Genomic DNA, 57005 nt, shown 5'->3' with positions numbered 1-57005 from the left:
AGGGAATGCCGAGGCCCGCGGAATAGACGGCGAGCAGGCCCGCTCCCTTGGTGACCGTCGCTTCCGCCGCGGCGATCGACAGGATGGCGGCGAGGATCGGGCCGATGCAGGGCGTCCAGCCGAACGCAAAGGCGAGCCCCATGATGTAGGCGCCCCAGAGCCCGACAGGCTTGGGGATCGGCAGCCGGCCCTCGCGCATCAACAGGCCAATCCGGGTCAGCCCCAGGAAGTGCAGGCCCATGATGATGATGACGATGCCGGCGAGGATCGACAGCTCGGCCGACCAGGCGCGGATCAGGCCGCCGATCAGCGAGGCACTGGCGCCGAGCGCCACGAACACGGTGGAGAAGCCGAGCACGAACAAGAGTGCCGACATCATGATCGCGCGCTTGGAGGCCGCGGCCGGCTCATCGCTCTCGACATGCTCGATCGTGGCGCCCGTGAGGTAGATCAGATAGGGCGGGACCAAAGGCAGGACGCACGGCGAGAGGAAGCTGACGAGGCCGGCAATCAGCGCCGCCGGGATCGAAACATTTTGCATGATGCAATCGGAGCCATCTCAGGCCCGACACGACGCGCGGGGAGCGCGCGGACGGGAGCCGAACCGGCTCTGGTGTAACCGATGGCTCGGAATGCGCAACAGAGGCGCGCGAAACCAGGGCTCCTCCCGATGCCGTCCGTGATCACAGATGCGGCATCGGGACGCGCACAAATCTCGCCAAAAAGCGAGACTCGGCGGCGCGGCTACTTCACCACGCGGAGCAGCGGACGCCGGGGCTGGTCCTGCGTCTGCTTGGAAGGGGACCGCGGTTCGCTCGCAGCGCTCCGCAGCATTTCGTCGCACAATGCCTTGAGATCGGCATCGTCAATTCCTTTGAGCTTCATCCTGACGTCGAGGATGACCATGGACAGCAGCTCGGCCGACTCGCGGCTGTTGCTCGCATTGAGAACCCTGCGGCACTCTTCGAGCGTTTCCAGCACCGACTGCAACTGTTCGTCTGAATGAGACACCAGCGTTCTTTCCGTTAATTCGGCCTGCGAGAATTGTCTATGACGACCCCTTCGGCCCCCGTGGGACACCAAGGATAGCACGAGGCCACTGAGCCTCCGAACATGAATTCAGTGTGTTTCTGCGATGAAACCGCGGTTCCCGCCAACATCGTCTCACGATGCCACTGGCAATCGTCGGAGCGATTCGGGACAAGACGCTTCGTGCGCCGCGATTGATCCATCCGGGACGACCGCAACCGCGGTTGCGCAGGAACGTGTATTGCGGACAGCGCCGACAATCCCGCAGCCATCTCAAGGCTCGCAACGGAACTCACGCGATACCCCTCAAACGGGCAACAGGCTGCCCGATTCCCAGCCCTGGCAGCATTCAAATACCACTCGCGTCGCAGTAAGGATGACGTTCAAAACTCATCACCCCCGCAACCCGCCGTGGTTGTAGTTTGCGCCAGATTCTGCCAGTTTAGCAAACTGAAGGGAATTGTATGCACTCCTTGGCGGAAAGGGGCGTTCCGTTGGAAGAACGCCCAAAGACAAATATCAGCGGCCTCTCCGATTGGGACGCGGCCCGCATATTCCTGGAAGTCGTCCGATGCGGAAGTTTCCGCTCGGCGGCCGAACGTCTGTCCCTGTCGATCAACGCCGTCCGCCGCAGGATCGATGATTTCGAGCGTCAGACCGGCACCACCCTGTTCACCCGCGACGTCCACGGCACCCATTTGACCGATGAAGGCGCGATCGTGGCCTCTGCGGTCGAGCGCATGGAGGCGGCGGCCTTCGACGTGATGCGGACCAGCGATTCGACGGCCAACGTCCTGTCCGGCGAAGTCCGCGTCGCCGTCACCGAGGGACTCGGGACGTTCTGGCTTGCCCCGCGGCTGGTCGAATTCCAGCAAGCCTATCCGAAGATCCTGGTCGACCTGCATTGCGCAATGCGCTCGGCCGACGTCTCCCGCCACGAGGCCGACGTCGCTATCCATCTGTCACGTCCCTCGGCGCTCGACGTCAAGCTGGTGCGGCTCGGCCGCATGCATCTGATGTTCTGGGCGTCGGAGAAATACATCGCAAAACATGGCGCGCCGCGCTCGGCAGCGGAATTGATCAAGCATCGCCTGGTGCTGCAATTCGCCGACCAGCTCGCCGCCAAGGAATCTTTCGAAAGCTTCTTCCCGGGCGTTTCGGAACGTGACCTTCTGGTCATGAAAACCAACGTCTCGAGCGCCAACTACTGGGCGGTCGCGAATGGCGCCGGAATCGGCGTATTCCCGAGCTACGCCATTGCGCTTGGCGGGAAGTTGATTCCACTGGAGGTCGAGCTGAACCGACCGCTGGATATCTGGCTGTCCTACCATCCCGGTAGCGGACGGATTCCGCGCGTGCGGCACATGATTGACTGGCTGATCGAGGCTTTCAATCCGGCTCGCTTCCCGTGGTTTAAGGAGGAGTTCGTGCATCCGCATGAATTCAAGGACTCGTATATGGGCGAACCCCTGACCCAGCTCTTCGGGGGATTTTCAACCGAAGAACAACGGTGAGAAGTATGAAAGCAGCGGCGAAGAGAATGAAGCAGCGCAGTGCCGGCAAGCCGGACATTGAGCTTGGCAAGCGGATCCGTTTGCGGCGAGTCGAGATGAAGATCTCGCAGGCCGAGCTGGGCGAGAAGCTGGGCGTCAGCTTCCAGCAGGTGCAGAAATACGAGAAGGGCGTCAATCGCGTCGGCGCGGCCAGGCTTCAGCAGATCGCCTCCGCCCTCGATGTGCCCGTGACCTTCTTCTATGACGGCGACAACAAGGCGCGCGAAGTGGAGAGCCTGCTCTTCCTCGACAGCGCCTTCAGCCTCCGTCTGCTGCGCGCCTACAGCAAGATCAAGGACCAGACGGTGCAGCGTCAGCTCGTCTCGCTGATGGAATCGATCGCAGCGAACGAAAGCTGAGATCGATCGACGGTCCGGCCTTTGCGGCCGACGTTCAATCCGCCGCGTCGCGGGGGCGCGGCCGGATTGGACGAGACCGGACGAGAAGATATGTCTGCGCCCGCGCGCTTGCGCGCGGTCTTTCTCGGGGCGGTCTAGTCGGACCTTTTTCTTGGCGGTCTGCTGCCATGCGCCGAACTTCGCGCGCGCCATGCAATCGCAGCACAGGCGGATGCAAGCTCGCTTACCCCGGCCCCGGTTGACCGCGGTGGCGCCCGCGCCGCACATTGCCTCGCCAACGATTAGCGAGCGCGCGATGTCCGACATGTCCAGCACGACCGAAACGGCTTACGCCGACGGCAAGATCCTCAAGCACGCGGCCAGCGGCGTCGGCGTGATCACCTTCAACAATCCCGACAAGCGCAACGCGATGTCGCTGGAAATGTGGGAAGGATTTGGCGAGGCGCTGACCAGCCTGCGCGACGACGAGACAGTGCGCGTCGTAATCCTGCGCGGCGCCGGCGGCAAGGCGTTCGTTTCGGGCGCCGACATCAGCCAGTTCGAGAAGGTCAGACACAATGCAGCGGCGTCCGAGGAATACGCCAAGCGCAGCGCCGCCCAGCGCGCGCTGCTCGCCGACTATCCCAAGCCGACCATCGCCTGCATCCAGGGTTTTTGCCTAGGCGGCGGCATGCAGGTCGCGATGCTTGCCGACATTCGCATCGCTTCGCACGACAGCCAGTTCGGCATTCCCGCCGCCAGGCTCGGCATCGCCTATGGCTATGACGGCTTGCGTCACCTGGTGTCGCTGGTCGGCCCGTCCTGGGCGCGCCTGTTGATGTACACGGGCATGCGCATCGATTCCCCTGAGGCGCTGCGCATTGGCCTCGTCGAGCGCGTGATCCCCGACGATCAACTCTGGGGCGAGACCATGGGAATCGCACAGACCATTTCCGAAAACGCGCCGCTCGCCATCAAGGCCGCCAAGATCACCATCGCGCAGGTTCTGAAGGACGAGAGCCAGCGCGACATGGACACGATCAAGGCGATCGGCAACGCCTGCATGGACTCCCAGGATTTCCGCGAGGGCCGGCAGGCCTTCATGGAAAAGCGCAGACCCAAGTTCCAGGGGCGCTGAAACTGAATCTTCGTTCAGGAAGATTAAATTTCCCGCGCGCACGCACCGCGATAGCAACCAGTTGATCTGTCGAAAGTTCTCTCGCTACCAACGAGGGAGATTGCGATGAAACTCAAATTTGCTGTTCTCGGTCTGGCTGCCTTGGGCGGTGCGGCGCTCGCCTCGGGTCCCGCTCTCGCGGCAATGCCGAACGGCATCCCGCAGGCGGACAAGATTGCAGGCGGTCCCGCCGCCGATGTCGATCAGGTGCGCTGGGTCTGTAACCCCTGGGGCCGCTGCTGGTGGCGTCCGAACTACTACGGCGCCTACGGCTATTATGGCGGCCCGCGACGCTTCTACGGCCCGCGTCCGTGGGGCTGGGGTCACCGCTACCACCACTGGCGCCGGTGGTGAACGACAAAGGGGCCTGCAGGCCCCTTTTCTTTGACTACAGCGCCGCGAGCACCGCTTTCGTGATGTCCGCCGTGCCGTTGCTGCCGCCGAACTCCATCGGCTTGATGCCGCCGGCGTAGACCTTGTCCACCGCACGCTCGATCGTCTCGCCGGCCTCAGCCGCGCTCTCGACGCCATGCTTGTCGGCGAGCCAGTCCAGCATCATCGCCGCCGACAGGATCATGCCGGTGGGATTGGCCTTGCCCTGCCCCATGATGTCGGGCGCGGTGCCGTGGCACGGCTGAAACACCGCATACTTGTCGCCAATGTCGGCCGACGGCGCCATGCCGAGGCCGCCGATCAGGCTCGCGGTGATGTCGGAGACGATATCGCCGAACATGTTCTCCATCACCATCACGTCGAAATCCCAGGGCCGCTTCACCAGCATCGCCGAGCAGGCATCGACATAGAGCCGGTCGGTCTTCACCTCCGGATGCTTTTTGGCGATCTCGTCGAAGATGCCGCGGAAGAACGCAAAGGCCTTGAACACGTTCGCCTTGTCGACGCAGGTGAGCGCACCGGGCTTGCCGCGCGCCTTGCGCCGCTCGGCAAGGCGGAACGAGAACTCGAACAGGCGTTCGGACGCCTTGCGCGTGATCACCATGGTCTCGCGCGCATCCTCATGGGTGACGACGCCCTTGCCCATCGAGGCGAACAGGCCTTCGGTGGACTCCCTGATCACGACGAGATCGATGCCGCGCCGGTCTGCGCCGACGATCGGGCTCGGTACGCCCGGAATGAGCCGCGCCGGACGCACGCCGGCATAGAGATCGAAGATGAAGCGCAGCTCGATCTGCGGCGCGATCTCGGTGTTGTCGGGGTAGCGCACCGACGGCAGGCCGCAGGCACCTAACAGGATCGCATCCGCGTCCTCGCACAGCTTGATGGTGGTATCAGGCATCGACTTGCCGGTGGCGAGATAATTGTTGGCGCCGGCCGGGGCCTCCGTGAATCGGAAGCCCAGACCCGACTTCGCCTCGATCCTGCGCAGCACCTCGATCGCCGGCGCCATGACTTCGGGACCGATGCCGTCACCGGCGAGCACGGCAATGTGGAAGGCGTTATTTGCGGACATGAGAGCCTCAAGGAAGGAGTTAGCCAAGTGGTCATTGCGAGCGAAGCGAAGCAATCCAGAATCTTTCCGCTGAGGCGGTCTGGATTGCTTCGTCGCTTTCCTTCTCGCAATGACGGAGGAGAGAGCGTTCGTTACGGCGTCAGCACGGTGCGTCCGACCACCGCGCCCTGCTGCAACTGCAGCAGCGCGTCGTTGGCCCTGGCGAGCGGTACCGTCGTCACCGGGATCGGCGGCACCTTCTTCGCTCGCACCAGATCGAGCAATTCCTGCGTCTCACGCAAATTGCCGACATAGCTGCCCTGGATCGTCACGGCCTTGATCGGAATCAGCGGCAGCGCCCAGGTCGCGCCGCCGCCAAACAGGCCGACGATGACGAGCTTGCCGCCCTTGGTCAGGCAGTCGAAGCCGAGCTGCGTCGTCGCGGCGTTGCCAACGAGGTCGATCACGGCGCGGATCGGCCCGCCCGCCTTCTTCGCGAGCTGCTGCAGCGCGTCCGACGCCTTGGGATCGACGGTCGCGAGTGCGCCGGCCTTTTCCGCCGCCTCGCGCTTCTTAGCATCGATATCGACCATGATTGCGCCCTTGCCGCCCATCGCTTTCAGCAGCGACAGCGCCATCAGGCCAAGGCCGCCGGCGCCGAACATCACGATCGGCGTGTCGAAATGCTGCTCGACCTTCTTCAGCGCGCTGTAGGTGGTGACGCCCGAGCAGGCATAAGGCGCGGTCGTCGCGGGGGCGAGCCCTCTCAGGTTGAGCAGATAACGCGGGTGCGGCACCAGCATGTGGTCGGCATAGCCGCCATCGCAATAGACGCCGAGCGAGCGCGGCGTCAGGCACATGTTCTCCTCGCCGCCAAGGCACGTGGCGCATTTGCCGCAGCCGATCCAGGGATAGACCAGGCCGACATCGCCGAGCTTGAGGTCGCCCTGGTCGGTCGGCTTTACGTCGGGCCCGAAGGCGAGGACTTCGCCGACCGTCTCGTGGCCCATGGTCAGCGGCAGGTTGATGCCGCGGTCCTTCAGCGACAGCGGCTTGCGGCCGTGACCGAGATCGTAGCCGCCTTCCCAGATGTGGAGGTCGCTGTGGCAGACGCCAGCCGCCTTCACCTTGATCAGAACCTGGGTGCCCGAGGGCTGCGGCGTGGCCTCGTCGACCTCCTGCAGCGGCGCCTTGAAATCGGCGACCTTGAAGCTCTTCATCGACGTCCTCCCGGCATGTTCTTGTTGTCGCGCCAGCATGCCACGACCGGCGAGGCGAGACAAACCCCGACCGTCTTAGTTTAGGCCAGCGGATGATGGCAAGCCGCGAACTGGCCGGGCACGATTTCACGCAACTCCGGTATCTCCGCGCTGCATCGCTGATCGGCCCGCGGACAGCGGGTGCGGAAGCGGCAGCCGGACGGCGGCGCAATCGGCGATGGCGGCTCGCCGCTCGCTACACTCTCAACGGGACGCACATCCGGATCAGGCACCGGGATCGCCTGCAACAGCAACCCGGTATAGGGATGCGCCGGCTTTGCGAACAATTGCTCGGACGGCCCGACCTCGCAGAGCCGGCCGAGATACATCACCGCGACGCGGTCGCTGACCGCTTTGACCACGGCGAGATCATGCGCGATGAACAGCAGCGTCAGGCCGAAGCGCGCCTTCATCTCCTCCAGCAGATTGAGAATCTGCGCACGGATGGAGACGTCGAGCGCCGACACCGGCTCGTCGCAAACGATGAACTCAGGATTGAGCACCAGCGACCGCGCGATGCAGATGCGCTGGCACTGCCCGCCGGAGAATTCATGTGGCAGACGACCCGCCACGATATCAGGGTCGAGCCCGACCGCGGAAAGCACCCCGTGAACGCGCCGCTTGCGCTCGGCGGCATCCTTGACTCCAGCGATGATCAGCGGCTCGGCGACGATGTCGCCGATACGCCGGCGCGGATTGAGCGAGGCGATCGGGTCCTGGAAGATCAGCTGCACGCGGCGGCGCATCTTGCGCAGCGCCTCGCCTTCCATCGCCGTCAGATCCTCGCCGTCGAACATCACCCGGCCGGATTTGGCGCGGCGCAACTGCAGGACCGCGCGCCCCAGCGTCGACTTGCCGCAGCCGGATTCGCCGACCAGCCCCAGCGTCTCGCCGCGCGCGACCTGAAGGCTGACACCGGAGACGGCATGCACCGTCTTGTTGCCGAGACCATATTCGACGACGAGATTGTCGACGTTCAGCAGCGGCTCGGGGCGCACGGCAAGCTGCATCATGCGCCGATCCCCTCGGCCATCTGGATCGGATGGAAGCAGGCATAGAGATGTCCCGGCAGCTCCGCGCTCTTCAGCTCCGGTTTGGCCTCGTGACAGCGCCCCGCGGCATAACGGCAGCGCGGCGCAAAGGAGCAGCCACGCAGCGGCCGCGTCGGATCGGGCGGGCGGCCGGAGATCGCAGGCAGCGGCGTATGCGGCGCGATCTCCAGCTTCGGGATCGCCGCCAGCAGCGCCTCGGTGTAGGGCATGTGCATGCGCTTGAACAGCGCGGGCGTCGGCGCGCGCTCGACCACCCTGCCCGCATACATCACGGCCACCTCGTCGGCGCGGCCGGCGACGACGCCGAGATCATGGGTGATGATGATCATCGCCATGTGGCGGCGCCGCTGCTCGCGCGCCAGGAGATCGAGAATCTGCGCCTGGATGGTCACGTCGAGCGCCGTCGTCGGCTCGTCCGCGATCAGCAGTTTCGGCTCGCAGGACAGCGCGATCGCGATCGCGATGCGTTGGCGCATGCCCCCGGAGCATTGATGCGGATATTGCGCGAGCCGCTGTTCCGGTGCCGGAATGCCGACGGCCGCCAGCAGCTCGATGCTGCGCTTCCGTGCCGCCGGGGTATCCAGCTCGAGATGTTCCTGGATCGTCTCCATCAACTGGGTGCCGATGGTGAGCACGGGATTGAGTGAGGTCATGGGATCCTGGAACACGACCGCGAGATCGCGCCCGCGCAGGCGCCGCAGCCGTTCCGCATCGAGCCGCACCAGATCCTCGCCGTCGAACATCACCCGGCCCGTCAGCTTCGCCTTCTTCGGCAGGAGCTGAAGCACCGCGCGCGACAGCATGGTCTTGCCGCAGCCGGATTCGCCGACGATGCCGAGCGTGCGGCCGGCCGCCAGCGACAGGTCGACGTGATCCACCGCGCGCAAATTGCCGCGCGGTGTCGGCAGCTCGACCGCAACATCCTCGATGGTCAAGAGCGGCGCGCTCACAATGCCCCCTGACGCGGGTCGGTCAGCGCCCGCAAGGTATCGCCGACGAGGTTGAAGGCCAGCACGGTCAGGAACAGCGCCGCCGCCGGCAGGAAGGCGAGCCGCGGCGCGACGTCGAGGCTCTCACGTCCCTCGCCGATCATGCTGCCCCAGCTCGCCATCGGCGGCGGCACGCCGAGACCGAGAAAGGACAGCGCCCCCTCGACCACGATGGTGACGGCGACACCGAGCAGGAAGAACGCCAGCAGCGGCAGGATCACGTTCGGCAGCAGCTCGCGCAAGATGATGCGCGCATGGCTGGCGCCGAGCGCCTCGGCGGCAATCACGAACTCGCGCCGCGCCAGCGTCAGCGTCGCCGCACGCGCCACGCGCATGAAGGCAGGAATGCCAAGCACGCCGAGGATCAAGGTCAGATTGGGGACGGATTGGCCGAGATAGGCGGTCACGGCGAGCGCGAAGATCAGCGGCGGAAAGGCCAGCAGCACGTCCATGCTGCCGACCACCAGCGTCTCGAACCGGCCGCGGAAATAGCCGGCGAGCAGGCCGAGTGCGCCACCGAAAACGAGGCTGATCATCGGCGCGATCAGCCCGACCGTCAGCGACACTCGCGCGCCAAAGATCAGGCGGGCGAACTCGTCGCGCCCGAGCCCGTCGGTGCCGAGCCAGTGCTCTCCAGAGAACGCCGCGCGGCGCTCCAGCATGTCCATGTCGGTCGGGTTCTGCAGCGGCAGCACCGGCGCGAGGATGGCGAGCGCAAGAACGATGGCGAGCCAGCCGCTTGCGAGCCAGAACAGCAGGCCGAGCTTGCGCCTGCCGCGAACGGGCGCGGACGCCGCCTCGTCCTGAATTGACAGCTCAAGCGTGGCCATGGCGAATCCTGGGATCGAGCACGGCGTAGAGCATGTCGACGATGAAATTCACGAGGACGAAGCCGCAGGCGACCAGCAGCACCACGCCCTGGAGGATGACGAGGTCGCGGGTATAGATCGCGCCGACCAGCAGCCGGCCGATGCCGGGTAGCGCGAAGATCGATTCCACGATCAGCGTGCCGCCGAGCAGACGGCCGATATTGATCCCGGTCACCGTCACCAGCGTCAGCGACGAGGGCTTGAGCGCATGCACGAACAGGATGCGTGCGGGCTTGAGGCCCTTGGCCTTGGCGAGCGCGATATAATCCTCCTGCAAGGTGGCGATCATGTCGGAGCGCAGCACCCGCATGATGCCCGGCCATTCCGCCAGCGCCAATGTCAGCGCCGGCAGCACGAAGAAGCGCAGATTGGCCAGCGGCGCCTCGGTGAACGGCACATAGCCGGTCGCGGGCAGCCAGTGCAGCTCGACCGCGAACAGATAGATCAGGAGGATCGCGGTCAGGAAGGACGGCATCGACAGCATGGCGAAGGCGCTGCCGGTCATGAAGCGGTCGAAGGCGCCGCCGGCGCGCGCGGCGCAGGCGATCGCAAGCGGCACGCCGATCACGAGCCCGATGAACTCCGCCATCAGCATCAGCTGGAGCGAGACCGGAATGCGCTCGGCCACCGCCTGGAGCACCGTTTGCCCGGTGCGGAAGGAGCGGCCGAGATCGCCCTGCAACACATGGCCGAGCCAGCTCAGGTAACGCCACCACAGCGGCTGATCGAGCCCCATGTCGCGGCGTAGCGCTGCGACATTCTCCGGCGTTGCCTGGTCGCCGAGGATGACCAAGGCGAGATCGCCCGGCAGCAGCGAGGCAATCAGGAAGGTCAGCAGCGAGACGGCCAGAAGAACCGGTAGGATGGCAAGGAGCCGCCGAACGATGAAGTTCAGCATCGCAATTTCATTCCAGCCAGGTGTTCGAGACGTCGATCACGCCGTTGTAGATCTTCGGAAAGCCCTTCAGCTTGGCGCTCGACAGCGCGTAATAGGTGTTTTGGAAGGTCCAGAACCAGATCGCCTCCTTGTTGATCAGGCGGCTGATCGCGCAATAATCCTCGGTCCGTTGGCCGAGATCGGCCGTGACGCGCGCGTGATCCAGAAGCTTGTCGAGCTCCGGATCGGCGTAGTTGGACAGCGCCAGCGGGCTGCCACTGCGGAAGTTCGCGTACATCTGCGGATCGGGATCGGCGAGATCGACGATGCGCCACGGCGTCAGCTGGAACTGGCGGGTGAAGGCGCGCGACGGAATGGTGGCTTGATCGACCTGCTCGATCTCCATGTTGGCGCCGACGCGCTTCCAGAACTGCTGGAGCACCTGGCCGATCATGCGGCCGCGCGGCGTCGCGGTCACCAGCATCTTGAACTCGACCGGCTTGCCGTAGTCCTTGATCAGCGCCTTGGCCTTCTCGACGTCGAACGGCAGCGCACCGTCGTCCTTGCATTTGACCCAGGAACCGTCGCCGTAGGGGTTGGTCGCGGGCCGGCTCAGGCCGTTGCTGATCGCCTGCGACATTTTTGGACGGTCGATCGCCATCACCAGCGCCTGCCGCACGCGGACGTCGTCGAACGGCGCGACCTTGGTGTTGAAGGCGTAGACCTGTGCGCCCGAGCCCTTGTAGGTGTGCACGGTAAGCTTGGAGTCCTTCTGCGCCCTCATGATGTTGTCGGCGTCGTTCTCGTCGTCCCAGATGATGTCGGCCTCGCCCGATTGCAGCGATGCGAAGCGCGACTGCGCGTCGGGCAGCGGCTTTAAGATGACGCGGTCGAGATAGGGACGGCCCTTGTCCCAGTAGTTGGGGTTCTTCTCCAGCACCATGCGGTCGCCGGCAGTCCAGGATTTCAGGATGTAGGGACCGGTGCCGACGGGATTGCGATTATAGTCGTCGCCCTTGGTCTTCCAGGCGGTCGGCGAGTGCACCGCGTTGTTCTGGCTCTGGATGGTGATCACCGCCGGCAGGTTCACGGAGGGATCGGTGAGATTGTAGACGATGGTGTATTCGTCGGGCGCCAGCACTTCCTTGACATTGGTGATGTAGAAGGCGCAGCGGCACTTGTTGGCGGGGTCCTTCTGCCGGTCGAAATTTTCCTTGAAAGCCTGCGCATTGAACGGCGTGCCGTCGTGGAATTTCACGCCCTGACGGAGCTTGAAGGTCCAGCTCTTGTAGTCGTCCGAATGGGTCCAGGACACTGCGAGTTTTGGCGCCGCCTCGCCTTTCTCGTCCAGCGTCGTCAGCGTGTCGAAGATCGCGGCGGCGGCGGTGAAGGTGGAGGTGTCGTAGACGCCGACCTTGAGCGGATCGAAGCCTGCAATCTCCAGCTCCTGGCCGACGGTGATGCTGCCGCCCGACTTCTGCGCCTGCGCCGGCGAAGCCAGCGCAAATGCCGCAACAAGGAAAATCGGCACGCGCTTGCGTGCAACGGCAGCCGCGTTCGTCATGGTTCCTCCCGGGGTCCCTCGTCCGATGTTTCGGATCGTTGAATGACTCGGGGAGCGAGATTGGCGACAAATGTCCGCCACGGCAAGAGGAACGCACGAGGTTCGCGCGCCGCATGCCGCGGCGCGATGCATTCAGCGCGCCGCGGCCGTTTTGCCTGACGGAATTGGCGCCTCGTCCGCGAGACCGATCTCATCACGTAGCGCATCCGTGTGCTCGCCGAGCACGGCCATCGTCTTGGCCGGCGTGGTGTCGGCGCCCGACATTCGGAACGGCAGATTGAGGACCTGGAATGAACCGCCCTCGTCCCGCACCTCGGACAGCGCCTGCCGGTGCGCGAGCTGCGGATCGGCCAGCGCTTCTGACACGGTGCGATAGGCCGAGGCCGGGACGCCGGCCGCGCCGAGCGCGGCAAGGCATGCATCTGTCGGGAGCTGCCGTGACCAGGCTTCGACCCCGTCCATCATGTCGGCCCAGTTCTCGCGACGCGCGGCGTAGGTCGAGAAGCGCGGATCGGAGATCCATGCGGGGCGGCCGATCACCCCCATCAAAGCCTGAAACGTCTTCTCGCTGGCGATCGTGATCATGACGTAGCCGTTTTCCGTCTCGGTCGGCCCGAACATCGGGCGCGGCGGCGGCTTCACGGCGAATTGCGAGCTCTGCAACTCGGTCAGCGTCAGCGACAGCATCGTTTCGAGCATGGAGACGTCGATGTGCTGGCCAAGGCCCGTCACGGTGCGCTGATAGAGCGCGGACGCGATCGCGCCGAAGCCGTAGGTGCCGGTGACGACGTCGGCATGATAGATGCCGCAATATTCGGGGCGGTGACGGCCGGGCTGGTAGGCGAGATGCGCCATGTCGTAGCCCGAGGCCGCGTGGATCACCGGCGCATAGGCCGGCAGCTCGGCCGAGGGGCCGGTCTGGCCGTAGCCCGAGATCGAGCAGTAAATCAGCTTTTGGTTGACCTGACGCATGCTGTCGTAGTCGAGCCGCAGCCGGTGCATCACCCCCGGGCGGAAGTTCTCGACCAGGATGTCTGATGTCGCGGCCAGCCGGCGCACCGCCTCCTTGCCGTCTTCGGATTTGAGGTCGAGCACCACGCTCTTCTTGCCGATATTGAGCTGGCCGAACGTGGTGCTGCACCCCTTACGCAGCGGCGGCCGGGTCCGCATCGTCTCGCCGCCGTCGGTCTCGATCTTGATCACCTCGGCGCCCATGTCGGCGAGCATGCGCGTGCAATGGGGACCGGCAATCGTGGTCGAAAAATCCAGGACCCGCAGGCCGGCGAAGGCCTTTGTCGTCGTCCCCTCATCCTTATCTGCTAGCTGCATGCCTGCTTACGTCCTTGGGTGTCTTAGGAACTTATCGAAGTTCTCTGTTGTTGATGCGGCGACCCTAGAGGGCGGCGGCTGAGTAGGAAAGTGTTTACCGAACCGACGCGCCGCATGGGCGGGCTTGGGAATTCCGGGACAACTGGACCCGTTCTTGCATAGCAGCAAACGGGATCGGCAGAGGGCGGCTGTTCTTGAGGGTCTTGTTCGTCACGACAGAGATGGACGACTTCGTCCGCGTCGGCGGACTTGGAGCCGTGTCCGCCGCCCTCCCCCGCGCCCTTCGCTCCTTTGCCGATATCCGGATCATGCTGCCCGGCTATCGCGACATCATCGAACAACTCACGCACATTCAAATCGTTGGCCGCTGTCCGGCATTCGCGGAGATGCCAGCCTGCTCGCTCGGGCGGGCCGCGACCAAGGACGGCCTGCCGGTCTACGTGCTGTTGTGCTCACAGCTCTACGACCGGCCCGGCAATCCCTATGGCGACGAGTCCGGGCGCGACTGGCCGGACAACGACATCCGCTTCGCGCGCCTTGCCTCGGCTGCCGCTGAGCTGGCCATGGGCACGCTGGATAAGAATTGGGCAGCAGACCTGATCCATGCCAATGACTGGCAGGCCTCGCTCGTGCCGGCCTATCTCGCCTGGCGCGGCGCCAAGCTGCCGTCGATCCTGACCATCCACAACCTCGCCTATCAGGGCCTCTTCCCGAAGGACTCGCTGCGGCGGATCGGCGCGCCGGAGAGCTCGTTCCATATCGACGGCGTCGAATTCTACGACAAGGTCTCCTTCCTCAAGGCCGGGCTGGTCTATGCCTCGCACCTCACCACGGTCAGCGGCACCTATGCACGCGAGATCACGACAACCGAATTCGGCTGCGGCCTCGAAGGCCTGCTTCGCGTCCGCTCCGACGCGGCCGAGCTCACCGGGATCCTCAACGGGATCGACGAGAGCTGGGACCCACGCTCCTGCGCACAGCTCGCGCAGCAATTCGGCGCCGGCGACTGGGTCGGCAAGAAAGCGAATGCGGACTACGTGCGCAAGCAGTTCGGGCTTGCGGTGTCGCGCGGGCCGATGTTCGGCATCGTCGCCCGCCTCGTGCACCAGAAGGGCATCGACCTCGTGTTGTCGGCCGCCGACGAGATCGTCGATGCCGGCGGGCAGATCGTGATCACCGGCTCCGGCGAGCCGGCGCTCGAGCAGGCCGTGATCGACGCGCATCGCCGCCGCCCCGATGCCATCGGCGTCGTGATCGGCTTCAACGACGCCCAGGCGCGCCGCATTTTCGCCGGCAGCGATTTCACCCTGATGCCCTCGCGCTTCGAACCGTGCGGGCTCAGCCAGATGTACGCCCAGCGCTTCGGTTCGCTGCCGATCGGACACCAGACCGGCGGACTTGCCGAGACCATTACCGACGGCGAGACCGGCTTCCTGTTCGCAAGACCCTCGCGCGAATCCTTCATCGGCGGCGTCCGCCGCGCGTTCGAGGCGTTCATGGCGCAGGACCAGCTCGATACCATGCGCCGCAGCGCGATGGGACGATCGTTCTCCTGGAGCATCTCGGCCGGCTGCTACAGCGCGCTGTACCGGAAGCTGGCGTCGGTGTGAGCTGCTTCCTCATTCTCCGTCATTGCGAGCGTAGCGAAGCAATCCAGAATCTCTCCGCGGCGGCAGTCTGGATTGCTTCGTCGCAAGGGCTCCTCGCAATGACGGTGTTTGTGGCGGCCACCGGGCACCTCACCCCTTGCCGCGCACATCCATCTGCGGCCGCCCGATCCAGACGCGGTTCAAGCACCGGATCATCCAATCGGGCTGCGGCTCGCCCCGCAGCCGCGCCTGCGCCTCCTGATAGGGGCCGACATAGCGCAGCCGGTCGGGCAGTTTCGGATAGACGCGCCTGATCCAGGTCAGCGCATTGTCGGCGGCTCTGATGTCGCGCTCGTCAAGCGCAAAACCGAACCCGGCGCGCAGTCGCTCCGGCAGCATGCGCGCCGCGAGCGCGCGGTACCATCGCGGTGGCCGCAACCAGGGACGGGCGCCGCTGAAGATCTGCTCGGCGATCTCGCGCGCCGCCGGGCTGACGGTCAGCGTATCCGACTGCGCCATCGCCTCATTGTAGGCTGCGAAGCCCGACCAGTCCGCCGGCAAATCATCCCCCGTCAGTCCGAACAGGGCGCCGTACAGCCGGGCCTCGCTCCAATAGCGCTCGCGCTCCTCCGCCGAGAGCGGCGGCAGCACCAGATCATGCACCATCAGCGCGGTCTCGACCAGCGTCGCATGGACCCAGCGGAGCGAGGGAATGTCGTTGGCGCAGTAGCGCGAGCCGGCCGCGAACGGACCGACGGTCTCGGGCATCTCGCCAATGATCATGCTGTGGCGCCGGTGCAACTGCCGGGACGACAGCAGCGCCCGGTCCAGCGAGCCGAACACCATGGTAAAGACGATGTCGAACGTGCGATGGAAGCGGCCGATCGGATCGGCAAGGGTGCGCGAATGCTCGGCGATCGCCGCCGCCACCCATGGATGCGCCAGCTGCAGCAACAGCGCACGGCCGGCGCCGAGAAAGATCACGGCCTCCCGGTCGATCCGCCAGGTCAGCGAGGACGGACCGAACACGCCGGCGACCGGTCCCGCCGCGTTCGCACGCAGCGTATCAAGCGACGCCTCCAGATCTTTTTCAACAACCAATTGCAAGCCTCGCGACGCAGACACGGCGACAATACCCCGGACCGCGGCGCTGCGAAATCGTCATCACGTAAAACAATGACGCACAAGGCCCTCACTCCGCCGCAATCGGCAGCGCGTCCATATGCTCGTGCAGCACCACGCCGGCGAGCGGATCGAATTCACCGATCCACGGCCTTCGTGCGAGCACGGATCTCGTGTGGGCATAACCCGCATCCCAGCGCTGCATGATCCCTGACGGACTGAAATCGATATCCTTGGTGTGGCTCTCGCGGTCCAGCTGCGGGGCGAGCAGGCGCACCACATGCATGCGCGTCGGGCAGCCATGGCTCGTGAGCTCGCGCACCGCCGGATCGCTGCGCTCGCGCTCGGGCAGACGCGCGGCGAGCTGGTTGATGACGTGGCGGAGGCGATGGGCCTGCTGCTGGCGCGCGATCTGACTGGCGATCCGGCTGGAATATTGCACGTCCTTGTGACGGTTCAGCACCTCCGCCATCGTGGTCGGCTCGGCCCCGACCGGATTCCACAGATGCACCGCGAAGATCAGCGAGTCCTTGCGCGGATTGTCGTCGAACACGGCCTCTGTCGGCGTGTTGGACAGGATGCCGCCGTCCCAATAGAGCTCGCCGTCGATGCGCACCGCCGGGAAGGCCGGCGGCAGCGCGCCCGAGGCCATGACGTGCTTCACCGTGAGCTCACCGTCGCGGCTGTCGAAATAGCGCATCTGGCTGGTGCGGACATGAGCCGCGCCGACAGTCAAGCGCGGTGAGCAGCGGTTGACGAGGCTGAAATCGACGAGTTCGAGCAGCGTCTTCTCCAGCGGCGCAGTCGAATAGAAGCCGGCGTGGTCGGCGCCGAGCGGAAAGGAATCCCCCGCATGCGCCAGCGGATTGGGTCGGAAGAAGCCGGGAATGCCGTTGGTGACCGTCGACCAATAGGTCAGCTTCTCGTTGAAGCCGGGAAACGCGGTGCGCAAATTCCAGATCGGATTCTGCTCCATCCGTTTCCAGAACTCCCTCAGACGCGCGAGTCGCTGCCCAGGCGCGTTGCCCGCAATGAGGCTCGCATTGATGGCGCCGATCGAGGTGCCGATGATCCAGTCAGGCTCGATGCCGGCCTCGTGCAGCGCCTGATACACCCCGGCCTGATAGGACCCAAGTGCGCCGCCGCCTTGGAGCACCAGTACGACCTGACCCGGCAGGTCCGTACCTTTGTTATGCGCGTTGTCCTGCATGCCGTTCATGTCTCGCTCCTGTTGAGCTTGCGCCGACCGAATGTTCGCAGTCCGCCGCAGCTTGTTGCGCCGGCCCATGTCAATGCGCGGTCCAGCCGCCATCGACCGGAAGTGCAATGCCGGTGATGGAGGCGGCCGCTTCCGTCGCCAGGAACACCGTGAGCGCGCCAAGCTCCTCGACCGTGGCAAAACGCTTGTTCGGCTGCTGCGCGAGCAGCACGTCACGGATCACCTGATCGCGGGAGACGCCGTGCGCCTTGGCCTGTCCATCGATCTGCGCCTCGACCAGCGGTGTGTAGACGTAGCCCGGACAGACGGCATTGCACGTGATGCCCTCCTCCGCGGTCTCGAGCGCCGTCACCTTGGTGAGACCGACGATCCCATGCTTGGCGGCGACATAGGCCGCCTTGAACGGCGAGCCGACCAGACCATGCGCGGAGGCGATGTTGATGATCCGGCCAAAACCGTTCCGGCGCATCGCCGGCAGCGCGAGCCGCGTGGTGTGGAAGGCGGACGTCAGATTGATCGCGAGGATCTGGTCCCATTTCTCGACTGGAAACTGGTCGAGCGGCGCGACATGTTGGATGCCGGCATTGTTGACGAGGATGTCGAGCCGGCCGGATTGGGCGATGGTGGCCGCGATCATCTCGGCGATCGATTTGGGCCTCGTCATGTCTGCGGGCGAGTAGCTCGCCTTGATGCCGAACTCGGCGGCGATCTGCTCGCGCGTCCGGCCGATCTCGCTCGCGACACCGAGGCCGTTGAGCACGATGTCGGCACCCGCGGCGGCCAGCGCCCGTGCGATGCCGAGCCCGATGCCGCTGGTCGAGCCCGTGACCAGCGCAACCTTTCCGGCCAGCGCGCGCGCAGGTTGAGACGTCTGTGGCTTCAGCGGTATGTTCATGCGAGTTCCTCCATTGGCGATCGCTGGGCTTGGCCCTGGCGCCCGCTTTCGCAGGACCATGAAGCGGTGCCGGCCCGAATGGAAATGCCGCCTGGCTTCCGAAACCATACGCGCCCGCTATTGCGGCCGGGATGTCATTCCCTGCCCCGATCGGCTAGAGTTCTGCTGCCCGATCCTGCTGGGGAGCCGATCCATGGAAATGCATCAGGTCCGCTATTTCCTCGCGGTGGCGCAGCTGTTGAACTTCACGCGTGCCGCCGAGGAGTGCAACGTGACGCAGCCGTCGCTGACGCGCGCGATCAAGCAGCTCGAGGCCGAGCTCGGCGGCGACCTGTTTCGTCGCGAGCGGCCCGCCGCGCAGCTGACCGAGCTCGGCCAGCGCATGCATCCGCTCTTGAAGCAGTGCTATGACGCCGCCGTCGGCGCGCGTTCCCTCGCCTCCTCGTTCAAGAGCGGTGAGATCGGCGCGCTCCGCATTGCGCTGACGCATTCGATCGATCTGTCGCTGCTCATTCCCCATCTCAACCAGATCAGGCGGCAGTTCAACCGTCTCGAATTCCGCTTCCTGCGCGGAACGAGCCGCGAGGTCGGCGAATTCCTGAAAAAGGGCGAGGCCGAGCTCGGGATTGCCGCCGAGATCGACGAGGCCTGGGAGCGGCTCGACGTCTGGCCCCTATTCACGGAAGCTTTTGAGCTCGTCGTCGGCGATGGCCATCGGCTGGCCGGCCGCAGCAGCATCGAGCTGGACGATTTGCGCTCGGAGCAATTGCTGAGCCGCACCTTCTGCGAGCACGCGCGCCGTATCTCCGCGAGCCTGCGCGAGCACGGCATCGAGCATGGCCATGAAATCTCGAGCGAGCGCGACCTGATCGAGCTGGTCGAAGCCGACATGGGCATCGCCATGGTGCCGCACACCTCGCCCGTGCCGGAAACGCTGACGCGCGCCACCGTCTCCGGGCTGGACGCCCGTCGCACCGTCAATCTTTACGGGGTGGCCGGCCGGCAGCGCACGGCGGTCGCCAACGCCATCATGCGCATGCTGCGCGGCGCCGACTGGCGGGAGATTGCGGGATAGCGCGGGCGCCACCCTTCTTCCCCTCTCCCCTTGCCGGAGAGGGTAGCTCGCCGCGACAGCGGCGAGACGGGTGAGGGGTTCTGTCCGCGAGTCCCCTCTTTCAGCTGCATACGCAGAAGCAACCCCTCATCCGGCGCGCTCAGGAGCGCAATTGCGCTCCAAAGCGCGCTACCTTCTCCCGCAAGGGGAGAAGGGAAGAAAGCACGCAACGCGAGCGCTCAGTTCTCCCTGTCTGCGCTCTCCAGCGCGGCCAGGAGATCATCGATCTCCATGCGCTTGCGGAAATCGGGATCGACGAAGCGGGCTTTCACGACGCCGTCGCGTCCGATCACGAACACGGCCGGGATCGGCAGCACCCAGCCGTCATTGCCGTGGAATTTCGCCATGTCCTGATAGGACAACAGATGCTGGATCTCGGCGCCGAGCCAGATGGCGAGGTTGAGCGAGAGCGCGTAGCCGTTGTCGAGATCGGTCAGGATCGGAAACGGCGCACCGGCATCTGACTTGATCTGCCGCGTATATTCCTGCGTCTCCGGCACGATTGCGACGACCTGTGCCCCTATCGCCTTGATGCGACCGAGTGCCTGGACCACCGCGCGGAAATTGAGCCGGCAATACGGGCACCAATGACCGCGGAAGAACATCACCGCAACCGGGCCGCTCTCCAGCAGCGCATTCAGCGCGACGAGACGTCCGCTCTCGTCGGGCAGCATGAATGGCGGCATCGCATCGCCCGGTCGCGGCGCCGTCTCACCACCCCCGTTTCCGTTCAACCGCGCGACCAGGCGATCGACCGCCTCGCCATAGGCGGGGAACACCTTGCGGCTGGCGTCGGCATAGGCGCGGAGCTGTTCGTTCAGCGTGCCATCCATGTCGCGGCAGCGCTGGAAAGCAAGCCTGAGCTGTTCGGCGTCGGCGGGCGAGAGAGACGTCATCTTCTGCTCCGGCGTTCAGGGGACCAATATTAGTTGCGTGGTCGGGCCGCCCGCAAGGGGGCGGCCGTCCTGCGCACGTGATCAGTTCACGTAGAAATTGCCGGTCGGATCCAGCCGCCCCGACGTGGAGTACAGCATACCCTTGTCCATGAAGAAGACGGTATTGTCGGGCACCTTCTTCGCGTTCTTCATCATGGCGTCGTGGTTCCTCTCGGCCGGGGCCATGGCCATCGCCGACATCTTGCCGGGACCGCCATAGACATAGGCCATGCCGGCCTTCAAATCCCAGGCCGCTTCCGAGAAGGCCGATGTGGCGATCACCGCAAAGGCGGCGGTAAAAATCAGGGTTTTGGACACTTTCGTCATGAGATGCTCCTCCGGATTGACGTGAACGCCCGCCAACCGGGCGCCCTGCCATCGAACGGCGCAAGCCGCGCGAGTGGAAATGCCGATCCACGATCGGTTCGATAGCCGCCGCCTATCGGCATAGCTCGGGGCTATCGCACCGAGAGCGAAAGGGCATTTCAGGACGAGCAGCGCCTCGACCAAACTCCTGCCACAGCCGGCGACCACCGCGGTTGCTGCCAACACAGGAGACTTCCATGCTCAAGCATCGCACATTATCTCGCGCGGTCTGGCCGAGCCTTGCGATCCTCGGCGCACTGACGCTCTCGGTGCAGCCGGCACTCGCCGGCGAATGCCCCGCCGACAAGATCAAGCCGAACGCCCAGCCAATGGTCGACCACAAGCCGGTCGGCGTCACCGACGTCACGCTCGGCGCGATCGACCTCGGCAAGCAGCCGGCGCATATCGAGGGACGCGAGCTGCGCTTCCGCAAGCTGACGATCGCGCCCGGCGGCATCGTGCCCTGGCACAGCCATGACGACCGCCCCGCTTTGATCTTCGTGCAGCAGGGCGAGATCGTCGAATACGCCTCCAACTGCGCCGATCCGATCGTGCATAAGGCTGGAGATATCCGTCCCGAAGTCTACGGCACCTCGCACTGGTGGAAGAACCTCGGCAAGGAGACGGTCATTCTCTATGTCGGCGACGTCCGCAAGGACCCGAACGACCACCACATGTAACGAGCGCGCCCAAGCCCCGTCATTCCGGGGCGATGCGCAGCATCGAACTACGGTGCGCAATTGCGCACCTGAGAATCTCGAGATTCCGGGTCTGGTGCTGACGCACCAGCCCGGAATGACAGATTAACGGAGAGCCCTGCCATGACCGATCTTTCCGCGTCGATCAAACCGGCCGCGACGACAATGGAGGCACACTCGCCGGGTCTGGCGCTGCGATCGCTCGTGATCGGCCTCACCGCATTCCTGACCGTCGTCGACCTGTTCGCGACGCAGGCGATCCTGCCCTCGCTGACGCGCCACTATGGCGTCACGCCGGCTGCGATGGGCTTCGCGGTCAATGCCAGCACCTTCGGCATGGCCGTTGCGAGCCTCGTCGTTGGCTTCTTCAGCCCACATATCAATCGTCGGAACGGCATCCTGCTCAGCCTGGCACTTCTTGCGATTCCGACGAGCCTCCTGGCGTCCGCACCCAATCTTGCCGTCTTTACCGCGTTGCGCGTGGCTCAGGGCCTCTGCATGGCGTCCGCCTTCGCGCTGACGCTGGCCTATCTCGGCGAGCAATGCAGCGCGACGGACGCCGGCGGCGCGTTTGCCGCCTATATCACCGGAAACGTCGCCAGCAATCTCGTCGGTCGGCTGATCTCGGCGGCCGTCGCCGATGGCCTTGGCCTCGCGTGGAATTTCTACGTTTTCGCTGCCCTCAATCTCGCCGGTGCGGCGCTGGTCTATTTCACCATCAAGCACGTCCAGCCGATGCATGCGATGAGCGCAACGGAATCGCCGCTCGCCGCGATGTTCGCACATTGGCGCGACCCGCGATTGCGCGCCGCCTACGGCATCGGCTTCTGCATCCTGTTCGCCTTCATCGGCACCTTCACGTTCGTCAATTTCGTTCTGGTGCGGCCGCCGCTATCGCTCGGCATGATGGGTCTGGGCTTCGTCTATGTCGTCTTCCTGCCCTCGGTGCTCACGACATTGCTGGCGGGCAGAATAGCATCGCGCCTCGGACCACGGCCGACGATCTGGGGCTCGCTCGCCGTCGCCGGGATCGGTTTGCCGTTGATGCTGGCGCCACATCTGGGCGTGGTGCTCGCGGGGATGGTTCTGGTCGGCGTCGGCACGTTCTTCGCGCAAGCGACCGCCACCGGTTTCGTCGGACAGGCGGCCACTGACAACCGCGGCATCGCCAGCGGCACCTATCTCGCCTGCTATTTCTGCGGCGGGCTCGTCGGCACGGCCGTGCTCGGACGGCTGTTCGACACCTTCGGCTGGCAAGCTTGCGTGGCCGGCGTGGGTCTGGCCCTCGCGGCCGCAGCTCTGCTCACGATTGACTTGAAGCGCTAGTCGGCGCCTGTTGCGGCGGCTCGTCGTCGGCAATCGCGCGCCAGGCGGCGCCGTCGAGATCGTCGTATTGGCCGCTCCGCAGCGACCAGAGGAAAGCGACGAGACCGGCACCGCCGAGAGCCAGCGCCAGCGGGACCAGAATGACCAGGATCTCCATCACGCGATCTCCCGCGAGGCACTGCGCGCCCGCAACGAATTGAGCATCACCAGAATCGACGATCCGCTCATGGCGGCCGCCGCGATCAGGGGCGTCACGACGCCGCTGATCGCGACCGGCACGGCGAGGACGTTGTAGCCGATCGCGAGCCAGAGGTTCTGCTGCATCAGGTGCAACGCCTTGCGCGACGCGTCGATGGCCGCGACGACCGGGGCCAGCGGCCGGCCGAGGAAGACGAGATCGGCGGTTGCTTGGCTCAGATGCGCGGCGGAGATCGGCGACATCGAGACATGGGCCGCCGCCAGCGACGGCGCATCGTTCATGCCGTCGCCCACCATCAGCACTTTTGCGCCACGGCGCTTCAACTCCTCGATCCGCGCGATCTTGTCGGCGGGCGTGACGCCGGCGCGCCATTCGGGAATGCCGAGCGCATCGGCGGCGGCCTTCACCGCCGGCTCGCGGTCGCCGGAGAGGATCTCGATGCCGATGTTGCGCGCCTTCAACGCCGCGATCACGGCCTGCGTGTCCGGGCGCAAGCCCTGACGCACCGACAGGATGAAGCTTTCGCTGCCCTTGCTGAAGGCCACGATGGATGCCTCGGGATCGAGACGGACCACATCGGCAACCAGCGTCTCCGCACCACAGAAGGACGGCCGGCCGAGACGAAGCTCGACGCCATCGACCACAGCGCGCACGCCCTGCCCGGATTCTTCGACTGCGCCGACGATGGGAGACTTGGCGCCGGCAGCCTGCGCCACCGCAGCTGCGACGGGATGATGGCTCGACAGCGCAAGGCGCCCGGCGAGTTCGATGATGTCGGCGGGGATGTCGGCGGCATTCATGACTTCGAGATCGGGCAGCGTCAGCGTGCCGGTCTTGTCGAAGATGACATGGTCGGCTTCGGCCAGCCGCTCGATCGCGTCGCCCGCATTGAGCAGCACCCCCGCCTTGAACATCGCGCCCGAGGCCACCGTCTGCACGGTCGGGATCGCGAGCCCGAGCGCGCAGGGACAGGTGATGATCAGCACGGCGACGCCGGTCACGATCGCATCATGCCAGCTCGCGCCGGCGATGACCCAGCCGAGGATGGTCAGAAGCGCAGTCGCATGCACCACCGGCGCATAGAGCCGCGAGGCACGATCGGCGAGCCGCATGTAGCGCGAGCGCGCCTGGAGCGCGTTGTCGAGCAGCCGCGTGATCTCGGCGAGCAGCGTCGCCTCCGAGGACGCCGAGACCCGCACCCGCAGCGTGCCGGAGATGTTCATCGATCCCGCATAGACCGGCGTGCCCTGCTCGGCCGTGACATAGAGCGTCTCGCCGGTGATCAGGCTCTGGTCGATCTCGGAACGTCCCTCCATCACGGTGCCGTCGACTGCACAGCGCTCGCCGGGGCGCAGCAGCACGATGTCGCCGGGATGGATCGCGGCCACCGGCACGTGCGAGATTTCATCGGGCCCCACGAACTTGGCCGCCGTCTCCGCCTTCAGCGCCGCAAGATTGCCGGCGACCGCACGGGTCCGCCGCCGCATGTTCTGGTCGAGGAAACGGCCGACCAGGAGGAACGTCAGCAGCATGATCGCGGCGTCGAAATAGGCGTGCTCGGCGTGATGGATGGTCTCCACCACGGACATGCCGAGCGCGAGGATCACGCCGATCGAGATCGGCACGTCCATGTTGGTGGTCTTGGCCGCCAGCGCGCGCCAGGCCGAACGGAAGAACGGCTGGCCGGCATAGGCCGCCGCCGGCAGCGCGATCAGCGCCGAGAGCCAGTGGAAGAAGTCGCGCTGCTCGGGCAGCATGTCGGAGACGTTGCCCGACCACACCGGGATCGACAGCATCATCACGTTCATGGTGGCGAACGCGGCGACGCCGAGGCAGCGCAGCAGGAAGCGCGATTCGGCGACCTCGGTCGCTTCCGCGCTCTCGGTCTCGAATGGATAGGCCTTGTAGCCGAGCTCTTCAAGCCGATCGATGAATCGGCCAGGATCGAGCGTGCCGGCCTTCCATTCCAGCGCGACGCGGCGGTCGGTGAGGTTCACCCGCGCCAGGGTGACATCTGGAATGGCGGACAGCCCGCGCTCGATCTTGGCCATGCAGCCGGCGCAGTGGACGCCTTCGACAGCGAGATCGATGTGCTGGAGGCCCTCGCCCGCGGTCCGGACGTAATGCGAAAAATCACGCGTGACCTGCATGACGAAATCCCTTCAGTTCAGGATCACGCGGTTGCGCGACAGGAACACGCGTGCCCCCCGCGCCTCACCCTCGATCACCAGGTCCCACTGGCCGGGCGCGACGGCGGCGGCATGGCCGCGATAGATGCCGATGCCGGCTTCGGTGAGCTCGACGGCGAGATCGGCGCGCTTGTCGGTCGGCCGCTCCAGTCGCCCGCCGAACTTCAGTCCAGCGATCGGCTGGCCGATCGCATCGCGTGCTTCGACCTGAAGCACCGCGCCGCCGTCGCTGCGGCGCTCGATATGGGCGTTGACCTTCCATTTGCGCAGCGCCTGGTCCTGCGCCGCCGAGATCTCGCGGTCATAGGTGAGGCCCGCGGCATAGGGGCTGTCGACGTCGGTGCCGGGCAGCGTCGCGATCGCGAGCTTCATCATGGTCACGTTGACGCCGATCACGAGGCCGAAGAAGGCGACCAACATCAGGAACACCTTGGTTCCGGTCAGCGGCTTGGAGGCCATGGCAGTCTCCTGATCCTTAAGGCGAGACGAAATTGTCGGTGGCGGAAGCGACCTCGCCAAGCCCGATATCGGTGACGTGGAAGCGGACTGGGATCGACTTCTCCGGATTGTTGTCCGCCGGCGCGGTGACGAGCAGCCGCAGCTCGCTGGTGGAGTCGCGCGGGATCACGATCATCGGCCGGTCCGGCGTCACCGAATCGACGCCGACGACGTGGATGGTCGCGTTGGCCGGGCCGTGCGCGTCGATGGCGATGACGCGGTCGTAGCCGCTCTTGTTCAACAGACGCACCGTGTAGGCGTTACGGATCGAACCGTCGCTGAGCTTGACCGCGACCGGATTGCGGTCGTGCAGGACGTTGACGTCGAGCAGGCTGCGGGTCGCGAGCGTATAGATCATGATGCCGCCGACCGCCGCGATGATCGCGCTGTAGACGACCGTGCGGGCACGGACGATGCGGTAGATCGGCGCCTTGCCTTCCTGACGGCGCTGGATGTTGATGTCGTTGTCGTAGCCGATCAGCCGCCTTGGCCGGCCGATCTTCGTCATCACGTTGTCGCAGGCGTCGATGCAGAGCCCGCACTGGATGCATTCGAGCTGCGGCCCGTTGCGGATGTCGATGCCGGTTGGACAGACCGCGACGCACTGATAGCAGTCGACGCAATCGCCGACCTGCTGGCCGAGGGCGCGCAGCTCGGCGGCCTTCTTCACCGAGGTGCGCTTCTCGCCGCGGTCGTAGCGATAGGTGACGTTGAGCGCCCATTCGTCGGTCAGCGCCGCCTGGATCCGCGGCCACGGGCACATATAGGTGCAGACCTGCTCGCGCATGGAGCCGGCGAGCACATAAGTCGATGCGGTGAGGATGCCGATCCAGACATAGGCGATCATCGGCGCCTGGAAGGTGACGAGCTCTTTGACCAGCGTCGGCGCGTCGTTGAAATAGAGCACCCAGGCACCGCCGGTCCACCAGGCGATCAGCAGCCAGATCGAGTGCTTGAGCACGATCTCGGAGATCCGCTCGAGCTTCAGCGGGTCGGACGATTTATCCTTCCTCATCCGCTCGCGCCGGTCGCCCTCGACGAGACGCTCGACGGCATAGAACAGGTCGGTCCATACCGTCTGCGGACAGAGGTAGCCGCACCAGATCCGGCCGCCGATGGAGTTCATCAGGAACAGCGCGACGGCGGCAACGATCAACAGGCCGGTGAAGTAGTAGACCTCCTGCGGCCATAGCTCGATGAAGAAGAAGTAGAAGCGGCTGTTGGGGAGATCGATCAGCACGGCCTGGCTGGGAGCGCCGAGGCCGCGGTTCCAGCGCACGAACGGCAGGAGATAATAGACGCCGAGGCAGAACGCCATCAGGCCCCATTTGATCCGGCGGAACGTGCCGGAGACGCTCTGCGGATAGACTTTCTTGCGGGCTGCATAGAGCGGCCCGTTGTCGTCCGCCGGCTTGAGTTCGTTCGGGTTGACGGTCTTGTTCATCGCGGAATCTTCTCAAGAGGTGCGATTAAACCTAGACCCGGCGCCGACATGTCCCTTGATCCAACGCAAACGGGGGCGCTTTTCTTCGCCCCCGCCGGAAGTCGTTGGCCGTGGATAGGCTTATTTGCCGCCGCCGAGCGAGTGGACGTAGACTGCCATCGCCTTGATGGTGGCGGGATCGAGCCGCCCTTCCCAGGCCGGCATGACGCCGGCGCGGCCCTGGCTGATGGTCTCGATCAGGCTCGCCTCGTCCGAGCCGTAAAGCCAGATCTTGTCGGTCAGGTTCGGCGCGCCCATCTCCTGGTTGCCCTTGCCGCCGTCGCCGTGGCAGGCGACGCAATTCTCCGCGAAGATCTTCTCGCCCTTGGCGGCATCAAAGCCGTTGCGGGTCGAGAGGCCCGACAGCGACCGCACGTAATTGGCGACCGTGACGATCTCGTCGCCCTTCAGCACGCCGTCCTTGCCGAAGGCCAGCATCTGGCCTTCGTGCGTCTTGGCATGGCCGGAACGCGCGCCGTACTGGATGGTCTGCATGATCTGGTCGAGCGTGCCTCCCCACAGCCAGTCGTCGTCGTTCAGGTTCGGGAAGCCCTTGGCACCGGCGCCGCCGGAGCCGTGGCACGGCGCGCAATTGTCGCCGAACACGGTCTTGCCCTTGGCACGGGCGAGCGCAAGCAAGGCCGGGTCCTTCTCGATGTCGGCCAGCGAGGCCGCGCCCAGCGCCACCATCTTGTCACCGCGGATCTTCTCGAGATTGGCGAGCTCGACCGCGACGTCGGCGCGCGACGAATAGCCGAACACGCCCGTGGTATTGCTGGCGATCAGCGGCCAGGCCGGATAGACGATCCAGTAGGCGATCGCCCAGACGATGGTGAGGTAAAAAGTGATCACCCACCAGCGCGGCAGCGGCGTGTTGAGCTCCTTGATGCCGTCCCATTCGTGTCCGGTCGTGGACTTGCCGGTGACGGTATCGACTTCGCTATGATCGGTCATGGTCTCTCACTCCTCCCGCAACGGCAGGTGTGCTGCTTCGTCGAACGCAGCCTTGTTACGGGGCCAAAATGCGTAGGCGATGATCGCGAGAAAGATCGCGACGAACACCGGCGTCCAGATCGTCGTCACCAGCTCGGACGCGAGATTATGGACTGTCAGGATAGCTTTCATCGTTGATGCCTTCTCAGCGAAGATTGGCTTTCTCGTTGTAGAGCTTGAAGTCGACCAGCGTGCCGAGCATCTGCAAGTAGGCGATCAGCGCGTCCATTTCGGTCGGCGTGCCGGTTTTGCCGTCGAAGTTGCGCACGACGGCCTTGGCGTAGCGCTTGCTGAAGGCATCGCTGCCGGCATTGTCCGGATCAGCCTGGGCCTTCAGGTCGGCGCCTGCGCTCGCGATCTGGTCGTCGGTGTAGGGCACGCCCACGGCCTTCAACGTGCGCATATGGTCGGCGATTGTGTCCGGATCGACCTCGGTGTGGCTCAGGAACGGATAGCCCGGCATCACCGATTGCGGCACGATGGCGCGCGGGTTGGTCAGATGGGTGACGTGCCAGTCATCGGAATATTTCGCCCCGACGCGGGCGAGGTCGGGTCCGGTACGCTTCGAGCCCCACTGGAACGGATGGTCGAACATGCTCTCGGCGGCGAGCGAGAAGTGGCCGTAGCGCTCGACCTCGTCGCGCAAGGGCCGGATCATCTGCGAATGGCAGAGATAGCAGCCTTCGCGGACGTAGACGTTGCGCCCCGCCAATTCCAGCGGCGTGTAAGGCCTGACGCCGTCGACCGCCTCGATCGTGCTCTTGAGGTAGAACAGCGGAGTGATCTCCACGAGACCGCCGATCGCAACCACGAGCAGGATGCCGACGACCAGGATGATCGAGTTCTTTTCGAAGACTTGATGGCGTGTCCAGAATGACATTGCTTGAGCTCCTCATTCCGCCGGCTGAAGAGCGACGGGCATCTGGACTTCCTGCTCGCCGACGCGGACGGTCATCCAGAGATTGTAGGCCATGATCAGCGCGCCGATCAGGAACAGGCCGCCGCCGGCAGCGCGGATGATGTAGAAGGGATGCATCGCCTCGACGGTCTCGATGAAGGAATATTCGAGGAAGCCGAGCGAGGTGTAGGCGCGCCACATCAGGCCCTGGAGGATGCCGGACACCCACATCGCCGAGATGTAGAGAACGATGCCGAGGGTGGCGATCCAGAAGTGCCAGTTGACGAGCTTCAGGCTGTAGAGGCTCTTGCGATTCCAGGCCCACGGCACCAGGCAGTAGAGCGCGCCGAAGGAGACGAAGCCGACCCAGCCGAGCGCGCCGGAATGCACGTGGCCGATGGTCCAGTCGGTGTAGTGGCTGAGCGAGTTGACCACCTTGATCGACATCATCGGACCTTCGAAGGTCGACATGCCGTAGAAGGCGACGGAGACGACGAGCATGCGCAGCACCGGATCGGTGCGCAGCTTGTCCCAGGCGCCCGACAGCGTCATCAGGCCGTTGATCATGCCGCCCCAGGAGGGCATCCACAGCATGATCGAGAAGGTCATGCCGAGCGTCTGGGTCCAGTCCGGCAGCGCCGTGTAGTGCAGGTGGTGGGGACCTGCCCAGATGTAGAGGAAGATCAGCGCCCAGAAGTGGATGATCGACAGCCGGTAGGAATAGACCGGCCGCTCGGCGCGCTTCGGAATGAAGTAGTACATGATGGCGAGGAAGCCGGCGGTCAGGAAGAAGCCGACCGCGTTATGGCCGTACCACCACTGGAACATGGCGTCCTGAATGCCGCCCCAGGCGACGTAGGACTTCGAGCCGAACACCGAGACCGGGAGCGCCGGATTGTTGCCGAGATGCAGCACCGCGATCGTCACGATGAAGGCGAGATAAAACCAGTTCGCGACGAAGATGTGCGGCTCCTTGCGCTTGAAGATGGTGGCAAGGAAGACCAGCAGGTAGGCGACCCAGACGATGGTCAGCCAGAGGTCGGCATACCATTCCGGCTCGGCATATTCCTTCGACTGGGTGACGCCGAGCAGATAGCCGGTGCCGGCGATCAGGATGAAGAAGTTGTAGCCGATCACGACGAACCAGGGCGCGAGATCGCCGGCCAGGCGCGCGCGGCAGGACTTCTGCACGACGTAGAACGACGTGCCGATCAGCACGTTGCCGCCGAAGGCGAAGATCACCGCGGAGGTGTGCAGCGGCCGCAGCCGGCCGAAGCTGGTCCAGGGCAGGTCGAAATTCAGCGCGGGCCAGGCCAGCTGCGAGGCGATGATGAGGCCGACGAGGAAGCCTGCGATGCCCCAGAACATCGCCATGAAGGCGGTGAACTTGATCGGCCCCATGTTGTAGTTGGGGCGGCCATTGATCTCCGCCGGCGGCAGCGTGGCCGGCCGTTCGAAGTAGCGGTTCACGATAAAGAACATCGCAGCCAGGCTCGCCGCAGCGCTGAGCGCAGCATGGAAGGCAAAGGGTGCATCGAGCGCCTTGGCCGCAGCGATCACGCAGAGGAAGGCGGTGACTGCAAACACGACAGACAGGCCGCTTTCGCCGATGGTCATGGATTTGGAGATGGAGGGCTGGCTCATGCGGATTCTCTCTCGAAAGAACACGACGCCAGAAACCACATTCACCCTCGCGGGGAATTGATTGAAATCAAGATGGATGGATTTCTGTTAATGTGAGGGCGATATTGATCGGAGAGCGATATCAATCGCATGCGCCAGGCGTTCCGGCCGCGGCGAGCCGTCGCCTCCGTGAAATCACGGAGCTCGGAACCGCGGGATCGAAGGGCGCTGCGTCAGTCCCGCGCCGTCGCCTTGAGCGCCGCGATGACGTCCTCGCGGGCGATGATTCCGGCCAGATTCTGCGCGCCGTCGAGCACGATGATGCTCCTGATGCGATGCTCGACCATGATCTGGAGCACGCGCGTCAGCCGCGTCTCGGGGCCGACATAGATGAACTCGGGTGTCATGACGTCGCCGATCTTGCGACTCATCAAGTCGGGATAGCGCGGCAGCATCTGGCTCGGCGTGAAGGCGAAGCAATTCAGGATGTCGAACTTGGTGACGATGCCGACCACCTGGTCGTCATCGACGACCGGATACGAGTTGAAGTCGTCGGTCTCGAACATCTCGCTGAGCTCGAGCAAGTCGCGGTCGCGCTGCACCGTTTTGACGTTGCGTGTCATGTAGCGTTCGACGGTTTGTTCGAGAAATCTGTACATGGCGCGTCCTCCTCGATTCGCTACTGGCCGGGCGGCCGGCCCTCAGTGCGACAGCAGCACGCTGCGGGCAGATTGTGTGACCAGATACTGGGTGACGCCGCCCAGGATCAGTTCACGAAACCTCGAATGACCGTAGGCGCCCGCGACGATCAGGCCGGCGCCGACGTCGCCGGCGACCTTGTCCAATTGCGCGGCAGCGGTTTCGTTCCGCGCCGCCTCCGAGACGCGCGCTGTCGCGGTGACCCCGTGACGGGCGAGCCAGGCGGCCACGTCGCTGACGCCGGCCATCACGACCGAGCGGTTGTCGCCCTGCTCCGGAATTTCGACGATGGTGACGTCCCTCGCCTTGCGCAGCATCGGCAGCGCGTCGACGACCGCCCGCCGCGCCTCGGGCGTGTCCTTCCATGCCACCAGCACGCTGCGCAGATCGAGCCAATTGGCGTTATCGGGAACGACCAAAAGCGGCCGGCCGGCCTGCATCACCAGGTCCTTGGCGCTTGCGAGCGCAAAGGCGTCAGAGAAGGCAGGGCTCTGTCCGCCGCTGATGACGATGTCGGCGCAGCGCGCCTGCTCCAGGACAAAACGCGCCGGAAAGTCCTTGGCGCTGCGCCACTCCGCGTGTCCGCCGCGATTCCTGGTGGCAGCGCGGAACTGCGCCTCGAGACCGGCGAGCCGCCGCTTGACGGACGCTTCGCCCTGCTCGATCAGCGCTTGTGCTTCGGCGCCGTCGGCGAAATAAAGCGGCGGCGCGAACTGCGCTGCGGCGACGCCGACGATGGCCGCCTCGAATCGCTCGGCGAGCTCCCCCGCGACCTGAAGGCGCGCCTCGTTGGACTGATCGAGCGCGAGGCTGACCATCACGGTCGCGTATGTCATCGGGATTCTCCGGCAGGCAATGAACTGCCGCGAAATCTAGCCTCGCCGACGCAAGGCAGGATGAGATAGATCAAATCGCCGGCCGTCATGTCGCAGGAATTCCGCCAATGAATTCAATCCGGCTTGCCTCCGAACGAACCTTGAGCGACATTGTCATGAGCGGTAAGCGCATCCTGCCGACCGCGCTTTAGCGAGGAGTGAAGTTTGGCGCCGACCCGCGTAACCCATCCGGCAGACGATGGTCGGGGCGAGCATTTCCGGCTCCGCATCGAAGGATTCGGGGTTGGCACCTGGGATCTCGATTTGCGAACGCGGGACCTTGAATGGTCCGAGATGTCCAAGCGGCTGTTTGGCCTCAGGCGGGATGATGCCGTCAGCCACGATCTCTTTCTGTCGCTGCTGAACCCCAGCGATCGGGACCGCGTCTTGCAGGGAATCGAGCGCAGCTCGGAGAGCGGCGCAGGATTCGACGTGTCCTTCAAGGTTGGCGGTCCTTCGGAGAAGGGCCAATGGATCCGGGCCAGGGCCGGCGTGATCCGAGACGATTCGGGCTCGCCGCGTCACCTCAGCGGGATATTCCTCGACATCAACGAGGAAAGACATCTGGAAGAGGCCCTGCGCTCTCAGGAGAATCATCTTCGCTCGATTCTCGAAACGGTGCCGGACGCGATGATCGTGATCGATTCGCGCGGCATCATGCAGCTCTTCAGCAGCGCCGCGGAGCGGCTGTTCGGCTACAGCAGGCAGGAAGCCATTGGTCGGAACGTCAGCATCCTGATGCCGGAGCCTGATCAATCGCGTCACGACAGCTATCTCGTGCGTTACCTCAAGACCAACGATCCGCACATCATCGGCATCGGCCGCATCGTGACTGGCAAGCGCCGCGACGGCACGACGTTCCCGATGCACCTTTCGGTCGGGCAGACGCAACGGGGCGGCGAGCTCTATTTCACCGGCTTCGTCCGCGACCTCACCGAACATCAGCAGACCCAGGCGCGGCTTCAGCAGCTGCAGTCGGAGCTCGTCCACGTCTCGCGGCTGACCGCGATGGGCGAGATGGCCTCGGCGCTCGCCCACGAGCTCAACCAGCCGCTGGCGGCGATCAGCAACTACATGAAGGGATCGCGGCGCCTGCTTGCCGGCAGCGTTGATCCGAATACGGCGAAGATCGAAAGTGCGCTGGACCGCGCCTCGGAGCAGGCCTTGCGCGCCGGCCAGATCATCCGCCGCTTGCGCGACTTCGTCTCGCGCGGCGAGTCGGAGAAGCGGATTGAGAGCCTGTCCAAGCTGATCGAGGAGGCCGGCGCGCTCGGGCTTGCCGGCGCGCGCGAGCAGAATGTCCAGCTCCGCTTCAATCTCAATCCGAAGGCGGACCTCGTGTTGGCCGACCGCGTGCAGGTCCAGCAGGTCTTGGTCAACCTGTTCCGCAACGCGCTGGAAGCGATGGCGCAGTCGCCGCAGCGAGAGCTTGTGGTGGCCAATACGCCCGTTGCCGACGACATGATCGAAGTCGAGGTTTCCGACACCGGCTCCGGTTTCCAGGGCGACGTCGTTCCAAACCTGTTTCAAACTTTCTTCACCACCAAGGAAACCGGCATGGGCGTAGGGCTGTCGATCAGCCGTTCGATCATCGAGGCTCACGGCGGCCGCATGTGGGCCGAGAGCAACGCATCGGGCGGGGCGACATTCCGCTTCACCTTGCCAGCAGCCGACGAGAACTGATTCATGACCACCAAGGGACATGTCTACGTCATCGACGACGACGCAGCGATGCGGGACTCGCTGAACTTCCTGCTGGATTCTTCCGGCTTCGGCGTCACGCTGTTCGACAACGCGAAAGATTTCATCGACACCCTGCCCAGCCTCGCCTTCGGCTGCGTCGTCTCCGACGTGCGCATGCCGGGCCTCGACGGGATCGAGCTTCTGAAGCGCATGAAGGCGCAGAACAGCCCGTTTCCGATCCTGATCATGACCGGTCATGGCGACGTGCCGCTCGCGGTCGAGGCGATGAAGCTCGGGGCCGTCGACTTCCTGGAGAAGCCGTTCGAGGACGATCGTCTCATCACCATGATCGAGACGGCGATCCGCCAGGCCGAACCGGCGGCCAAGAGTGAGGCCATTTCGCAGGACATCGCCGCCCGCGTCGCCTCCTTGAGCCCGAGGGAGCGCCAGGTCATGGAAGGGCTGATCGCAGGCCTTTCCAACAAGCTGATCGCCCGCGAATACGACATCAGCCCGCGGACCATCGAGGTGTACCGGGCCAACGTGATGACCAAGATGCAGGCGGGCAGCCTTTCGGAGCTGGTCCGCATGGCGATGCGCGCCGGCATGCTTAACGATTGACTCAGGGTAGCCTTGAGGCAGGTCAAGGCCCTTGGCGACCTGCGTGCTACTCAAGCAGCATGATCGAGGTCAGCTCACACCGTGCGCGGCCGGCGTCCCCCACAAAACCCACCGTCTATGTGGTCGACGACGATGCCGCCGTCCTGGGATCCCTGCGATTCCTGCTGGAGACCGACGGCTTTGCCGTGCGGACCTTCAGGAGCGGCACGGCGCTGCTCCACGCAAGCGGCGCTCCGGGGACGGACTGCTACGTGATCGATTACAAGATGCCCGACATCAACGGCATCGAGCTCGCCGGCCGGCTGCGCCAGTCCGACAGCGAGACCCCCGTGATCCTGATCACGGGCTATCCGGACGAGAACATCTCGGCCCGGGCGGCCGCGGCGGGGGTAAAAGACGTGGTTTTGAAGCCGCTTCTCGACGAAAACCTGCTCAAGCGCATCCGCCGCGCCATCCAGGACCACCCCCGTGCCTGACCTACGGGATTCTACGTAAGGCAACTCCCTTAAGATATCGCTCGAAATTTTCGAAGCCCCCGATACCGCGTACCAATGCGTCATCACAACGGAGATGGCGCAGATGCTGACCCAGACGATCAACACCAAGGCAATCAATACCCAGATTGGTGGCAAGATTGCTCCTGCCCATCCCGTCACCGACCAGTTAGGCGCCATCACGGGCCATGTCGGCCTCGTCGCCACGGAGTTCTCCTACCGCAAAGACGAGGAGATCTATGGCGAGGACGAGCCGGCCGAATATGTCTATCAGGTCATCACCGGCGCGGTGCGCAGCTACAAGCTTCTCTCCGACGGCCGCCGCCAGATCGGTGCCTTCCATCTTCCCGGCGACGTGTTCGGGCTCGAATCCGGCGCCACTCACCGCCTCGCCGCCGAAGCCATCATCGACACCACCGTGCGCCTCGTGAAGCGCGCGAGCCTCGAGAAGGCCGCCGGCATCGACGTCCAGGTCGCCCGCAAGCTCTGGGCCATGACGGCTTCCGAGCTGCGCCACGCCGAGGACCACATGCTGCTGCTGGGGCGCAAGACCGCGATGGAGCGCGTTGCGACCTTCCTGCTCGAAATGGACCGCCGCCTCGCCGTTGCTGGCATGATGGCGCTGCCGATGTGCCGCCGCGACATCGGCGACTATCTCGGCCTCACGCTCGAGACCGTGTCGCGTGCGCTGTCGCAGCTTCATACCCAGGGCATCCTGGGCTTCTCCGGCGCCCGCCAGATCGTGCTGCGCAACCGTCAGCGCCTGCACAATCTGGACGCCTGATCTCTCTTTCCTTCCCCACCTACTTGGCCGGCTGAATCCGTTCAGCCGGCCATCTCTTTGGTCGCGGTCATACCCGCGCGCCGCGTCTCCGGCATCACGAGCAGAATCAGCAGAAGCCCCGTCGCGGCGATGCCGGACAGTCCGATGAAGGCGGTGGCGTTGCCGAACTTGTCGCTGACATAGCCGCCAAGCGCGGTGCTCAAGGACGCACCGATGCCGGTCGCGGTGCCGACGATGCCCTGCGCCAGGTTGAAGTGACCGCTGCCGAAGGCGACGTCGGCGACGATCAGCGGAATCATCACCGCGAACACGGCCGCGGTGAGGCCGTCGAACACCTGCACCAGCACGAGCAGATAGGGATCGCGCACGGTTGCGAACAGCAGACCCCGGATCGTCAGCGCGCCGAATCCGATCAGGAGCAGCGGCCGCCGGCCCCAGAGTTGTGCCTTGCGTCCGATGGTCGGCGACAGCAGCGCCACGATCGCTTGCGGAACGACGATGCAAAAGGCGACGAGCACCGTCGCCCACTGGCTCGACCGCGCCGTCACCGCGCTCGCCATCAGCGGCATCATCGCGGCATTCGCGAGCTGCAACAAGAGCACGCTCAGCGCGAACACAATCAGCGGACGCTGCCGGATCAGGTGCCAGACATTGGTGTCGCCGCGATCCGCGGCTTCAGGCGGCATCTCGCCGTGACAGCGTCTAATGTCGACCTCGTGCTCGCGGATGCGCGAAAGCGCGATCAGGGTCGGGATCGCGAGCAGGAAGGTGACCAGAAAGACCGAGCGGCTCGAGAGCAGGTAGCCGGCGGTGCCCATCACCGCCGCCGCAACGCCGTTGCCGAGCGAGGCAAAGCGCGCATTGCGGCCGAGACGCTCGCCGATCGCGAGCGGGCCGACCAGGCCGAGGCTGATCGCGGCAATCGCCGGCCCCAGCACGCAACTCGCCATCGCATGCAGGGTGGCGGCGGTCACCACGACGGGGAAGATCGGCATCGCGGCGTAGGCAAGCGCGCAGCAGCCGATGGTGGCGATCGCAAGGGCGGCCACCAGCCGTTCCGATTTGGCCGCATCGATGATCGCGCCGCCCGGCATCTGCCCGATCAGGGCGACGATGCCACCGATCGACAGCACAAGGCCGATCTCGACCTGGGTCCATTTCTGCGTCGTCAGATAAACCGCAATGAACGGACCGAATCCGGTCTGCACATCGGCGAGGAAGAAGATGAACCAGTCGAGCCCGCGCAGGCTCTGGCGCGACGGTGCCGGAAGGCCTGCAGCCGGCGGCGCGGCGACGTTGTTCTGCTCAACGCGGCCGTCGCGATCTGCATGTTTCGGCTTCCTCGACAACAGCACAGGCGGTCAGCCCTCCGGGCACCTCACTGAATCGCTTGCAGCGGTTGAAGGCTGCCGGACGCGCCGAGCACGACGATCGGCGTGTCTTCCTTGTATTCCGGCGCGGCCGCGACCTGCGCCTTGGTCAATTCCAGCGTGATGCTGTCCTTCTTGTTGGCGATCTTGCCGAAGCGCAGCGCGTTCCAGTCCACCACGATCTTGCGGCTGCCGACGCCGAGGAAGCCGCCGAAATCGATCGCCGCCGCACGCACATGGCCGGTGCGATCGACGATGACGTCGACGATGCGACCCATGTCTTCGCCGGCGGCGCTGCGAACGTCGCGGCCGAGGACGCCATGCGCCTCGCTTGCGCCGATGATGGTCACCGAGGGCGGCGGGGCGGCATCCTTGGGGGTGACCGGAACGGTCGAGGCCGGCGGCTGTGCCGTCGGCGGCGCATTCGCTTCGCTCGCGCCCGCGGGTTGATCCTCCGCGGCACGCGAGGTCGCCACCGCCAGGCCCGAGACGATGGCTATGCCCAGGATCAGCGCTCCGATCGCACGCATCGCACCCTCCTCTCGGCGCGCCACTAGCGCGCCAGCACAATCGAGACCTGGATCTGGCCGCGCGTGCGCAACACCTCCAGCGCCACGTCGTCGCCATGGCGACTGACGCGCAGATCCACGCTGGACCCGCCCAGCCGCAGATCGCGCAGGATCACCTCGTTCAGGAACGTCGGCAGATGCGGATTACGCAGGCGAATCTCACAGCGTGCGACGTCGAACTCGATGCCCAGCGCCGCCTCCAGCAGCGTGAACGGCGTCGCGCTGGCCCAGGCCTGCGGCGCGCAGGCGACCGGATAGAGCGTCGGGCCGCGCCGCTTCTCGCGCCGGAAACCGCAGAACAATTCGGGCAGCCGGCGCAGGTCCATGTAGGTCGCCGCGTCGAACAGCCCCTTGAAGACATGCGCCACCGAATGCTTGAGGCCGTAGCGCGCGAGCCCGAGCGCGATCAGCGCGTTGTCGTGCGGCCAGATCGAGCCGTCATGATAGGACATCGGGTTGTAGCGCACCTCGCCCTGCGCGACGGTGCGGATGCCCCAGCCCGAGTAGAAATGCGGCCGCATCAGATCGGCGGCGACGAGACGGGCGCGATCCTCGCGGATCATGCCGCTGAACAGCACCTGCCCGGCATTCGAGGTCCGCACCTTGCAGGGGCGCTTCCTGCCGTCGAGGGCGAGCGCATAGGTGCCGAGCTCCTCGCACCAGAACGCCTTCTCGAAGCGCTCGGCCAGCGCCTTGGCTTCGGCCTCGAGCTGGCGCACGCGGTCCGGCTTGCCGAGCCGCAGCGCGCAGCGCGCGGCGAGCTGCTTGGCGGCGTAGATATAGCCCTGGACCTCGGCGAGCGCGATGTTGCCTTCCGCAAGCTGGCCGTCGGCATGGAAGATCGCGTCGTAGGAATCCTTCCAGCCCTGGTTGGCCAGTCCCTTTTCCGTCGCGCGCTGGTATTCGACGAAGCCGTCCTGATCGGGATCGCCGGGACCGTCGATCCAGGCGAGCCCCGCCTCGATCGCCGGCCACAGCTCGATCAGCGTGGCCTCGTCGCCGGTGCGCTCGAAATAGCTTCCCGCGAGCAGGACGAACAGCGCGGTCGAATCGACGCTGCCGTAATATTGGGAGAACGGCACCTCGCCCAGCGCCGCCATCTCGCCGCCTCGCATCTCGTGCAGGATCTTTCCGGGCGCGGCGTCGGCGAGCGGATCGATCGCCTTCGCCTGGAAATGCGCGAGCCGCCGCAAGACGCCCTTGGCGACGCGTGGATCGATCCAGAGCATCTGGAGCGCGGTGATCAGGCCGTCGCGACCGAACGTGGTCGAGTACCAGGGAATGCCGGCATAGGGATAACGACCCTGTGGCGTCTCCGTCATCAGCATGTTGAGGTCGGCCATGGCCTGGCACAGCACCTCGTTGAAGATGTTGTTGGAGGTCTCGATGCTGGCGGCGCCCATGGTCGACTGCCGCATCTCGCGGCGGTGCGCCAGGAGGCCCTGGAAGAACCGCGCCGGCTTTTCCGTCACCGGTCGGTTGCAGGAGACGGCGACGAACAGCGATCTGGCCTCGTGCGGGTCGAGCTCGAGCTGCCAGGTCGCGGCATTGACCGACAGCCGCGTCGGGCGCGGGTCGAAATGCAGGCCGGTGGTGCGCTCGGCGTCGTCGAGGCCGCGATACCCGAACAACACGTCGGTCGGGCCGAGCAGCCGGCTCGTGCCCGTCCCGCGGCGCGGGCGCCGCTCGCCGCGGACCTCGAACAGGTCGGCGAAGTCGTTGTCGAACAGCAGCGTCAACTCGAAGCTGGCGCGCGCGTCGCCGTGGTTCTGCACGCCGATGCGTTGATAGGCGGCACCGCGCCACAGGAAGATCGTGCGCACGATGTGCAGCAGATCCTTTTGGAACACGAGGCGGCCCTGACGGTAGATGTCGGGATTGGTCAGATCGACTGTCAACGCCGAATTGTCGTCGCGCAGATTCGAGCCGAGCAGCAGCGGCTGGAGATCGTCGAGCACGAGCTCCAGCCGCGCCAGATAGCGCGTGTCGTGGTGAAACAGCCCGTCTGGCCCGCCCGCCGAAGCGCCGATGTCGCCATGGCTGTCGAGCACGATGAAGGTATCGTCGTGCTTGAGGGACCGCCGCGGCCGGGCGGCGGGTCCCGTCATCGGAATGTAGAACGTCTGCTCCGCGACGGCTTCCGCCGTCTGCGATATCGAAATGATCTGGGTTACGGTTTCGGCTGCCATGAGCTGCTCCCCTGCGCCTTGATTCGAAACGCAACCAACGAACGCGACTGCAGGATCTACGCGGCGAACTTCGAGAGCCGGCTCATCTCCTGCGTCACCAGCTCACGGTAGGGACCGTGAGCCTGCATCAGCCGGTCGGGCGCGCCGTCCTCGATGATCTTACCGGCCTTGAGCACCACCACGCGATCAAAATTGCGCAGCGTCGCCAGGCGGTGCGCGATCGCAATCACCGTGCGGCCGCGCATCAGCCGCGACAGCGCCTCGCGGATCGCCTCCTCGGATTCGCTGTCGAGCGCTGCGGTCGCCTCGTCGAGCAGCAGGATCGGCGCGTCCTTGAGGAAGGCGCGCGCAATCGCGATGCGTTGGCGCTGGCCGCCCGACATCTTCACACCGCGGTCGCCGACCATGGTGTCGAGGCCGTCGGGCAGGCTCTCGACGAAATCACAGCGCGCCGCGATCGCCGCGCGCAGCACCTCGTCATCGGTCGCGTTTGGGCGACCATAGCGGATATTCTCGCGGATGGAACGATGAAACAAGGAGATATCCTGCGGCACGACCGAGATCGCCTCGCGCAGGCTCAGCTGCGTCACCTTCGAGATGTCCTGTCCGTCGATGGTGATGCTGCCCTCGTCGGTATCATAGAAGCGCTGGAGCAGCGTGAACAGCGTCGATTTGCCGCCGCCGGACTGGCCGACCAAGCCGACGCGCTGGCCGGGCTGCAAGCGCAGGCTGAACCGCTCAAATATCTTCTCGCCGCCGGGATAGCCGAAGGTGACGTTGTTGTACGCGATCGCGGCGCCGCTCTTGACGAGAGGCTCGGCCTCGGGGTGATCGCGCAGCTCGTGCGGCACCAGCAGCGTGGCGATCGCCTCGGTCAGCCGCGCGACGTGCTGGGTGACGTCGACCAGCGCCACCGCGAGGTCGCGCGTGGCATTGAGAATGGACAGGCCGAGCGTGCACACCAGCACGACATCGCCGGTGGTCGCCTCGCCCCGCTGCCACAGTGTGATCGCCCAGGCCATTAGCGCCACCGTCAGCACGACGGTCACGCCGGCATGCGTGAGCCGCAGCTTCTCCAGATAGCGCAGGCTGCGGCCTCGCGCGGTGAGCTCCCGGTTCACCGTCGCATCGAACCGCTCATGCTCGTGGCTGATGCCGCAGAAAGCGCGCACCAGCGGCATATTGCTGATCACGTCGATCATCTCACCGTCGACCACCGCTGCCTTGTCGGCGAAATCGTCATGCAGCGGCTTGCCGGCGGCGGCCAGGTGGAACATCGCGATCACCATGCCACCGGCGATCACGATCAGGCCGAGCGCCATATAGGGACTCACGATTCCAATCAGCATGATTGCCGCAACTGTGGCAATGCAGGGCGGCAGCACGTTCCAGACGAACATGTTCTCGACCGTGAACACCGCGTTCGAGGTCGCCGTGATGCGGCTCGTCAGCATGCCGGGCATGCGATCGGAGAAATAGCTCGGCGCGTGACCGGTCAGATGACGAAATATGTCACGGCGTAAATCACCCGTGACCCGGACGAAGGTGAAGCTCGCCGTCCAGCTCGCGATCCGCCACAGGAAGTTGTCGGCGGCGATCAGCGACATGAGTAAAATGAATGCCAGCCATACGCTGCCACCATGTGATGGTCCGGCGGACAGACTGTCGACCAGGGATTTGACGCCATACTGCGTGCCCACGGAGCAGGCAACGGCTGCCACGACAGCGGTCAGGATCACCAGATGCGACGCAAGACGACGCCGGAGATAGCGCAGGACAAAAGCAAATGGCCTGCGCGCGTATCCAGAAAGCTGATCCATGTGGCTACTGACCCCGTCGTGATGATTTTCGATGTTGTTTACCGATCGAACTGAACATCGACCGCTTCGCCTCGGTTCCCGGGCCGGGCGATCACGACATGCGGATGCGGACGATCTGAGAAGATGTGATGGCAGCATCGAGACGACCCCGGACGTGTCGAATATGTAACGTTTGGAGGAAGGAACTTCGCAAGTGCGGGAACGTTCCCTTGTCTGGCATTGCCGGTGCCGTACTGGCGGGGGCTCTTCGATCATGATCGCACAAAGGAGATGGTGAGATGCGCATCGCGCAGGTTGCTCCGTTGACGGAGGCTGTTCCACCCAAGCTGTATGGCGGCACCGAGCGGGTGGTGCATTGGTTGACGGAAGAGCTGGTGGCCCTTGGACACGATGTGACGCTGTTCGCCAGCGGCGACTCGCAAACCTCGGGAAAGCTGGATGCATTGTGGCCGCGGGCACTCCGTCTCGACGGTTCCGTGCGCGATCCCAATGCGCTGCACATGGTGCTCCTGGAGCGGGTGCGGCAGAAATGTGACGATGAGGAGTTCGACTTCCTCCACTTCCATCTGGATTATTATCCGTGGTCGCTATTCCACCGGCAGCCGACGCCGTTCGTGACCACGCTGCACGGCCGGCTGGACCTGCCGGAGCATCAGCCGGTCTTCAACACCTTCACGAAGATGCCCGTCATTTCGATCTCCAATGCGCAGCGGCGCCCGGTACCGCAGGCAAGCTGGGTGACGACGATCCACCACGGCCTGCCGGAGAACCTGCTGACGCCGAAACCGGCTCGCCAAGAATATCTTGCCGTTCTCGGCCGCATCGCGCCGGAGAAAGGTGTCGACCGCGCCATCAAGATCGCGACCCATTGCGGCATCCCGCTGAAGATCGCCGCCAAGGTCGATCGCGCCGACCAGGATTACTATGACGAGCTGATCCGGCCGATGATCGAGAACAATCCGCTGGTGGAGTTCATCGGCGAGATCAGCGATCACGAGAAATCGGACTTCCTGAGCGGCGCGCTCGGCCTCTTGCTGCCGATCGACTGGCCGGAGCCGTTCGGCCTCGTGATGATCGAAGCCATGGCCTGCGGAACGCCGGTCGTCGCCTTCAACCGCGGCTCGGTGCCGGAGATCATCGACGAAGGCTTGACCGGCTTCGTGGTCGAGGACGTCATCAGCGCGGCAGGGGTGATCAAGCGCCTGCCGCAGCTCGACCGCGCCGCGATCCGCAAGCAGTTCGAGACGCGCTTCACGGCGCGGCGCATGGCATTGGACTATCTCGCCGCCTATCGCAGCCTGACCGAGGAACAAGCACCGCGGATCAAGCTGGTGAGCAGCGCGGAGTAGCGGACACAATCTCCACTGTCGTCCCGGACAAGCGCGCCTCAAGCGCGCGCAGATCCGGGACCCATAGCCACAGGATGCTGTTTGGCGAAGACTCGTAGTTGCCAGTCTCGTGCCACAACTCTTCCTGGGGTTATGGGTCCCGGCTCCTCGTGCGCAATTGCGCACTAGGCCGGGACGACACTGAGTGCGTAATATCCCCGCTCTATCACGCGTCATTGCGAGCACAGCGAAGCAATCCAGAGTCTTTCCGTGGAGGGATTCTGGATTGCTTCGCGGCGCTCGCAATGACGGAGAAATGTGCGCGGCGCCGGCGCCCTACACCACCCCTGCCCGCTTCGGCTCGACGATCTCGAACATGCGCGGGAATTCGTCCATCAGGCCCATCAGCTCGGCGAGCCGCATCGGATTGCCTGATAGCTTGATCTTGCCGGCGGCTCCCGCCTCCGGAAAGCTCGTCTGTTTCGCGATGACCTCGTCGAGCGTCGAGCGCGCCAGCATGAAGCTGGCATCGGCGCCCTCCGCCTGCACGCCCTCGGTATAGGTCAGCGCAGAATTCTCCAGATTGAGAACGAAGGTCTCGCCGGTGTCGGAAAAACGCCAGTTCAGCACGATGTGCTTGCCCTCCGCCTTCGGGCCGTTGAGGCGGATGCCGAGCACGTCCCAGAGCTGCGAGGTGCGCAATGCGGCCAGCGTCTCGCGCGGCATCGGCGGGCGCGCCGACACCTTCGGCATGCCCTGGCGCAATTCCTGGGCACCGAACAGATAGGCGTTGCGCCAGGTCGCGCTTTCGGCGGCATAACCGAGCTGCTCGAGCGTATCCGCCAGCAACGCGCGCGCCGCCTGATTGTCCGGCTCGGCGAAGACGAGATGGCCGAGCGCCTGCGCGACGAAACGAAACTCGCCCTTGTCGAAATCCGTCCGCGCCCGCGCCAGGATGGCATCCGCGCCACCCATGTACTCGACATACTTCCTGCCTGATTCAACCGGCGGCAGCGGGTCGAGATTGACCGGATTGGCGTCGTACCAGCCGAGATATTTCTGGTAGATCGCCTTCACATTATGCCGGATGTGGCCGTAATAGCCGCGGCCGTGCCAGGCGGCCTCCAGGCTCTTCGGCAACTCGATCGTCTCGGCGATCTCGGCGGCGGTGAGGCCGTGGTTCATCAGGCGGATGGTCTGGTCGTGCGCGAATTTGTAGAGGTCGCGCTGCTGCCGGATCATCGTGCCGATCCGCTCCCGCCCCCACACCGGCCAGTGATGCTGGCCGCACATCGCCTCGGCCTTGCCGTCCCAGAGCAGCAGGGCCTCGCCCAGATATTTCGACCAGGCCAGCGCGTCGCGCACATCGGCGCCGCGGAACGGCAGCAGATTGTGGAAATTGTGGGTGCAGTTCTCGGCGAGATTCAGAAGCTTGTAGCGCGGGACGAAGAAATGCATCTCCGCCGGCGCTTCGCTGTTGGGCGCCATCTGGAATTCGAACTCGACGCCGTCGATGACGCGCGTCTCGCCGGTGGCCACGATCAAATCGGTCGGGCGCAGCAGCGCAACCGAGCCTGCCGCCATCGACTTGCCGAGGCCGCAATCCACCTGCCCGCGCACGCCCTTGGCGAGGAACGGGCCGAACTGGTACTGCGCCCGGCGCAGCATCGCCGGTCCCGCGATGATGTTCTCGGAGACGGCGTGCTCCATGAACAGGTTCGGCGCGATGATCGGCACGCGGCTGGTCGCCAGCGCATCCTCCTCCAGCACGCCGCGCGCGCCGCCCCAATGGTCGGTGTGGGTGTGCGTGAAGATGACGGCCGCGACCGGGCGCTTGCCACGATGCCTGAAGTAGAGATCGAGCGCGGCGCGCGCGCCCTCGATCGAGGTCAGGGTATCCGCGACAATGACGCCGCTGTCGCCCTCGATCAGCGTCATGTTGGCGATGTCGAGCCCGCGCACCTGATAGACGCCCGGAACGACCTCGAACAGGCCGTGATGCATGTTGAGCCGCGACTGCCGCCACAGGCTCGGATTGACCGTGGGCGGCGCTTCTTGCTCGGCGAGGAAGCCGTAGGGCGCAAGGCTCCAGACCGTCCGCCCCTGCGGATGTGTGACCGTCGCGTTCTCGATCGTGCCGAGAAAGCCGCGCGCCGCGTCGTCGAAATCCCGCGTATCGGAGAACGGCAGCGCGTTCAGCATGGCCTCGTGCTGAGCGATGACGGACGACGTTGCTGCCTTCGGCTCGCTGCTGGATTCTGTCATATCTGGTCCTCCCCGGTCAGCTCCGCGAGCTCTACTAAGATAGTCATTCGCGGAGAGAACCCCTCACCCGTCTCGCCGCTCTGCGGCGAGCCACCCTCTCCCGCAAGGGGAGAGGGTGCACACCGTCGGTACGGCTTGCTCAGCTACATCCCCAGCAGCGTCGGCAGCCACAACGACAGGCCGGGCCAATAGGTCACGATCACCAGGAACGTCAGCATGGTCAACAGCCATGGCCACACCGCGACCGTGAGCTCGGTGATGCCCATCTTGGCGATACCTGAGGCGACGTAGAGGTTGAGGCCGACGGGTGGATGGCACAGCCCGACCTCCATGTTGACCGTCATCAGGATGCCGAAATGGATCGGATCGATGCCGAGCTTGACCGCGACCGGAAACAGGATCGGCGCCATGATCAGGATGATCGAGGACGGCTCCATCACGTTGCCCGCCAGCAGCAACAGCAGATTGACGACGAGCAGGAAGCCGATCCACCCCAGGCCCTGGTCGATCATCCATTGCGCCAGCGCCTGCGGCACGTTCTCGTAGGTCATCAGGAACGAGAACAGCACCGCGTTGGTGATGATGTAGAGCAGCATCGCCGAAAGGTTCGCCGACGACAGCAGTACCCGCGGCACGTCGCGCAGCTTCAGATCCTTGTAGATGAACACTGCGACGATGAAGGCGTAGACCGCGCTGACGGCCGCAGCTTCGGTCGGCGTGAACAGGCCACTGTAGATGCCGCCGATCACGATCACGATCAGCAGGATGCCCCAGATCGACTTGCGGAACGCATCGAGACGCTGGAGGAACGTGGCCTTCGGCATCCGCGGATAGTCGTTGCGCCAGGCACGATAGAACGTCGTGGCGCCGAGCAGCGTGGCGAGGACGAATCCCGGCACGATGCCGGCGATGAAGAGTTTGCCGACCGAGCTGTTGGTGGAGACGGCGTAGAGAACCATCGGGATCGACGGCGGAATGAGAATGCCGAGCGAGCCTGAGGTCGTGATCACCCCCGCCCCGAACCGCTTCGGAAACCCTTGCGCGACCATCGCAGGCAGGATCACCGAGCCGATCGCCACCACGGTCGCCGGCGACGAGCCGGAAATTGCCGCGAACAGCGCGCAAGCGACCACGCCCGACAAAGCGAGACCGCCGTACCAATGGCCGACCAGCGCGGTCGCGAACGTGATCATCCGGCGCGCCACGCCGCCATGGGTCAGGAAGTTGCCGGCAAGGATGAAGAACGGGATCGCCATGATCTCGAAATTCTCGATGCCGGTGAACAGCTTCAGCGCCACCGATTCCGTTCGCACATCGGTCAGCGTGAACATGAAGCTGAGCACGGTCAGACCCAGCGCGATCGAGATCGGCATGCCCGTCAGCATCAACGAGAGCAGAAGTGCGAACACGATGACGACGCGCAGGCCATGCGGCAGCGTGATGACGTGGCCGGCATGCGCAAAGCACAGGGCGACGATCAGGACCGGCAGCAGCATCAGGATCCAGCCGAGCGGGCTGCGCTCGTCCCGGACGACCTGGCTGGGTGTGACCGGGGCCGGATGCACCGGGTCCGCCTCGACGCCCTCGACGCCCGCCATGTCGTGATGCGGCAGCTCGCCGGTACGGTAGAACGACCAGGCGACCTGGAGGAAGCGGAAGCACATCAAGCCGGAGCCGAGCGGGATGGTGAGATACACCACCCACATCGGCGCTTCGAGGTCGTTGGACTGCTGGCCGGTCTGCCACATCTGGCTGACGAACGCGGCGCCGAAATAGCTCACGATGGCGGTGAAGAGCGCGCCGCACAACAGCCCGAAGGTGATGACGCGGCGGCGCGATCCGCCCGGAAGGATGTTGACGAGCACGTCGACGCCGACATGGATGCCGGTGCGCACGCCGTAGGCGGCGCCGAACTTCGCCATCCAGATGAACATGTAGATGCAGAGCTCTTGCGCCCAGGACAGGTCGAGCGAGGCAAGCCAGCTGAACGTCGCGCGCGCGGGGATGGCGAGGAAGGCCAGATTGCGGGCCTCCGCCCATCTGGCGATATCGATCGACAGGCCGGCGCCGTAACGGTGCAGCACCGCGACGAAGATGAGCGACGTCGCAGCCGCGATCATCGTCGCGATCAGCCATTCCTCGAGATGATCGAGCACTCGATTCAGCACACGCAGCAACTTGGTCCCCCCAGCATTGGCTCGTCCATTCAAGAGCGAAACGGCCGGGAGTGCGATCACCCCCGACCGTTGTTATTGTTCTTAATAGGGCGCGGCCGTCAGTTCATCTTGACGTCGAGTTCCTTGGCGAGGAGATCGAGCACCTCCTGCCCGACCCGTCCCTTCGCCCATTTGTAGGTCGGCTGCATCGCCTCCTGCCACACCTTGCGATCGGCGTCGGTGAGATAATGCAGATTGGTCTTGCCCGTCTTCTTGATCTCGGCCAGCGCGTCCTCGTTCTCCTGGCGCGCGATCGAGTTGGTGTAGTCGGTCGCCTCCGCCATCGCCTTGTCGAGCTGGGTGCGGACGTCGGGCGGCAGGCCCGACCAGAATTTCGCGTTGACGATGACGGCATATTGCAGATGCGCGTGATAGGATACGGTGATGTCCTTCTGCACCTCGTAGAACTTCTGCGTCAGGTAGTTGGACGCCGTGTTCTCGCAGCCGTCGACCACGCCGGTCTGCAGCGCCTGGTAGACTTCGGAGAACGCCATGATCTGCGGGATCGAACCCATGATGCGAAGATATTGGTCGGCGATCTTCGATCCGGAGATGCGGAATTTAAGCCCCTGGAAATCGGTCGGCTTCAGCAAGGGGCGGTTGGCGGAGAGCATGTGGAAGCCGTTGTCCCAATAAGCGAGCCCGGTGATGCCCTTGGCCTCGAGCTTCTGGAACAGCCATTTGCCGACCGTGCCCTTCATCGCGTTGGCGTAGGTCTGGTCATCCCTGAACAGCCAAGGCAGGTCGAGCGCCTCGAATTCCTTGACGCCGAGCGGCGCGAATTTCGCGGTCGACGGCGCGAGCATCTGCACCGAGCCGAGCTGGAGCGCCTCGATCTCCTCCTTGTCCTTGTAGAGCGTGGAGTTCGGGTAAACCTCGACCTTGACCTTGCCGTCGGTGTATTTCTCGGCGAGCTCCTTGAACTTCAGCGCGCCCTTGCCCTTCGGGGTGTCATTGGCGACGACGTGGCTGAACTTGATGACGATGGGATTCTGGGCCTGGGCGACGGCAGGGGCCAAGAGAATAGCCGCGGCGGCGACTGCAAGAAGCAGCTTGCGCATGAAGTAACCTCCCAACAACCTGTCTAAACTGGGTCTTTTTGTTTTCAGGTCAGTAGTGGCAGCAATCCGCCACCCGAACAACTAGACCTAAGCCCAATTTGCCGCAGCCAAACTAACTTGACCGCTGCCGGATGCGCAACCCGGCGCCCGCTTCAGTCCAAGGAAACGAGCGTTTATGTCGCATTGCGGCAGCGCAATCAGCCTTTGCGCTGGGCGACCATGAAGAGGCGCCGGAACGGGAACAGCGTCTGCCCCGCCGCATTCTTCGGGTAGGCCTTTGCGACCCGCATCCCATAGGCGGCTTCGAACGCAGCCTTCTCATCGCCCTGCAAGACATCGAGGTAGCGCGTCAGCCAGGTCCCCTTGGTCCACTCCTTCACGGGGTTCTTGCCTTCGAGCACCTGCAGATATTCAGTTTCCCAGATGCCGATATTCTGCGAGAGCGGCGCGAGCAGGTCGTGATAGAAGGCCGGCCCTTCGACCGGCGGCGGGGTGACGAGATGCTCAACCTTGGACCGCCAGGGACCGTTCAGCGCGGTCTCGCCGATCAGCACATGCGACGGCGCGGTAAAATTGCGCGGCATCTGCACCGCAAGCATGCCCCCACGCGTCACCTTCTCCATCACCGACGGAAACAGTGCCGCATGATTGGGCAGCCAGTGCAGTGCGGCATTGGAATAGATCAAGTCATACTGCTTCGTGGGACGCCAATGGCCGAGATCCTCATGCGACCATTCCACGTCGGGCGCAGCCTTGCGGCCGGCCGCGACCATCTCGGCCGAACCTTCGACCCCGGTCACCGTCGCATCCGGCCAGCGCTCCTTGATGAGCTTGGTGACATTGCCGGCGCCGGCGCCGAGGTCGGCGATCGCGCGTGGGTCGAAATCCGGAATCCGCATCAACAGGTCGACGGCGGGCCGGAGCCGGTGGCCGGAGAACTTCAGGTATTGCTGCGGGTCCCAGACCATCACTGATGCCTTTTCTTTTTCGTGTTTCCTTCGCCGAAGCTCTTGGTTACCACTGCTCGTCCCGGTCGGGCAATTCGCAAAGCCCACAGGACGCGGCAGGAAACGAACGCAACAGCCAAGAAGCAAACAAGAGAGCGTGTGACCATGGACCTCGGGCTCAAATCGAAAACCGCTGTCGTCACGGGCGCAAGCATCGGCATCGGCCGCGCCATCGCCAAGGGCCTTGCTGCCGAAGGCGTGCGCGTCGTTGGCGTGGCGCGGCGGACCGATCTGCTCGCCGAGCTGGTGAAAGAGGTCGGCGGCGGGCTGATAACGCCGTTCGAGCAGGATGTGATGGCGAAGGACGCGGCGGAGAGGATCGCGGCGTTTGCAATCAACGAGCTCGGCCATGTCGACATCCTCGTCAACAATGCCGGCGGCAGCCGTCCCCTCCCCGTCGATGCGCCCGACAGCAAATGGGACGAGGCGATCGCGCTGAACTTCACCAGCTACCGCCGTATCGCGCATGCGCTGCTGCCGCAGATGATCGAACGCAAATGGGGCCGCATCGTCAACATCACCGGCAAGTCCGAGCCGGAAGGCCTCAACGCCGCCTTCGCCGCGAAAGCCGCCGTGCACGCCTGGGCCAAGGGCCTGTCGCGCGAGATCGGCGCGCACGGCATCACCATCAACTGCATCCCGCCCGGCCGCATCATGAGCGAGCAGATCCGCCGCAACTACCCGCCGGATTATCGCGAGCGCTTCGCGGAGGAAGAGATTCCGGTCGGCTATTGGGGCGAGCCGGAGGATCTGGCCGCGCTCGCAGTGTTCCTGGCCTCACCGGTGGCGCGCTACATCACGGGCACGGTGATCCCGGTAGATGGGGGCTTGCGGAGGTATCAGTTCTAGAGGTGGATTCCTGAATCCGCTCGGCTGCCCTCGAACGCACGCGTTGTCCGGTTTGCCGGCAGGGCTATCGCTTATGATCTCTTGGAGCTGCCTGAGCAAGCGCCTCGTCCTTCGAGACGACCGCTTCCAGCGGTCTCCTCAGGATGAGGCTAATTGGCATCGAGGCCGTTGAAACTGCTGCCGCACACTCCGCCCTCATCCCGAGGAGCCCGCCAAAGCGGGCGTCTCGGAGGATGGGCCGCAGGGAATCCGCTTCCCATACGCGATTGCCCTGGGTTTGCCGGCCGACCTCACGGTTTGACGTAGCTCCAGCCCTGCTCCTGCAGCTCCATGACGCGGACGACACCGGATTTGACGACCGTGGCCTGTGGAATCAGGTTGATGTCCTTGTTCTCCGCCTTGCGCATGTTTTCCTGGGTGTTGCCGCAAGCCTTGAAGGAGATTTCGGGATGGCTCATCGCGAGCACCTCGATCCGCGGCTTTACCGGCGAGGTGTCATCGCGCAGCATGTGAAGACCGGGGCCAAAGGTGACCACCTCGATCGACACTGGTTCGCCGAGATCGCGGTAGTATTGCGCGACGTTGGTCGCATTGTTGAGTGTGAGGTTCATCATCGCAGGTTCGTTGGAGTTAACCTGCAGGATCAGCCGATGCGGCTTCCTGGCGCTCTCGGCTTTCGTCGCCTCAGCCATCTTCGTGTTGTTCGCAGGATCCTGCTTGATCGCCTGATTCTGCGCCGGCTTGCTCACCTGTTTCTGCCGAGCCGGATGCTTTGGGTTGCTCGCTTGGCTCTTCTCACGCGCCTGCGGGATCAACTGGTTGTCCTGCTGCGCCTGCGCGCTTGGTCCGATCAGGAGCAGCATCGCCAGGCCGCTGATGACTGCCATCGCCAATTTTGGATTGATCATCTCGTATCTCCCGTTTTCCCTGCCCATCACCTTCCTGGTCTGGCGACGGCATGTGGCCATTTGCATGCAGCCGCCATTTTCTTGCGCACATTTTCGAATCCGCTGAGCAGGAATTGTCCGTCTTGCACCGGACCAGTGCGGGTGAAAAGGCGCACAACGATGTGACCGTCGTCGGGTAGCGCGCTTAGCAACTTTACGACGTCGCCGCCGAAAGCGACGCCGGAGCCGAATGACGGCGACGCTGCCGTGAGTTGCATTGGCGTATCCGCATTGAGCCGAAAGGAGATGACGTATTCGTTGGCACTGCGTGATAGCGCCGGTCCTGCGACTATGACTTCCGTGCGGCCTTTGCGGCAGTGGATTGCGAGTTGCATCGCGGCCCCATCCGAGCCGCCAACGGACGAGGTGGTGGCGGTGACGATCGGTGAATAGTCGACCGGCGAAGTGGTCTCGCTGACCAGCCAGCTATCGTCCGACGCCCGCCGACCGGGCGGTGGGATCTTACGTGATAAGTCCTGCAGACATTCCAGCCGGGCTTGCCCCTCCATCGCCGAACAAGCCCGAAGTGTTTCCATGGGATCGCCAGTGTTTTGCGCGTAAGCGATTCCGCAGGCGACGTTCAAGGCGACGGCGAGCTGAGGAGCGGCAGTCTTCATGGCCTCGCCTGTGCACTGCGCGCCTTGCGATCCAGCCATTCCTGCGCGGCTTGGAAGCGGGTGAGCCCTGGAACGGTTGCCGCGAGATTGATCGACCGCCATTTCGGATCGAAGCCTGGAGCTTGCAGGCGGTCGATTCGCGAGAACAGGTACTCGACAAAGCGCGCCACGCGTTGGTAGCGATTGGAGCGTGGCGGCCAGTTGAAGGCAACGAGCGCCGTCGGCACCGCAATGGTCGAGACCCGCTCGCCTTGCTTGATCAGATTGGGGTACTCATTGGCGTCCAAGGTCGCGGGCAGATAATAGTCCTCGAACTTCCTGTCGTACTGCACCGGGAGGAACTTGAATCCAGCCTCCCAGCGGCCCCGTACGAAGGCGTCGACGGGTTTCGACGTGATGAACACGACGGCCGACATCTCGCCTTTGCGCATCTGCTCCAGGGCCACCTGATGCGGAATGAATGTCTTGTCGACATCGATGCCGAGACGGCTGAAGATCAGTGGTCCTGAATAGGCGGCTGCGGTGCCCAGGGTGTTGAAATTCACCTTCTTGCCGGCAAGATCCTGCAGGCTTGTGATCTCAGGCCGCACAAAAATGTGCAGCTCGGATGGGAAGAGATTGAGCAGATACGTGATGCGGCTTCGGATCTGCGGTGCCTGAGTCTGATATTCTTCGAGCGCGTCGGAATTGATGATGGCGGTATCGACGCCACGCAAATAGAGCAGCGCATTCAGATTGTCGGTGGCGCCCCGGGTCACGATCGGCAGGAGATGCAGGTCTGCTCCGTCGTCGACGACGCGAGCCATTTCTGCGGCGAGGCGGATCGGCGCACCCTCGAGCAGGCCGCCGGCGAGCCCGACCGTCCAGGCGTTCATCCGGTCCTTTTCATTCTCTTGCGGGAGGGGCCTCCGGACAAGCTGAGCATCGGCCCTGGTATTTCTCGCGGTTTGCGCTTCCAAGCAGGCCGTTTGAAGCATCATCGCGACCGGCACCAAGCAGGTGAGCAGAAGCAACGAGAGTAACTTTGGCACCTTGTTCATGTCGCTCCCTTCTGGATCATCTGTCGCAACCTTTCGTCGCGCCGAAATGCAACGAGCCCATTCTCAGCGCTGCAGCGCATCCAGCCGTTCCTTCGCTTCGCGAATACCGCCCCGGTGTGCCCTAGCGTAGAGCTCCCGCGCCTTGGCCGCTTCGCCGCGCGTTCCATAGGTACCCCAGGCGGCTAAGACCGCCGGATCATATGTCTCCGCGAGCATGAAACTTGCCTGCGCAATGTCCTTCTCGGCCGCGAGCTCGAGGACGATGCGCGCTGCACCGATATTACCCTGATCGAGCAACGCCCTGGCGCGCGGGATCAATCGGGCCTCCGCGTCGTTTTGGTTTGCGGCTGTCGGCGGCTCCGCTACGGTCACTTCCACGTTCTGCGTCGCCGGCAAGATCGGGGCTTCATTTGCTTGCTCCACCGGAAGGCGCACATCGGTGGGGGCCCATGCCGATGCACGGTCTCTTTGCTTGGCTTCGGTCGCGCTCCGCTCCTGTTGCAGCGACTGCCGCAGTTCAGCAATCTCTCGGTCTGCGGCCTGTCTCTGCTGCGAGGCCGCATTGTCCGCCTCGCGCAGTTGCAGTTTCCGGGTTTCGATCTCACGGCGCGTTTCGGCGAGTTCTCTTTCCAGCGCGGCGGCGTGCGCCTGGGCTTCTTCGAGAGCGCGGCGTTGTTGTTCGGCATTGGCCATGGCCGCCTTCGTCGCTTTGGCCTCGGCGACAAGGTCGGCGTTCTTCCGCTGCTCATCTTGCAAAGACCGCCGCAGCTCCGCAATCTCCCGCTCCGCCGCCTCCGTCTGTTCCGCGGCCGCAGCTTCCGCCATGAGCGATCCGCGAGGTATTCCGGCAAGTTCGCTCGCGAGTGCGGCGGCGCGTGCTTGCGCCTCATGGCGTTCTTGCTCAGCGCTCGCCGCTGCTGCCTGCGCGGCGTTCGCCTGCTTCACGAGGAGGCCGCTTCTTTGCCGCTCCTGCTGAAGGGACTGCTGCAGTTCTGCGATCTCTCCCGCCGCCGCATCTCTCTGCCGTGCGGCCACATCGTCCGCGTGTGCCTTACCGGCATCGATCTCGCGGCGGACTCCGGCAAGTTCGTTCGCGAGCTCGGCGCTGTGGGCTTGCTCCTGCTGAAGCGATTTCCGCAGCTCCTCACCGGCGAGTTCCGCCGTCTGCGTGCGCTGGACTGCCTCGTCGAGCTCTCTGTTCGCCTCGGCCAGCTCGTTGGCGAGCGCTTCAATGCGCGGAGCCTCTTCGTCCAGCCGCGGCTGTGGCCGCACCACGCTTGCCGGCTCCGCCTGCATCAGGGCTCCGGTCGCTTCGCGTTGGAGGAGAGCGAGCGATCCGGTCGTGATTTCCGACCGCTGAACGAGGCTGAGGGCGCTCTCGTCGCCGGTTCGCGTCATGTCCGGAAAGGGTTGCGGGCGGAATGGCTCAAACACACCGAGCAAGGAGGCCCCAACGAGGATGACGGGAACAAAAATTGCCACCGCCACAAGCCAACCGCCCGATCGTTCCTCCTCTGGATCGACATCTTCGATGACGGGACACCAATGGGTCGGCGCAGGATAGATTGGAGAGCCGTCCTGCCAGACCCATTTACCCGCCTCCGATGACCAATGGCCGACCTCAACAGCCCCGGTCGCATCTTCCACCCAGATGCCTTCTCCGTTCCTCGGTGCAGTCTCAATTGGTCGGCGCATGTATCACGCCTCTCTCGACAGCAACCCCAATGGAGCGAACGGCCCAGCCTGTTCGCATGGTTTCAGCCCTCGATCAGCACACGCCTAGATCGAAATAACCGCTTATAATCATTAAATAATTAAATATATTAACTATATAATTTTGACCCAGTGCAAAAGTCAAATTAAATCAACCGGTGCGGCGCGGCCGGCCCCAAAGCATCGGCCGAAATATGTCTGGTCCATCCTGACGGAACGCCAGGTCGACGGCCGCGCCGTGATCTGGCGCTGTTCAACGTCGCCATCAACAGATGAGGACATCCAGCGGTGCTGACCACATGGATGCGCGCTCTATCTTCCCGTTAGAGAAGAGCGCCCTCTCCTGGCGCGGTCGTGCGAATTCATAGGCTAAAGGCGAAGTAGATGTGTCGTTCGCTGGCCACATCGCAGTCGAGACAACAGGCAGGCTCGCACCTCGCGGGTGATCGCGGCGGCATCGACCGAAGACAAGTGACGATTTGCGATCAGGTTCGGCGCGCCGATGCTGCCCTGGACTACACGAGCGAGAGGTGGCGCGATGAGCTCAACGAGCTGACGTTGTCCGGATCAGTTGACGACAGCGAGCATCCGGTCAGTCGGGCACATGACGATGAGATGAGCGGATGCGCTGAACTTGCTCGCGAAGCGGACATCGCGCATTCAAGCGAACCTATGCGGGCCTTGTGACCCTCGCTGGCAGCATAGCATCCTGCCGGTGTTTTGCCCGACGTGTCAACGTCGCGGCGACGACGGGTGTCATCCCAGCGCAGTTTGAAAATCCCTTATCGATCAAGGCCATCTCTACTGTGCATGGGGTTGTTTTCGCACTTTTTGTCTGAACGCACAGCCGCGGGCGGTGCGCATACACAGCATGCAAGCATATGCCTGTGGCAGGCGGCTCGGCCGTAGTACATGCCGAAAACCCCTTTTGGCCACGCCGCCGGAGCAACGCGCCAGGCAATGACAATAACGCAATGACAATCACGTTACCTGCCGCGGTGCGCGAGCCCGATCACACCATTTCCGACGGCCTGCCGGCCGCGCAGCGGCGCTGGGCCATCGCGGCGATCTTCACCGCGCTGGCGATGGCCTCGCTCGACACCGCGATCGCCAACATCGCCCTGCCTGCGATTGCCGCCGACCTGCATGTCACACCGGAGCAATCGGTCTGGGTCGTCAACGTCTATCAGATCGCGCTGGTGGCGACGCTGCTGCCGCTGGGCGCGCTCGGCGAGATCGTCGGTCACCAGCGCATCTATCTCGGCGGCCTGATCCTGTTCACCGTCGCCTCGCTGCTCTGCGCGGTGGCGTGGTCGCTGGACAGCCTGCTCCTCGCGCGCACGCTGCAAGGCTTAGGGGCCAGCGGCATCATGAGCGTCAACACGGCGCTGGTGCGTTTCGTCTATCCGGGCCGGATGCTGGGCCGCGGCTTCGGCCACAACGCGCTGGTGGTCGCGACCGCCTTCACCTTCGGACCCTCGATCGCCTCCGCCATCCTCGCGCTCGGCCCCTGGCCGTGGCTGTTCGCCGTCAACATCCCGTTCGGCCTCGTCGCGATCGGCATCGGCTTTGCAATGCTGCCGAAGACACCGCGCGCCGATCACGGCTTTGACTTTCTCGGCGCGATCCTGGCGTCGGCCTGCCTCGGCCTATTCATCACCGGCATCGGCAGCGCCGCGCACAATTTATCGCCGGTGGTCGTGGGCATCGAGCTGATCTCGGCGCTCGCGCTCGGCTTCATCCTGACGCGCCGCCACGCCGACCATCCCGCGCCGATGCTGCCGATTGACTTGTTCAGCCGGCCGATGTTCGCGCTGTCGGCGGCGACGGCGGTGTGCTCCTTTGCCGTGCAGGGCCTCGCCTTCGTCTCGCTGCCGTTCTACTTCGAGGACGTGCTCGGGCGCTCGCAGGTCGAGACCGGCTTCTTCATGACGCCATGGCCGTTGGTGGTCGGCATCATGGCGCCGATCGCCGGACGCCTGTCCGACCGCCACGCGGTCGGCCTGCTCGGCGGCATCGGCCTCGTGCTGCTCGGCCTCGGCATGGCGCTGCTCGCGATGCTGCCGGCCAATCCCGCCATTGCCGACATCATCTGGCGGATGGTGATCTGCGGCATGGGGTTCGGCTTCTTCCAGGCGCCGAACATGAAGGCGGTGATGTCGAGCGCGCCGCCGCATCGCAGCGGCAGCGCCTCCGGCATCGTCGCCACCGCGCGCCTGACCGGCCAG

53 protein-coding genes and 1 pseudogene (1 of these 54 running past the window's edge) are annotated in these 57005 nt (G+C 64.6%); 16 read left to right on the top strand and 38 right to left on the bottom strand.

Going from position 1 to position 57005, the window contains the following annotated elements; all coding sequences use genetic code 11:
• Both CWO91_RS08870 and CWO91_RS08865 read right to left on the bottom strand, forming a co-directional pair.
• Nucleotides 1-541: the 5' portion of a cytochrome c biogenesis CcdA family protein gene (locus tag CWO91_RS08870; RefSeq protein WP_130213127.1), read on the bottom strand. 191 nt of this gene lie to the left of the window's left edge; 541 of the gene's 732 nt are visible here — the first part of the coding sequence; the start codon lies at nt 539-541; the stop codon falls past the left edge of the window.
• Between the two features lie 203 nt (nt 542-744).
• The gene (locus tag CWO91_RS08865) at nt 745-1011 is read right to left on the bottom strand and encodes a hypothetical protein (protein WP_130213126.1); all 267 of its coding nucleotides are present in this window, start codon (nt 1009-1011) and stop codon (nt 745-747) included.
• A gap of 482 nt (nt 1012-1493) precedes the next feature.
• Between CWO91_RS08865 and CWO91_RS08855 the strand changes: the two genes are divergently transcribed.
• From CWO91_RS08855 to CWO91_RS08840, 4 genes are all read left to right on the top strand, one after another.
• On the top strand, nt 1494-2543 hold the full coding sequence (locus CWO91_RS08855; RefSeq protein WP_130213124.1) for a LysR family transcriptional regulator: 1050 nt from the start codon (nt 1494-1496) through the stop codon (nt 2541-2543).
• Between the two features lie 26 nt (nt 2544-2569).
• Nucleotides 2570-2941: a helix-turn-helix domain-containing protein gene (locus tag CWO91_RS08850; RefSeq protein ID WP_020608151.1), complete on the top strand. Its 372-nt coding sequence runs from the start codon at nt 2570-2572 to the stop codon at nt 2939-2941.
• 295 nt (nt 2942-3236) lie between these two features.
• Nucleotides 3237-4058 carry an enoyl-CoA hydratase gene (locus CWO91_RS08845; RefSeq protein ID WP_130213123.1) on the top strand — a complete coding sequence of 274 codons (822 nt, stop codon included), beginning with the start codon at nt 3237-3239 and terminating at the stop codon, nt 4056-4058.
• 105 nt (nt 4059-4163) lie between these two features.
• Complete coding sequence (locus CWO91_RS08840) at nt 4164-4451, top strand: hypothetical protein (RefSeq protein ID WP_130213122.1); 288 nt, start codon at nt 4164-4166, stop codon at nt 4449-4451.
• Between the two features lie 34 nt (nt 4452-4485).
• Here the strand turns inward: CWO91_RS08840 and CWO91_RS08835 are convergent, their stop codons facing one another.
• The 8 genes from CWO91_RS08835 to CWO91_RS08800 all read right to left on the bottom strand — a co-directional run bounded on the left by CWO91_RS08835 (nt 4486) and on the right by CWO91_RS08800 (nt 13483).
• Nucleotides 4486-5565, bottom strand: coding sequence for an isocitrate/isopropylmalate dehydrogenase family protein (locus tag CWO91_RS08835; protein ID WP_130213121.1), 1080 nt, complete (start codon nt 5563-5565; stop codon nt 4486-4488).
• Between the two features lie 131 nt (nt 5566-5696).
• Nucleotides 5697-6764, bottom strand: a complete 1068-nt coding sequence (locus CWO91_RS08830; protein ID WP_130213120.1) for an alcohol dehydrogenase — start codon at nt 6762-6764, stop codon at nt 5697-5699.
• An 80-nt stretch (nt 6765-6844) separates the two neighbouring features.
• Entirely contained in the window at nt 6845-7816 is a 972-nt protein-coding gene (locus CWO91_RS08825) for an ABC transporter ATP-binding protein (protein WP_130213119.1), read from the bottom strand.
• On the bottom strand, nt 7813-8805 hold the full coding sequence (locus tag CWO91_RS08820) for an ABC transporter ATP-binding protein (protein WP_130213118.1): 993 nt from the start codon (nt 8803-8805) through the stop codon (nt 7813-7815). The genes CWO91_RS08825 and CWO91_RS08820 overlap by 4 nt, the downstream gene beginning before the upstream one ends.
• Nucleotides 8802-9674, bottom strand: a complete 873-nt coding sequence (locus CWO91_RS08815) for an ABC transporter permease (protein WP_130213117.1) — start codon at nt 9672-9674, stop codon at nt 8802-8804. The genes CWO91_RS08820 and CWO91_RS08815 overlap by 4 nt, the downstream gene beginning before the upstream one ends.
• Nucleotides 9661-10611 carry an ABC transporter permease gene (locus tag CWO91_RS08810; RefSeq protein WP_130213116.1) on the bottom strand — a complete coding sequence of 317 codons (951 nt, stop codon included), beginning with the start codon at nt 10609-10611 and terminating at the stop codon, nt 9661-9663. Before CWO91_RS08810 ends, CWO91_RS08815 begins: the two co-directional genes overlap by 14 nt.
• Before the next feature lie 7 nt (nt 10612-10618).
• Entirely contained in the window at nt 10619-12154 is a 1536-nt protein-coding gene (locus CWO91_RS08805) for an ABC transporter substrate-binding protein (protein WP_130213115.1), read from the bottom strand.
• A gap of 132 nt (nt 12155-12286) precedes the next feature.
• Complete coding sequence (locus tag CWO91_RS08800) at nt 12287-13483, bottom strand: CaiB/BaiF CoA transferase family protein (RefSeq protein WP_130213114.1); 1197 nt, start codon at nt 13481-13483, stop codon at nt 12287-12289.
• Between the two features lie 194 nt (nt 13484-13677).
• Here CWO91_RS08800 and glgA point away from each other — a divergent pair, with 194 nt between their 5' ends.
• Nucleotides 13678-15093: a glycogen synthase GlgA gene (gene glgA / locus CWO91_RS08795; RefSeq protein WP_130213113.1), complete on the top strand. Its 1416-nt coding sequence runs from the start codon at nt 13678-13680 to the stop codon at nt 15091-15093.
• Between the two features lie 129 nt (nt 15094-15222).
• Here the strand turns inward: glgA and CWO91_RS08790 are convergent, their stop codons facing one another.
• From CWO91_RS08790 to CWO91_RS08780, 3 genes are all read right to left on the bottom strand, one after another.
• Nucleotides 15223-16173 (bottom strand): oxygenase MpaB family protein, encoded by a 951-nt coding sequence (locus CWO91_RS08790; protein ID WP_165405313.1) that lies wholly within the window; start codon nt 16171-16173, stop codon nt 15223-15225.
• A 91-nt stretch (nt 16174-16264) separates the two neighbouring features.
• Nucleotides 16265-17413, bottom strand: a complete 1149-nt coding sequence (locus CWO91_RS08785; protein ID WP_130213112.1) for a patatin-like phospholipase family protein — start codon at nt 17411-17413, stop codon at nt 16265-16267.
• 70 nt (nt 17414-17483) lie between these two features.
• On the bottom strand, nt 17484-18308 hold the full coding sequence (locus CWO91_RS08780) for a 3-hydroxybutyrate dehydrogenase (RefSeq protein WP_130213111.1): 825 nt from the start codon (nt 18306-18308) through the stop codon (nt 17484-17486).
• 193 nt (nt 18309-18501) lie between these two features.
• Between CWO91_RS08780 and CWO91_RS08775 the strand changes: the two genes are divergently transcribed.
• Nucleotides 18502-19383, top strand: coding sequence for a LysR family transcriptional regulator (locus CWO91_RS08775; RefSeq protein ID WP_130213110.1), 882 nt, complete (start codon nt 18502-18504; stop codon nt 19381-19383).
• Nucleotides 19384-19601: 218 nt separating this feature from the next.
• On the opposite strand, the gene CWO91_RS08770 is transcribed toward CWO91_RS08775, so the two are convergent.
• Together CWO91_RS08770 and CWO91_RS08765 are read right to left on the bottom strand one after the other, a co-directional pair.
• Complete coding sequence (locus CWO91_RS08770) at nt 19602-20318, bottom strand: peroxiredoxin-like family protein (RefSeq protein ID WP_130213109.1); 717 nt, start codon at nt 20316-20318, stop codon at nt 19602-19604.
• An 81-nt stretch (nt 20319-20399) separates the two neighbouring features.
• Complete coding sequence (locus tag CWO91_RS08765) at nt 20400-20684, bottom strand: hypothetical protein (RefSeq protein WP_130213108.1); 285 nt, start codon at nt 20682-20684, stop codon at nt 20400-20402.
• A 236-nt stretch (nt 20685-20920) separates the two neighbouring features.
• Between CWO91_RS08765 and CWO91_RS08760 the strand changes: the two genes are divergently transcribed.
• Both CWO91_RS08760 and CWO91_RS08755 read left to right on the top strand, forming a co-directional pair.
• A complete protein-coding gene (locus tag CWO91_RS08760; RefSeq protein ID WP_130213107.1) occupies nt 20921-21403 on the top strand; it encodes a cupin domain-containing protein in 483 nt (160 codons plus the stop codon).
• A gap of 141 nt (nt 21404-21544) precedes the next feature.
• Nucleotides 21545-22747: an MFS transporter gene (locus CWO91_RS08755; RefSeq protein ID WP_130213106.1), complete on the top strand. Its 1203-nt coding sequence runs from the start codon at nt 21545-21547 to the stop codon at nt 22745-22747.
• Here the strand turns inward: CWO91_RS08755 and ccoS are convergent.
• The 10 genes from ccoS to CWO91_RS08705 all read right to left on the bottom strand — a co-directional run bounded on the left by ccoS (nt 22725) and on the right by CWO91_RS08705 (nt 32165).
• Complete coding sequence (gene ccoS / locus CWO91_RS08750; protein ID WP_130213144.1) at nt 22725-22904, bottom strand: cbb3-type cytochrome oxidase assembly protein CcoS; 180 nt, start codon at nt 22902-22904, stop codon at nt 22725-22727. The two genes, CWO91_RS08755 and ccoS, sit on opposite strands and share 23 nt — an antisense overlap.
• Complete coding sequence (locus CWO91_RS08745; RefSeq protein ID WP_130213105.1) at nt 22904-25096, bottom strand: cation-translocating P-type ATPase; 2193 nt, start codon at nt 25094-25096, stop codon at nt 22904-22906. Before CWO91_RS08745 ends, ccoS begins: the two co-directional genes overlap by 1 nt.
• Before the next feature lie 12 nt (nt 25097-25108).
• Entirely contained in the window at nt 25109-25594 is a 486-nt protein-coding gene (locus CWO91_RS08740; RefSeq protein ID WP_130213104.1) for a FixH family protein, read from the bottom strand.
• Nucleotides 25595-25610: 16 nt separating this feature from the next.
• Nucleotides 25611-27077: a cytochrome c oxidase accessory protein CcoG gene (gene ccoG, locus CWO91_RS08735; protein WP_130213103.1), complete on the bottom strand. Its 1467-nt coding sequence runs from the start codon at nt 27075-27077 to the stop codon at nt 25611-25613.
• A 120-nt stretch (nt 27078-27197) separates the two neighbouring features.
• Entirely contained in the window at nt 27198-28070 is an 873-nt protein-coding gene (gene ccoP / locus CWO91_RS08730; RefSeq protein ID WP_130213102.1) for a cytochrome-c oxidase, cbb3-type subunit III, read from the bottom strand.
• 6 nt (nt 28071-28076) lie between these two features.
• Nucleotides 28077-28241, bottom strand: coding sequence for a CcoQ/FixQ family Cbb3-type cytochrome c oxidase assembly chaperone (locus CWO91_RS08725; protein WP_063691463.1), 165 nt, complete (start codon nt 28239-28241; stop codon nt 28077-28079).
• Nucleotides 28242-28254: 13 nt separating this feature from the next.
• On the bottom strand, nt 28255-28989 hold the full coding sequence (gene ccoO, locus CWO91_RS08720) for a cytochrome-c oxidase, cbb3-type subunit II (protein ID WP_128939632.1): 735 nt from the start codon (nt 28987-28989) through the stop codon (nt 28255-28257).
• 12 nt (nt 28990-29001) lie between these two features.
• On the bottom strand, nt 29002-30651 hold the full coding sequence (gene ccoN, locus CWO91_RS08715; protein WP_130213101.1) for a cytochrome-c oxidase, cbb3-type subunit I: 1650 nt from the start codon (nt 30649-30651) through the stop codon (nt 29002-29004).
• A gap of 212 nt (nt 30652-30863) precedes the next feature.
• The gene (locus CWO91_RS08710) at nt 30864-31289 is read right to left on the bottom strand and encodes a CBS domain-containing protein (protein WP_130213100.1); all 426 of its coding nucleotides are present in this window, start codon (nt 31287-31289) and stop codon (nt 30864-30866) included.
• A gap of 42 nt (nt 31290-31331) precedes the next feature.
• A complete protein-coding gene (locus CWO91_RS08705; RefSeq protein ID WP_130213099.1) occupies nt 31332-32165 on the bottom strand; it encodes a universal stress protein in 834 nt (277 codons plus the stop codon).
• A 204-nt stretch (nt 32166-32369) separates the two neighbouring features.
• Between CWO91_RS08705 and fixL the strand changes: the two genes are divergently transcribed.
• The 4 genes from fixL (at nt 32370) to CWO91_RS08685 (ending at nt 35786) form a co-directional block, all read left to right on the top strand.
• On the top strand, nt 32370-33887 hold the full coding sequence (gene fixL, locus CWO91_RS08700) for a sensor protein FixL (RefSeq protein ID WP_130213098.1): 1518 nt from the start codon (nt 32370-32372) through the stop codon (nt 33885-33887).
• 3 nt (nt 33888-33890) lie between these two features.
• Complete coding sequence (fixJ, locus tag CWO91_RS08695; protein ID WP_130213097.1) at nt 33891-34508, top strand: response regulator FixJ; 618 nt, start codon at nt 33891-33893, stop codon at nt 34506-34508.
• Between the two features lie 59 nt (nt 34509-34567).
• Nucleotides 34568-34984, top strand: coding sequence for a response regulator (locus CWO91_RS08690; protein ID WP_130213096.1), 417 nt, complete (start codon nt 34568-34570; stop codon nt 34982-34984).
• Nucleotides 34985-35087: 103 nt separating this feature from the next.
• Nucleotides 35088-35786 carry a helix-turn-helix domain-containing protein gene (locus tag CWO91_RS08685; RefSeq protein ID WP_165405312.1) on the top strand — a complete coding sequence of 233 codons (699 nt, stop codon included), beginning with the start codon at nt 35088-35090 and terminating at the stop codon, nt 35784-35786.
• A 41-nt stretch (nt 35787-35827) separates the two neighbouring features.
• Here CWO91_RS08685 and CWO91_RS08680 read toward each other — a convergent pair whose 3' ends face one another.
• Genes CWO91_RS08680 through CWO91_RS08665 form a run of 4 tightly spaced genes read right to left on the bottom strand, consistent with a single transcriptional unit; the run spans nt 35828 to nt 41734 of the window.
• Nucleotides 35828-37141: an MFS transporter gene (locus CWO91_RS08680; protein ID WP_130213094.1), complete on the bottom strand. Its 1314-nt coding sequence runs from the start codon at nt 37139-37141 to the stop codon at nt 35828-35830.
• A gap of 23 nt (nt 37142-37164) precedes the next feature.
• Nucleotides 37165-37686, bottom strand: coding sequence for a PRC-barrel domain-containing protein (locus CWO91_RS08675; protein WP_165405311.1), 522 nt, complete (start codon nt 37684-37686; stop codon nt 37165-37167).
• A gap of 23 nt (nt 37687-37709) precedes the next feature.
• Nucleotides 37710-39914: an amylo-alpha-1,6-glucosidase gene (locus CWO91_RS08670; RefSeq protein WP_130213093.1), complete on the bottom strand. Its 2205-nt coding sequence runs from the start codon at nt 39912-39914 to the stop codon at nt 37710-37712.
• Between the two features lie 56 nt (nt 39915-39970).
• Nucleotides 39971-41734 (bottom strand): ABC transporter ATP-binding protein, encoded by a 1764-nt coding sequence (locus tag CWO91_RS08665; RefSeq protein ID WP_130213092.1) that lies wholly within the window; start codon nt 41732-41734, stop codon nt 39971-39973.
• Between the two features lie 278 nt (nt 41735-42012).
• On the opposite strand from CWO91_RS08665, the gene CWO91_RS08660 reads away from it, so the two are divergent.
• Nucleotides 42013-43083 (top strand): glycosyltransferase family 4 protein, encoded by a 1071-nt coding sequence (locus tag CWO91_RS08660; protein ID WP_091892693.1) that lies wholly within the window; start codon nt 42013-42015, stop codon nt 43081-43083.
• 315 nt (nt 43084-43398) lie between these two features.
• Here CWO91_RS08660 and CWO91_RS08650 read toward each other — a convergent pair whose 3' ends face one another.
• The 5 genes and pseudogenes from CWO91_RS08650 to CWO91_RS08635 all read right to left on the bottom strand — a co-directional run bounded on the left by CWO91_RS08650 (nt 43399) and on the right by CWO91_RS08635 (nt 49572).
• Nucleotides 43399-45327 (bottom strand): alkyl/aryl-sulfatase, encoded by a 1929-nt coding sequence (locus CWO91_RS08650; protein WP_130213090.1) that lies wholly within the window; start codon nt 45325-45327, stop codon nt 43399-43401.
• A 143-nt stretch (nt 45328-45470) separates the two neighbouring features.
• Complete coding sequence (locus tag CWO91_RS45215; protein ID WP_245471180.1) at nt 45471-46751, bottom strand: TRAP transporter large permease; 1281 nt, start codon at nt 46749-46751, stop codon at nt 45471-45473.
• Nucleotides 46752-46970: 219 nt separating this feature from the next.
• Nucleotides 46971-47447 (bottom strand): annotated as a pseudogene (locus CWO91_RS45210) (TRAP transporter small permease); the annotation flags it as partial.
• Nucleotides 47448-47602: 155 nt separating this feature from the next.
• Entirely contained in the window at nt 47603-48604 is a 1002-nt protein-coding gene (locus CWO91_RS08640) for a DctP family TRAP transporter solute-binding subunit (protein WP_130213088.1), read from the bottom strand.
• 197 nt (nt 48605-48801) lie between these two features.
• Nucleotides 48802-49572 carry a methyltransferase domain-containing protein gene (locus tag CWO91_RS08635; protein WP_130213087.1) on the bottom strand — a complete coding sequence of 257 codons (771 nt, stop codon included), beginning with the start codon at nt 49570-49572 and terminating at the stop codon, nt 48802-48804.
• Nucleotides 49573-49716: 144 nt separating this feature from the next.
• Here CWO91_RS08635 and CWO91_RS08630 point away from each other — a divergent pair, with 144 nt between their 5' ends.
• Nucleotides 49717-50460 carry an SDR family NAD(P)-dependent oxidoreductase gene (locus tag CWO91_RS08630; RefSeq protein ID WP_130213143.1) on the top strand — a complete coding sequence of 248 codons (744 nt, stop codon included), beginning with the start codon at nt 49717-49719 and terminating at the stop codon, nt 50458-50460.
• Nucleotides 50461-50750: 290 nt separating this feature from the next.
• Here the strand turns inward: CWO91_RS08630 and CWO91_RS08625 are convergent, their stop codons facing one another.
• The 4 genes from CWO91_RS08625 to CWO91_RS08610 all read right to left on the bottom strand — a co-directional run bounded on the left by CWO91_RS08625 (nt 50751) and on the right by CWO91_RS08610 (nt 54711).
• Nucleotides 50751-51368, bottom strand: coding sequence for a hypothetical protein (locus tag CWO91_RS08625; RefSeq protein ID WP_245471179.1), 618 nt, complete (start codon nt 51366-51368; stop codon nt 50751-50753).
• Nucleotides 51369-51394: 26 nt separating this feature from the next.
• Complete coding sequence (locus tag CWO91_RS08620; RefSeq protein ID WP_245471178.1) at nt 51395-52024, bottom strand: hypothetical protein; 630 nt, start codon at nt 52022-52024, stop codon at nt 51395-51397.
• Complete coding sequence (locus CWO91_RS08615) at nt 52021-53004, bottom strand: TAXI family TRAP transporter solute-binding subunit (protein WP_433995550.1); 984 nt, start codon at nt 53002-53004, stop codon at nt 52021-52023. The genes CWO91_RS08620 and CWO91_RS08615 overlap by 4 nt, the downstream gene beginning before the upstream one ends.
• Before the next feature lie 123 nt (nt 53005-53127).
• On the bottom strand, nt 53128-54711 hold the full coding sequence (locus CWO91_RS08610) for a hypothetical protein (RefSeq protein ID WP_130213085.1): 1584 nt from the start codon (nt 54709-54711) through the stop codon (nt 53128-53130).
• A 450-nt stretch (nt 54712-55161) separates the two neighbouring features.
• Between CWO91_RS08610 and CWO91_RS08605 the strand changes: the two genes are divergently transcribed.
• On the top strand, nt 55162-55464 hold the full coding sequence (locus tag CWO91_RS08605) for a hypothetical protein (protein WP_130213084.1): 303 nt from the start codon (nt 55162-55164) through the stop codon (nt 55462-55464).
• Between the two features lie 287 nt (nt 55465-55751).
• Nucleotides 55752-57005, top strand: a 1254-nt coding sequence (locus tag CWO91_RS08600; protein WP_130213083.1) for an MFS transporter, incomplete at its 3' end; no start/stop codon positions are given.

The sequence above is a fragment of the Bradyrhizobium genosp. SA-3 genome, from assembly GCF_004212635.1.
GTDB lineage: Bacteria > Pseudomonadota > Alphaproteobacteria > Rhizobiales > Xanthobacteraceae > Bradyrhizobium.
The sequence above is the reverse complement of the archived record's forward strand: the minus strand, read 5'-3'. Positions and strand labels throughout refer to the sequence as shown.

Bases quoted from the DNA above. Each gene is read 5' to 3' on its own strand.
- CWO91_RS08670 (WP_130213093.1), bottom strand. From the start codon at position 39,914: ATGGCAGCCGAAACCGTAACCCAGATCATTTCGATATCGCAGACGGCG.
- CWO91_RS08620 (WP_245471178.1), bottom strand. From the start codon at position 52,024: ATGAAGACTGCCGCTCCTCAGCTCGCCGTCGCCTTGAACGTCGCCTGC.
- CWO91_RS08725 (WP_063691463.1), bottom strand. From the start codon at position 28,241: ATGAAAGCTATCCTGACAGTCCATAATCTCGCGTCCGAGCTGGTGACG.
- CWO91_RS08775 (WP_130213110.1), top strand. From the start codon at position 18,502: ATGGAAATGCATCAGGTCCGCTATTTCCTCGCGGTGGCGCAGCTGTTG.
- CWO91_RS08835 (WP_130213121.1), bottom strand. From the start codon at position 5,565: ATGTCCGCAAATAACGCCTTCCACATTGCCGTGCTCGCCGGTGACGGC.
- CWO91_RS08685 (WP_165405312.1), top strand. From the start codon at position 35,088: ATGCTGACCCAGACGATCAACACCAAGGCAATCAATACCCAGATTGGT.
- CWO91_RS08635 (WP_130213087.1), bottom strand. From the start codon at position 49,572: ATGGTCTGGGACCCGCAGCAATACCTGAAGTTCTCCGGCCACCGGCTC.
- CWO91_RS08705 (WP_130213099.1), bottom strand. From the start codon at position 32,165: ATGACATACGCGACCGTGATGGTCAGCCTCGCGCTCGATCAGTCCAAC.
- CWO91_RS08810 (WP_130213116.1), bottom strand. From the start codon at position 10,611: ATGCTGAACTTCATCGTTCGGCGGCTCCTTGCCATCCTACCGGTTCTT.
- ccoO (WP_128939632.1), bottom strand. From the start codon at position 28,989: ATGTCATTCTGGACACGCCATCAAGTCTTCGAAAAGAACTCGATCATC.
- CWO91_RS08765 (WP_130213108.1), bottom strand. From the start codon at position 20,684: ATGACGAAAGTGTCCAAAACCCTGATTTTTACCGCCGCCTTTGCGGTG.
- CWO91_RS08745 (WP_130213105.1), bottom strand. From the start codon at position 25,096: ATGCAGGTCACGCGTGATTTTTCGCATTACGTCCGGACCGCGGGCGAG.
- ccoP (WP_130213102.1), bottom strand. From the start codon at position 28,070: ATGACCGATCATAGCGAAGTCGATACCGTCACCGGCAAGTCCACGACC.
- ccoN (WP_130213101.1), bottom strand. From the start codon at position 30,651: ATGAGCCAGCCCTCCATCTCCAAATCCATGACCATCGGCGAAAGCGGC.
- CWO91_RS08785 (WP_130213112.1), bottom strand. From the start codon at position 17,413: ATGAACGGCATGCAGGACAACGCGCATAACAAAGGTACGGACCTGCCG.
- CWO91_RS08855 (WP_130213124.1), top strand. From the start codon at position 1,494: ATGCACTCCTTGGCGGAAAGGGGCGTTCCGTTGGAAGAACGCCCAAAG.
- CWO91_RS08780 (WP_130213111.1), bottom strand. From the start codon at position 18,308: ATGAACATACCGCTGAAGCCACAGACGTCTCAACCTGCGCGCGCGCTG.
- CWO91_RS08740 (WP_130213104.1), bottom strand. From the start codon at position 25,594: ATGGCCTCCAAGCCGCTGACCGGAACCAAGGTGTTCCTGATGTTGGTC.
- CWO91_RS08830 (WP_130213120.1), bottom strand. From the start codon at position 6,764: ATGAAGAGCTTCAAGGTCGCCGATTTCAAGGCGCCGCTGCAGGAGGTC.
- CWO91_RS08615 (WP_433995550.1), bottom strand. From the start codon at position 53,004: ATGATGCTTCAAACGGCCTGCTTGGAAGCGCAAACCGCGAGAAATACC.
- ccoG (WP_130213103.1), bottom strand. From the start codon at position 27,077: ATGAACAAGACCGTCAACCCGAACGAACTCAAGCCGGCGGACGACAAC.
- CWO91_RS08605 (WP_130213084.1), top strand. From the start codon at position 55,162: ATGTGTCGTTCGCTGGCCACATCGCAGTCGAGACAACAGGCAGGCTCG.
- CWO91_RS08825 (WP_130213119.1), bottom strand. From the start codon at position 7,816: ATGATGCAGCTTGCCGTGCGCCCCGAGCCGCTGCTGAACGTCGACAAT.
- CWO91_RS08675 (WP_165405311.1), bottom strand. From the start codon at position 37,686: ATGCGTGCGATCGGAGCGCTGATCCTGGGCATAGCCATCGTCTCGGGC.
- CWO91_RS08710 (WP_130213100.1), bottom strand. From the start codon at position 31,289: ATGTACAGATTTCTCGAACAAACCGTCGAACGCTACATGACACGCAAC.
- ccoS (WP_130213144.1), bottom strand. From the start codon at position 22,904: ATGGAGATCCTGGTCATTCTGGTCCCGCTGGCGCTGGCTCTCGGCGGT.
- CWO91_RS08640 (WP_130213088.1), bottom strand. From the start codon at position 48,604: ATGCGCAAGCTGCTTCTTGCAGTCGCCGCCGCGGCTATTCTCTTGGCC.
- fixJ (WP_130213097.1), top strand. From the start codon at position 33,891: ATGACCACCAAGGGACATGTCTACGTCATCGACGACGACGCAGCGATG.
- CWO91_RS08755 (WP_130213106.1), top strand. From the start codon at position 21,545: ATGACCGATCTTTCCGCGTCGATCAAACCGGCCGCGACGACAATGGAG.
- CWO91_RS08650 (WP_130213090.1), bottom strand. From the start codon at position 45,327: ATGACAGAATCCAGCAGCGAGCCGAAGGCAGCAACGTCGTCCGTCATC.
- CWO91_RS08665 (WP_130213092.1), bottom strand. From the start codon at position 41,734: ATGGATCAGCTTTCTGGATACGCGCGCAGGCCATTTGCTTTTGTCCTG.
- CWO91_RS08840 (WP_130213122.1), top strand. From the start codon at position 4,164: ATGAAACTCAAATTTGCTGTTCTCGGTCTGGCTGCCTTGGGCGGTGCG.
- CWO91_RS08850 (WP_020608151.1), top strand. From the start codon at position 2,570: ATGAAGCAGCGCAGTGCCGGCAAGCCGGACATTGAGCTTGGCAAGCGG.
- CWO91_RS08760 (WP_130213107.1), top strand. From the start codon at position 20,921: ATGCTCAAGCATCGCACATTATCTCGCGCGGTCTGGCCGAGCCTTGCG.
- CWO91_RS08630 (WP_130213143.1), top strand. From the start codon at position 49,717: ATGGACCTCGGGCTCAAATCGAAAACCGCTGTCGTCACGGGCGCAAGC.
- CWO91_RS08815 (WP_130213117.1), bottom strand. From the start codon at position 9,674: ATGGCCACGCTTGAGCTGTCAATTCAGGACGAGGCGGCGTCCGCGCCC.
- CWO91_RS08845 (WP_130213123.1), top strand. From the start codon at position 3,237: ATGTCCGACATGTCCAGCACGACCGAAACGGCTTACGCCGACGGCAAG.
- CWO91_RS08690 (WP_130213096.1), top strand. From the start codon at position 34,568: ATGATCGAGGTCAGCTCACACCGTGCGCGGCCGGCGTCCCCCACAAAA.
- CWO91_RS08770 (WP_130213109.1), bottom strand. From the start codon at position 20,318: ATGACGTCTCTCTCGCCCGCCGACGCCGAACAGCTCAGGCTTGCTTTC.
- CWO91_RS08625 (WP_245471179.1), bottom strand. From the start codon at position 51,368: ATGATCAATCCAAAATTGGCGATGGCAGTCATCAGCGGCCTGGCGATG.
- CWO91_RS08800 (WP_130213114.1), bottom strand. From the start codon at position 13,483: ATGCAGCTAGCAGATAAGGATGAGGGGACGACGACAAAGGCCTTCGCC.
- CWO91_RS08805 (WP_130213115.1), bottom strand. From the start codon at position 12,154: ATGACGAACGCGGCTGCCGTTGCACGCAAGCGCGTGCCGATTTTCCTT.
- CWO91_RS08660 (WP_091892693.1), top strand. From the start codon at position 42,013: ATGCGCATCGCGCAGGTTGCTCCGTTGACGGAGGCTGTTCCACCCAAG.